The 57,671-nt window shown below is 60.8% G+C and carries 47 protein-coding genes and 4 pseudogenes (1 of these 51 running past the window's edge); 36 read left to right on the plus strand and 15 right to left on the minus strand.

Annotation, left to right across the window (positions count from 1 at the left end; all coding sequences use genetic code 11):
* Positions 1-619, plus strand: a pseudogene (locus NKJ77_RS22005) (transposase); the annotation flags it as partial.
* Between the two features lie 186 nt (positions 620-805).
* On the opposite strand, the gene NKJ77_RS22010 reads toward NKJ77_RS22005, so the two are convergent.
* Complete coding sequence (locus NKJ77_RS22010) at positions 806-970, minus strand: hypothetical protein (RefSeq protein ID WP_023685557.1); 165 nt, start codon at positions 968-970, stop codon at positions 806-808.
* A 56-nt stretch (positions 971-1,026) separates the two neighbouring features.
* Positions 1,027-1,416: a hypothetical protein gene (locus NKJ77_RS22015; RefSeq protein ID WP_023747260.1), complete on the minus strand. Its 390-nt coding sequence runs from the start codon at positions 1,414-1,416 to the stop codon at positions 1,027-1,029.
* Positions 1,417-1,977: 561 nt separating this feature from the next.
* Here NKJ77_RS22015 and queC point away from each other — a divergent pair.
* The 3 genes from queC to queE are packed head-to-tail and all read left to right on the plus strand — an operon-like array spanning position 1,978 to position 3,763.
* Positions 1,978-2,676, plus strand: a complete 699-nt coding sequence (queC, locus tag NKJ77_RS22020; RefSeq protein ID WP_023747258.1) for a 7-cyano-7-deazaguanine synthase QueC — start codon at positions 1,978-1,980, stop codon at positions 2,674-2,676.
* Positions 2,676-3,032 (plus strand): 6-carboxytetrahydropterin synthase QueD, encoded by a 357-nt coding sequence (gene queD, locus NKJ77_RS22025; protein ID WP_023673552.1) that lies wholly within the window; start codon positions 2,676-2,678, stop codon positions 3,030-3,032. Before queC ends, queD begins: the two co-directional genes overlap by 1 nt.
* Positions 3,029-3,763, plus strand: a complete 735-nt coding sequence (gene queE / locus NKJ77_RS22030) for a 7-carboxy-7-deazaguanine synthase QueE (protein WP_023747257.1) — start codon at positions 3,029-3,031, stop codon at positions 3,761-3,763. The genes queD and queE overlap by 4 nt, the downstream gene beginning before the upstream one ends.
* A gap of 236 nt (positions 3,764-3,999) precedes the next feature.
* Here the strand turns inward: queE and hemN are convergent, their stop codons facing one another.
* Positions 4,000-5,349, minus strand: coding sequence for an oxygen-independent coproporphyrinogen III oxidase (hemN, locus tag NKJ77_RS22035; protein ID WP_352535790.1), 1,350 nt, complete (start codon positions 5,347-5,349; stop codon positions 4,000-4,002).
* A gap of 152 nt (positions 5,350-5,501) precedes the next feature.
* On the opposite strand from hemN, the gene NKJ77_RS22040 reads away from it, so the two are divergent.
* The 10 genes from NKJ77_RS22040 (at position 5,502) to NKJ77_RS22085 (ending at position 15,651) form a co-directional block, all read left to right on the plus strand.
* Entirely contained in the window at positions 5,502-6,248 is a 747-nt protein-coding gene (locus tag NKJ77_RS22040; RefSeq protein WP_023708062.1) for a Crp/Fnr family transcriptional regulator, read from the plus strand.
* Positions 6,249-6,802: 554 nt separating this feature from the next.
* On the plus strand, positions 6,803-8,413 hold the full coding sequence (ccoN, locus tag NKJ77_RS22045) for a cytochrome-c oxidase, cbb3-type subunit I (protein ID WP_023747255.1): 1,611 nt from the start codon (positions 6,803-6,805) through the stop codon (positions 8,411-8,413).
* A gap of 11 nt (positions 8,414-8,424) precedes the next feature.
* A complete protein-coding gene (gene ccoO, locus NKJ77_RS22050; protein WP_023747254.1) occupies positions 8,425-9,156 on the plus strand; it encodes a cytochrome-c oxidase, cbb3-type subunit II in 732 nt (243 codons plus the stop codon).
* 11 nt (positions 9,157-9,167) lie between these two features.
* Positions 9,168-9,317, plus strand: a complete 150-nt coding sequence (locus tag NKJ77_RS22055; RefSeq protein ID WP_023690689.1) for a CcoQ/FixQ family Cbb3-type cytochrome c oxidase assembly chaperone — start codon at positions 9,168-9,170, stop codon at positions 9,315-9,317.
* 2 nt (positions 9,318-9,319) lie between these two features.
* Positions 9,320-10,183, plus strand: coding sequence for a cytochrome-c oxidase, cbb3-type subunit III (ccoP, locus tag NKJ77_RS22060; RefSeq protein WP_023694866.1), 864 nt, complete (start codon positions 9,320-9,322; stop codon positions 10,181-10,183).
* Between the two features lie 128 nt (positions 10,184-10,311).
* Entirely contained in the window at positions 10,312-11,871 is a 1,560-nt protein-coding gene (gene ccoG, locus NKJ77_RS22065; RefSeq protein WP_352498937.1) for a cytochrome c oxidase accessory protein CcoG, read from the plus strand.
* On the plus strand, positions 11,868-12,365 hold the full coding sequence (locus tag NKJ77_RS22070) for a FixH family protein (RefSeq protein ID WP_023713185.1): 498 nt from the start codon (positions 11,868-11,870) through the stop codon (positions 12,363-12,365). The genes ccoG and NKJ77_RS22070 overlap by 4 nt, the downstream gene beginning before the upstream one ends.
* The gene (locus tag NKJ77_RS22075) at positions 12,362-14,650 is read left to right on the plus strand and encodes a cation-translocating P-type ATPase (protein WP_023747252.1); all 2,289 of its coding nucleotides are present in this window, start codon (positions 12,362-12,364) and stop codon (positions 14,648-14,650) included. The genes NKJ77_RS22070 and NKJ77_RS22075 overlap by 4 nt, the downstream gene beginning before the upstream one ends.
* Positions 14,647-14,817 (plus strand): cbb3-type cytochrome oxidase assembly protein CcoS, encoded by a 171-nt coding sequence (gene ccoS / locus NKJ77_RS22080; RefSeq protein ID WP_023697810.1) that lies wholly within the window; start codon positions 14,647-14,649, stop codon positions 14,815-14,817. Before NKJ77_RS22075 ends, ccoS begins: the two co-directional genes overlap by 4 nt.
* A 66-nt stretch (positions 14,818-14,883) precedes the next feature.
* The gene (locus tag NKJ77_RS22085; protein WP_023747251.1) at positions 14,884-15,651 is read left to right on the plus strand and encodes a CBS domain-containing protein; all 768 of its coding nucleotides are present in this window, start codon (positions 14,884-14,886) and stop codon (positions 15,649-15,651) included.
* Positions 15,652-15,676: 25 nt separating this feature from the next.
* Here NKJ77_RS22085 and NKJ77_RS22090 read toward each other — a convergent pair.
* Positions 15,677-16,550 (minus strand): annotated as a pseudogene (locus NKJ77_RS22090) (integrase core domain-containing protein).
* A 116-nt stretch (positions 16,551-16,666) separates the two neighbouring features.
* On the opposite strand from NKJ77_RS22090, the gene NKJ77_RS22095 reads away from it, so the two are divergent.
* The 3 genes from NKJ77_RS22095 to NKJ77_RS22105 all read left to right on the plus strand — a co-directional run bounded on the left by NKJ77_RS22095 (position 16,667) and on the right by NKJ77_RS22105 (position 20,600).
* A complete protein-coding gene (locus tag NKJ77_RS22095; protein WP_156932385.1) occupies positions 16,667-16,798 on the plus strand; it encodes a cbb3-type cytochrome oxidase assembly protein CcoS in 132 nt (43 codons plus the stop codon).
* Positions 16,799-17,214: 416 nt separating this feature from the next.
* A complete protein-coding gene (gene ubiM, locus NKJ77_RS22100; RefSeq protein ID WP_023747249.1) occupies positions 17,215-18,396 on the plus strand; it encodes a 5-demethoxyubiquinol-8 5-hydroxylase UbiM in 1,182 nt (393 codons plus the stop codon).
* A 293-nt stretch (positions 18,397-18,689) separates the two neighbouring features.
* The gene (locus NKJ77_RS22105) at positions 18,690-20,600 is read left to right on the plus strand and encodes a putative bifunctional diguanylate cyclase/phosphodiesterase (RefSeq protein WP_023747248.1); all 1,911 of its coding nucleotides are present in this window, start codon (positions 18,690-18,692) and stop codon (positions 20,598-20,600) included.
* A 94-nt stretch (positions 20,601-20,694) separates the two neighbouring features.
* On the opposite strand, the gene NKJ77_RS22110 is transcribed toward NKJ77_RS22105, so the two are convergent.
* Positions 20,695-20,976: a DNA -binding domain-containing protein gene (locus NKJ77_RS22110; RefSeq protein ID WP_081731646.1), complete on the minus strand. Its 282-nt coding sequence runs from the start codon at positions 20,974-20,976 to the stop codon at positions 20,695-20,697.
* A gap of 104 nt (positions 20,977-21,080) precedes the next feature.
* Between NKJ77_RS22110 and NKJ77_RS22115 the strand changes: the two genes are divergently transcribed.
* The 11 genes and pseudogenes from NKJ77_RS22115 to NKJ77_RS22170 all read left to right on the plus strand — a co-directional run.
* Positions 21,081-21,314: a helix-turn-helix domain-containing protein gene (locus NKJ77_RS22115; protein WP_023708050.1), complete on the plus strand. Its 234-nt coding sequence runs from the start codon at positions 21,081-21,083 to the stop codon at positions 21,312-21,314.
* A gap of 539 nt (positions 21,315-21,853) precedes the next feature.
* On the plus strand, positions 21,854-22,816 hold the full coding sequence (locus NKJ77_RS22120; RefSeq protein ID WP_023697813.1) for an ArdC family protein: 963 nt from the start codon (positions 21,854-21,856) through the stop codon (positions 22,814-22,816).
* Positions 22,817-23,063: 247 nt separating this feature from the next.
* Positions 23,064-23,485: pseudogene (locus tag NKJ77_RS22125) on the plus strand (DUF2958 domain-containing protein).
* A 211-nt stretch (positions 23,486-23,696) separates the two neighbouring features.
* Positions 23,697-24,524, plus strand: a complete 828-nt coding sequence (locus tag NKJ77_RS22130) for a hypothetical protein (RefSeq protein WP_023697816.1) — start codon at positions 23,697-23,699, stop codon at positions 24,522-24,524.
* On the plus strand, positions 24,431-25,633 hold the full coding sequence (locus NKJ77_RS22135; protein ID WP_352535764.1) for a hypothetical protein: 1,203 nt from the start codon (positions 24,431-24,433) through the stop codon (positions 25,631-25,633). The genes NKJ77_RS22130 and NKJ77_RS22135 overlap by 94 nt, the downstream gene beginning before the upstream one ends.
* On the plus strand, positions 25,630-25,953 hold the full coding sequence (locus tag NKJ77_RS22140; protein WP_352535765.1) for a DUF736 domain-containing protein: 324 nt from the start codon (positions 25,630-25,632) through the stop codon (positions 25,951-25,953). The genes NKJ77_RS22135 and NKJ77_RS22140 overlap by 4 nt, the downstream gene beginning before the upstream one ends.
* Positions 25,954-26,124: 171 nt before the next feature.
* Positions 26,125-26,394, plus strand: coding sequence for a helix-turn-helix transcriptional regulator (locus NKJ77_RS22145; protein ID WP_023672373.1), 270 nt, complete (start codon positions 26,125-26,127; stop codon positions 26,392-26,394).
* The gene (locus NKJ77_RS22150) at positions 26,391-26,939 is read left to right on the plus strand and encodes a S26 family signal peptidase (RefSeq protein WP_352535766.1); all 549 of its coding nucleotides are present in this window, start codon (positions 26,391-26,393) and stop codon (positions 26,937-26,939) included. Before NKJ77_RS22145 ends, NKJ77_RS22150 begins: the two co-directional genes overlap by 4 nt.
* 17 nt (positions 26,940-26,956) lie before the next feature.
* Positions 26,957-27,613, plus strand: a complete 657-nt coding sequence (locus NKJ77_RS22155) for a lytic transglycosylase domain-containing protein (protein ID WP_352535791.1) — start codon at positions 26,957-26,959, stop codon at positions 27,611-27,613.
* Positions 27,614-27,799: 186 nt separating this feature from the next.
* Positions 27,800-29,767, plus strand: coding sequence for a relaxase/mobilization nuclease RlxS (gene rlxS / locus NKJ77_RS22160; protein ID WP_023747243.1), 1,968 nt, complete (start codon positions 27,800-27,802; stop codon positions 29,765-29,767).
* A gap of 1,289 nt (positions 29,768-31,056) precedes the next feature.
* Positions 31,057-31,451, plus strand: a pseudogene (locus NKJ77_RS22170) (nodulation factor fucose acetyltransferase NolL); the annotation flags it as partial.
* 406 nt (positions 31,452-31,857) lie between these two features.
* Here NKJ77_RS22170 and NKJ77_RS22175 read toward each other — a convergent pair.
* Positions 31,858-33,504: an MFS transporter gene (locus NKJ77_RS22175; protein ID WP_023704122.1), complete on the minus strand. Its 1,647-nt coding sequence runs from the start codon at positions 33,502-33,504 to the stop codon at positions 31,858-31,860.
* Between the two features lie 548 nt (positions 33,505-34,052).
* On the minus strand, positions 34,053-35,132 hold the full coding sequence (locus NKJ77_RS22180) for a trans-sulfuration enzyme family protein (RefSeq protein ID WP_245261060.1): 1,080 nt from the start codon (positions 35,130-35,132) through the stop codon (positions 34,053-34,055).
* On the opposite strand from NKJ77_RS22180, the gene NKJ77_RS22185 reads away from it, so the two are divergent.
* Together NKJ77_RS22185 and NKJ77_RS22190 are read left to right on the plus strand one after the other, a co-directional pair.
* Complete coding sequence (locus NKJ77_RS22185) at positions 35,131-35,931, plus strand: helix-turn-helix domain-containing protein (RefSeq protein ID WP_245266008.1); 801 nt, start codon at positions 35,131-35,133, stop codon at positions 35,929-35,931. The two genes, NKJ77_RS22180 and NKJ77_RS22185, sit on opposite strands and share 2 nt — an antisense overlap.
* A 49-nt stretch (positions 35,932-35,980) precedes the next feature.
* Entirely contained in the window at positions 35,981-36,619 is a 639-nt protein-coding gene (locus NKJ77_RS22190; RefSeq protein WP_023672382.1) for an FMN-binding negative transcriptional regulator, read from the plus strand.
* A 644-nt stretch (positions 36,620-37,263) separates the two neighbouring features.
* On the opposite strand, the gene NKJ77_RS22195 is transcribed toward NKJ77_RS22190, so the two are convergent.
* The 3 genes from NKJ77_RS22195 to NKJ77_RS22205 all read right to left on the minus strand — a co-directional run bounded on the left by NKJ77_RS22195 (position 37,264) and on the right by NKJ77_RS22205 (position 43,137).
* Entirely contained in the window at positions 37,264-39,327 is a 2,064-nt protein-coding gene (locus NKJ77_RS22195; RefSeq protein WP_023708043.1) for a carbamoyltransferase family protein, read from the minus strand.
* Positions 39,328-40,464: 1,137 nt separating this feature from the next.
* Entirely contained in the window at positions 40,465-42,675 is a 2,211-nt protein-coding gene (locus tag NKJ77_RS22200) for a xanthine dehydrogenase family protein molybdopterin-binding subunit (protein ID WP_023747240.1), read from the minus strand.
* Positions 42,676-42,678: 3 nt separating this feature from the next.
* Positions 42,679-43,137 carry a (2Fe-2S)-binding protein gene (locus NKJ77_RS22205; RefSeq protein WP_023708041.1) on the minus strand — a complete coding sequence of 153 codons (459 nt, stop codon included), beginning with the start codon at positions 43,135-43,137 and terminating at the stop codon, positions 42,679-42,681.
* 390 nt (positions 43,138-43,527) lie between these two features.
* Between NKJ77_RS22205 and NKJ77_RS22210 the strand changes: the two genes are divergently transcribed.
* Entirely contained in the window at positions 43,528-43,770 is a 243-nt protein-coding gene (locus NKJ77_RS22210; RefSeq protein WP_023747239.1) for an ATP-dependent DNA ligase, read from the plus strand.
* A 527-nt stretch (positions 43,771-44,297) separates the two neighbouring features.
* On the opposite strand, the gene NKJ77_RS22215 is transcribed toward NKJ77_RS22210, so the two are convergent.
* Both NKJ77_RS22215 and NKJ77_RS22220 read right to left on the minus strand, forming a co-directional pair.
* The gene (locus NKJ77_RS22215) at positions 44,298-45,197 is read right to left on the minus strand and encodes a dihydrodipicolinate synthase family protein (RefSeq protein ID WP_023747238.1); all 900 of its coding nucleotides are present in this window, start codon (positions 45,195-45,197) and stop codon (positions 44,298-44,300) included.
* A gap of 52 nt (positions 45,198-45,249) precedes the next feature.
* The gene (locus NKJ77_RS22220; protein WP_023711839.1) at positions 45,250-46,482 is read right to left on the minus strand and encodes a trans-sulfuration enzyme family protein; all 1,233 of its coding nucleotides are present in this window, start codon (positions 46,480-46,482) and stop codon (positions 45,250-45,252) included.
* A 74-nt stretch (positions 46,483-46,556) separates the two neighbouring features.
* On the opposite strand from NKJ77_RS22220, the gene pdxR reads away from it, so the two are divergent.
* From pdxR to NKJ77_RS22240, 4 genes are all read left to right on the plus strand, one after another.
* Positions 46,557-48,062, plus strand: a complete 1,506-nt coding sequence (gene pdxR, locus NKJ77_RS22225; RefSeq protein ID WP_352535792.1) for a MocR-like pyridoxine biosynthesis transcription factor PdxR — start codon at positions 46,557-46,559, stop codon at positions 48,060-48,062.
* A 156-nt stretch (positions 48,063-48,218) separates the two neighbouring features.
* Positions 48,219-48,710: an MOSC domain-containing protein gene (locus NKJ77_RS22230; RefSeq protein WP_023711837.1), complete on the plus strand. Its 492-nt coding sequence runs from the start codon at positions 48,219-48,221 to the stop codon at positions 48,708-48,710.
* 6 nt (positions 48,711-48,716) lie between these two features.
* Complete coding sequence (locus NKJ77_RS22235) at positions 48,717-49,667, plus strand: PDR/VanB family oxidoreductase (protein ID WP_023747236.1); 951 nt, start codon at positions 48,717-48,719, stop codon at positions 49,665-49,667.
* A gap of 51 nt (positions 49,668-49,718) precedes the next feature.
* Entirely contained in the window at positions 49,719-52,115 is a 2,397-nt protein-coding gene (locus tag NKJ77_RS22240; protein ID WP_023747235.1) for a transketolase, read from the plus strand.
* Between the two features lie 168 nt (positions 52,116-52,283).
* Here NKJ77_RS22240 and NKJ77_RS22245 read toward each other — a convergent pair whose 3' ends face one another.
* The 3 genes from NKJ77_RS22245 to gmd form a co-directional block, all read right to left on the minus strand.
* Positions 52,284-53,705, minus strand: a complete 1,422-nt coding sequence (locus NKJ77_RS22245) for a phosphomannomutase (RefSeq protein WP_352535767.1) — start codon at positions 53,703-53,705, stop codon at positions 52,284-52,286.
* 350 nt (positions 53,706-54,055) lie between these two features.
* Positions 54,056-55,000 (minus strand): GDP-L-fucose synthase, encoded by a 945-nt coding sequence (fcl, locus tag NKJ77_RS22250; protein WP_023747233.1) that lies wholly within the window; start codon positions 54,998-55,000, stop codon positions 54,056-54,058.
* Entirely contained in the window at positions 55,000-56,070 is a 1,071-nt protein-coding gene (gmd, locus tag NKJ77_RS22255; RefSeq protein WP_023672397.1) for a GDP-mannose 4,6-dehydratase, read from the minus strand. Before gmd ends, fcl begins: the two co-directional genes overlap by 1 nt.
* A 995-nt stretch (positions 56,071-57,065) precedes the next feature.
* On the opposite strand from gmd, the gene NKJ77_RS22260 reads away from it, so the two are divergent.
* Positions 57,066-57,671, plus strand: partial view of a nodulation protein NodZ gene (locus NKJ77_RS22260; RefSeq protein WP_023747232.1) — the 5' portion only. The gene runs 381 nt beyond the window's last position; only the first 606 of its 987 coding nucleotides appear in the window; it begins with the start codon at positions 57,066-57,068; the stop codon falls past the right edge of the window.

Raw genomic sequence — 57,671 nt, forward strand, 5'->3', positions numbered from 1 at the left:
CGTCGCAATCGACGCTGTGCCGGCTGGAGAACCTACCCGGGGTGCGGGAGCTGGTCGCGATGGGACGGGCGATGGTCGATCTCTAGTGCGCCTCGTTCCGGCAAGTGCCGAAGCGGATCGTACTCGACATTGACGACACCTTCGACGCTGTGCACGGAGGCCAACAGCTTCGCCTGTTCAATGCCCACCATACGAGTACGGCTTCCAGCCGATCGTCGTGTTCGATGGTGCGGGACGGTTCGTCAGCGCGATCCTGCGACCGGCCAAGCGGCCGAGTGGGGCTGAGATCCGCCCCCACCTGCGCCGTCTGGTGCGGGCGATCCGGATCAACTGGCCGAACATTCGAATCCTGCTCCGCGGGGATAGCCATTATTGCAACCCAGGTCATCGACTGGTGCTGCGCGTCGACTTCATCTTTGGCCTCGCGCCCACCACGACCCTGCACAAGCATGTCGCGGATCTGGAGGCCAGCACGACCGCGCGCTTCGAAGCGTCGGCCAAGACAGGCAAGGTCCGCAGGTTCAAGAAGTTCGTTGACGGCGCCGCTAGTTGGAGCCGCGTCGAGCGCATCATCGCGCGGGTCGAGGTCGGCGCCCACGGTGGCGATATCCGCTTCGTCCCCCGCCTGCCATCACGCCGGAGCAATCCCGGCGCCTGACGAGGCGCGTGGAAAAGCACCGCAACGGCGACCACAGCGTCGCTTCAGGCCGTCAAAAGCTTATCGCCGTGCATCAAGGCGGCTAGATGGCAACGAGGCTTATGCCGCCCGAGCATCGCAGCTAAGTATGCATGAGGGGTCGTCCCTTCAAAATACTTGATACATTTGCGCTTGCGTAGCTCCTTGCATGCGCTCGATGCCAGGAGGAGACCTCTGTTCTAAACGCTCGCATCGATGCAGCGCCGTTGACACCATCATCGCGGCGACCGCTTTGCCGCGGCCGCCGCAGCCCTTTTCGAGCATGACGATCATGCCGGCGCCATCGCAGTGATGCACTTGCAAATTCAGAGATGCACTCTGGCCAAATGCTAGGTGCCCAGCATATGTCCGGCATCCCGCAACGCCGCTACGAAGAGACGGGCATTGCCGTTGGCATCCATCTTGGCCTGCATCGACAGGGGCATCCTGTGCCAGCTCTCCAAGGCCGCAATGTAATGTGAGAACATACCGTTAACGATGCAATAGTGGGTAACTAGGCCGTGTCCGTCTAACGCCAGCACGCCGAATTGGCCGCCGTGATATCGGATGGCTGCGACCCGCTGGACCTGAGCGTCACCGTCGATCCGCACGTCGAAAAGCAGGCTGCCGCGGCTCCTGGTGGCTATCTCGGCGGCTTTTTCAGCGAAGCTCAACGAGAGCGAGCGGACGCTTTCGACTGCCATCTGTAAAACCATCAAGTTCAGTTCATCCACTGCCATAAGGTACCTGTGCGCAAGACATGGGTGATTGCAATCGACCACACCGCTTGTTCACAGATGTCGGCTCACGACCGGTTATTCAGGGGTCGCCGGTTATCCATTGAGGGCGTGCTCATCAAAATGATCCTGACGTGGAATGCGCTGCATCTACGAAGCGCGAGGAGCAGGCCAGCCAAAGCTGTCGCGACAATTGATCTCATAATCCACCCCGATATCTGGATTTCGGCATCGCTGAACATCCCTGGTAAGTGAGCTGTTTGCGGCAAGCCCATCTCGGCTTTGTACTCCGAAACCGTTGCAATGGCGTCGCTCGGCGCTCGGGACCGACAGGCTCTGCTCGTCGAGAACTTTGTCCCCGAGAAGCGTTCGACTTTGAGCATTCCGCTGAAGGGTGACGTCTCGCCAGTCCGTGTCCTTGCAGCTCACCGCGATGTCTTTTTGCGCATCGCACGCAAGCGCACGAATTGGTCTCCGTTCACTTCACAAAATGGTTTTCCTGAAGTACTGGAGCGCAGAGAAATCTCCGGTCGCAGCCTACCCGGTTAAAACAAGGACCCAACGATGAAGACTCTCGTCGTCTGCTCCGGCGGATTGGATTCCGTTACTCTTGCCCACAAGGTGGCAGCGGAGCACCAGCTGACCGGCCTGCTATCGTTCGATTACGGCCAACGGCATAGGAAGGAATTGGGCTTCGCCACCCTTTGCGCGGCGCGCCTGAGTGTCCCGCAGCGAATCATCGATATCCACGAGATCGGCGGCGACCTTTCCGGCTCCGCGCTGACCGACAATGTGGACGTGCCCGACGGGCACTATGCCGAAGACACGATGAAGATAACGGTGGTGCCCAACCGGAACGCCATCATGTTGGCCATTGCCTTCGGCCTCGCCGCAGCGCAAGACGCTGACGCAGTGGCGACGGCCGTGCATGGTGGGGATCACGTTGTCTATCCCGATTGCCGTCCGGCCTTCATCGACGCTTTCCAGATGATGCAGGACCACGCGCTCGACGGCTACGCGCAGATTCGCCTTTATGCACCCTATGTGAACCTGACGAAGGCGGACATTGTTACGGATGGAGCCACATACGGCACGCCGTTTGCGCAGACCTGGTCCTGTTACAAGGGCGCCGAGCGTCATTGCGGGAGGTGCGGGACCTGCGTCGAGCGGCGTGAGGCGTTTCACATCGCTGGGCACCCGGACCCAACCGAGTATGAGGACTCCGACTTCTGGCTCGGAGCGCTGCGAAGGACCACCGCGTAATGTTCCGCATCACCAAGGAATTCCACTTCTCAGCCTCGCATCAGCTCACCTCATTGCCACCCGATCACCAATGCGCGCGCCTGCACGGACATAACTACATCGTCGAAGTGGAGCTTTCAGCGGATGGACTGGACGATCACGGCTTCGTGCGCGACTACCACGACTTGGCGCCATTCAAACGCTACATCGACGAGAGCTTCGACCACCGGCATCTCAACGACGTGCTGGGACACGAGCAAGTCACGGCGGAATATCTGGCCAGACATTTCTACGACTGGTGCAAGGCACGCCTGAGCGAAACCGCGGCCGTGCGGGTGAGCGAAACGCCGAAAACCTGGGCGGAATACCGGCCATGACGAATACTCATCCCGCAATCCGCGTTAGCGAGATTTTCGGGCCGACGATCCAGGGCGAGGGCGTGCTCATAGGTTTGCCGACGATCTTCGTCAGAACCGGCGGGTGTGACTATCGCTGTTCCTGGTGCGACAGCCTCCATGCTGTGGACAATCAATTCCGCCATGAATGGGAGATGATGTCCGTTGGGGCGGTGTGGAAAAATGTGCTTGCCCTTTCCGGTGGCCGCCCGCTGATGGTGTCGCTATCAGGCGGCAATCCGGCCATCCAGCCGCTCGGCGCGCTCATCGACCGGGGCCATGGTGACGGTTACCGTTTTGCGCTGGAAACCCAAGGGTCGCTTGCCAGGGACTGGTTTGCACAGCTTGACGTGCTGATCCTCAGCCCAAAGCCGCCGTCAAGCCGAATGACGACAGATTGGGCCGCTGTCGAGGCGTGCCTCCAGGCGGCACAAGGCAAGCCCAAAGTCGTGCTCAAGCTCATTGTTTTCGACGAAAGGGACTACACCTACGCGAAAGACGCCGCTGCGCAATTTCCGCAACTTCCGATCTATCTGCAGCCCGGCAATCACACGCCGCCACACCTCACAAATGATGACGCGCCTGTCGACCTTGACGGAATATTGAAGCGCATGGAGTGGCTGGTTGACAGCGTGACCCGCGACAGATGGTTCGAGGCCCGCGTGCTGCCGCAGCTGCACGTTGTGCTCTGGGGTAACAAGAGAGCCGTCTAGCCCAGGCCCTTTCCACTGGAACTGCGCCGGCAGAATTCGGGTGAACGGGTGGTTCAGGTCGAAGGGAGCTGTCGCCGACAACCATGATCCGACAGGCAGGGCTCGAGCGGACGATATCGTCGCTGCGCCAAGACGCGTCTGGTCCGCTCAGAATCTTGTCTCGATAGACGGTCGCCGATCAACAAACGTACCGCGGTCCATGATCGACTGAGAGGCATGACCGTTCCTCTGAGTGCTCAGACTGCCGCCGAGTGCCTGGCCGTTCCAGCTTCGAAATATTTGTCGAACCTGGCCGCGATGCTTCGGACGAAAGGGCGACTTTCAGCCGGCACAACGAATCTGTCGCCATCAAGTTCAAGCAATCGAACCGAATCGTGGAGGGCCATGGAACTTGACTGAAGGAGGAGCCTCTGGCCGGCCTCGCCGAAGCGTTCCACCAGATCGATGGCCGAGAAGGCGAAGTCGCACATCAAACGTTCGATGATCCAGCCGCGAACGCGGTCGTCGTTGGAAAGTGCGATACCCCGAACAGCGGCCAGCCCGCCGTCATCAACCATGCGTCTATATTCGCTGGTTGAAGGCATGTTCTGCGCATAGCCTTGCCGAAACTGGCTAATGGATGACGGGCCGAGCCCGATCAAGATTTCGCAGCAATCGTCCGTGTAGCCCTGAAAGTTCCGGTGCAAAGTCCCGGTGTGTGCCGCAATCGCCAGCGCATCGCCCGGTTTGGCGAAATGGTCGAGCCCGATTGCCTCGTATCCATTGTCTACAATCGCCTGTGCAGCCAGTTGCGACTGGGCAAAGCGCTCCGCGGGACCCGGCAACCAGGCCTCGTCGATCATCGTCTGATGTTTCTTGAACCACGGTACATGCGCGTAGCCAAACAGTGCGATCCGATCCGGTTCCAGGGTCAGTGCCTGCGTGACCGTAGAAGCGACGCTTTCCCTGGTCTGGTGCGGCAGACCGTAGAGCAGGTCCAGATTGACGGATTCGACGCCGCGCGAACGAACGCCGTCGACGACCGTCTTGGTCTGCAGGAAGCTCTGCTCGCGGTTGATCGCCTTTTGCACCTTCGGGTCGAAATCCTGAACGCCGAGGCTCGCACGGGTCATGCCGATTTCGGCAAGCGCATCGAGGCGGGCATCGTCCATATCGTTGGGTTCGATTTCAACGCTGATCGTGGCACCGGGAAGAAAGCCGAAGCTGTTGCGCAGGGCGGTTCCCAGCGCCACCATATCTTCGGGCTTGAGCATGGTCGGCGAACCACCGCCGAAATGGACGGCACGCACACGACCTTTGCCTCCAACAAGACTGGCGACGGTGGCGATCTCGGCATGCAGTGAGCGCAGATATGTGGTCACCGGTTCGTAATGGCGTGTCTGCTTGGTATGGCAGGCACAGAACCAGCAAAGCTTGTCGCAGTATGGGATGTGCAGATAGAGCGAGATTTCGTCGCCCTCATCGAGCCGCTGTAGCCAGCCACGACAAACGGTAGCGTCAACGCTTGCATTGAAATGCGGCGCGGTCGGGTAGCTCGTGTAGCGCGGGACGTTCTCGCCAAATCTGGCAACTAGCTTTTGTCGCATGTCGTGGTCCACCGTGTTTGCCTCGCCCGAACTGTGGATGCTTGGATGAGCCTAAGCCCTGATTTCGATCAACCTTCAGCACGGACAAACTGCCGCAAGGATTTTTCTACCGTGGATGCTATCCTGCCCGCACGGACCGGTAGAGCGATCGAATGACATTACGGCAGGATATTCACAGTTCCGGCATCCCCGTTCTTTGCCTGTCTTGCGAGGCACGGCGCCGCGGTGTCTGTGGCGCGCTAGAGCCAGACCATTTGGCTCAGCTCGCCAAGACGTCGTCGCGGCACAATATCGAGCCGGGGGTCGAACTGATCGGCGACGCCGAGGCGGTCGACTGTTATTCGAACGTGCTTTCAGGCGTGGTGAAGCTCACGAAGAGCCTGTCAGATGGACGCCAACAGATTGTCGGCCTGCAGTTCGCCCCGGATTTTCTGGGTCGGCCCTTCAAGATGAAAAGTGCGATTAATGCGGAAGCGGCAACAGCTGTCTCGCTATGCTCGTTTCCCAGAGCGGCCATCGAACGGATGATGAAGCAGTCACCCGAATTTGTGCATCGCCTGCTCAAGCAGGCGCTGAACGAACTTGACGAGGCACGCGAATGGATGGTGACTCTGGGACGCAAGACCGCACCAGAGAAGGTGGCGAGCTTTCTCCTCATGATTGCCCGGAACATCGACTCCAATGTTGACCCGACGGCTAGCTCGACGTGCTTCGAGCTGCCAATGACGCGTGCCGACATTTCTGATTTCCTTGGAATCACAAACGAGACCGTGAGCCGTCAGCTGACCAGCCTGAGAATGGACGGCGTGATTCGGATCGAGAACAACCGCCGCGTCACCGTGGACAGCATGAGCCGGCTGGAACGGCGCTGCGGCGGCCGAGGCGCTACAGCCGTTTGAATGACGCAGAAGCTGCATGGCCCCCGTCACTTACTTCATTCGGGGCAGGGCATGCTCGCGTTGGGCTCAGAAGAAGTCGCGTAGCGACAGCCCGTTCTCCATCCGATCGTATGCGCCAGTTGCCTTTCGGCTCGTCGGCGAAGCATCCACACTTGGCCGAAGTCAATACGCCTCATCCGCAGGGGAAAATCGCCGTCTCCCCAAGCCATGAATGTCACGACGGCAGCGTAACGCTGGCGCTGGCTGTTCCAAGGCATTGAACGCGGGGTTCGGTAAGGCGTCGACCTGCTTTCCAGCGTCGCAGAAGGTGCGCTCCCCCACACGCCCGCGGTCGCCTCCGCACCCGGGGCCCGACCGGGGACGCCAGGCCCCATCCATAAACGGGCGGCCGGTGGTGCGCTTCCACATTCGATCTTCGCAGTCTGATCGCACCGAACTCGATGCTGCTCGAGCAAAATGGTGCGGCTCTGACATGGATCAGGGCGAGCAGGCGACGGCTGCGCAATAAGGCACCGCGGTTTGGCATCCGCCGGAATTGGAAATCGGGGCTTGCGATGAAATTCGGCAAAGAAATCGTGCTTCTAAGCCTGTTCGCATTCGCGGCTTTGGTGGCGGCTGGCGCTGGGGTGGATGAACCCTTTCGCCAGCATATGTGGGTCTTGTTCTTCGCCTTGGCTGGCTTCACTGCGATCCTACTGCGTAACACTGAGTTCAAGCCTGCCGCTCCGATCGACCCGTCCGCCTACATGGACGGGCCAATCCGCTACGGCGCCATCGCCACCATGTTCTGGGGTGTGGTTGGCATGCTGGTCGGGGTGGTCATCGCGCTACAGCTTGCCTATCCCGATCTCAACATTCAGCCCTGGTTCAACTTCGGCCGCTTGCGGCCTCTGCACACCTCGGGCGTCGTCTTCGCCTTCGGCGGCAACGCGTTGCTTTGCACGTCTCTCTATGTCGTCCAACGCACCTGCCGCGCCCGGCTGTTCGGTGGCGATCTCGCCTGGTTCGTGTTCTGGGGCTACCAGCTCTTCATCGTCATGGCCGCGACAGGTTATCTGCTCGGCATCACCGAGAGCCGCGAATATGCGGAACCCGAATGGTATGTCGACATCTGGCTGACCATCGTCTGGGTCGGCTACCTGATCCTGTTTCTGGGCACCATCCTGAAGCGCAAGGAACCGCACATCTACGTCGCCAACTGGTTCTACCTTTCCTTCATCGTGACCATCGCGATGCTGCATGTGATCAACAACCTGTCGATGCCGGCCTCCTTTCTCGGCTCCAAGAGCTATTCCGCATTTTCCGGAGTCCAGGACGCCCTGACGCAGTGGTGGTACGGCCACAATGCCGTCGGGTTCTTCCTCACCGCCGGCTTCCTCGGCATGATGTACTATTTCGTGCCCAAGCAGGCCAACCGGCCGGTCTATTCCTACCGTCTGTCGATCGTCCATTTCTGGGCAATCATCTTTCTCTACATCTGGGCCGGGCCCCATCATCTGCACTACACGGCCTTGCCCGACTGGGCGCAGACGCTTGGCATGGTGTTCTCGATCATGCTGTGGATGCCGTCATGGGGCGGCATGATCAACGGCCTGATGACGCTGTCGGGCGCCTGGGACAAGCTGCGCACTGACCCGATCATCCGCATGATGGTGATGGCCATCGCGTTCTACGGCATGTCCACCTTCGAGGGCCCGATGATGTCGATCAAGACGGTCAATTCTCTGTCGCATTATACCGACTGGACCATTGGCCACGTTCACTCCGGTGCGCTCGGCTGGGTCGGCATGATCTCGTTCGGCGCGATCTACTTTATGGTGCCGAAGCTGTGGAACCGTGAACGGCTCTACTCGCTTCGCCTCGTTACCTGGCACTTCTGGCTGGCGACGCTTGGCATCGTTGTCTACGCCGCTGTCATGTGGGTGTCCGGCATCATGCAGGGCCTGATGTGGCGCGAATACGACGAACAGGGCTTCCTGGTCTACTCCTTCGCCGAAACCGTGGCAGCCATGCACCCCTACTATGTCATGCGTGCCATCGGTGGGGCCATGTACCTCTCCGGCACCCTGATCATGGCCTGGAACATCGGCATGACCATTCTCGGCTACCGGCGCGAGCAGGATCCGATGCCGCGCTCCACCCCCGCCCTCCAGCTTGCGCGATGATGAGACAGAAAATGAGGTTGATGAACAGACACGCGGTCATCGAGAAGAACGCTACACTTCTCCTCCTCGGTTCGCTTCTCGTGGTCACCGTGGGCGGTATCGTCGAGATCGCACCGCTCTTCTATCTCGATAATACGATCGAGAAGGTGGAAGGCATGCGGCCTTACTCGCCGCTCGAACTTGCTGGTCGAAACATCTATGTCCGCGAGGGCTGCTACCTCTGCCACAGCCAGATGATCCGCCCGTTCCGCGACGAGGTCGAGCGCTACGGCCACTACAGCCTGGCGGCCGAGTCGATGTACGACCACCCCTTCCAGTGGGGATCGAAGCGCACCGGACCTGATCTCGCCCGCGTCGGCGACCGCTATTCCAACCTGTGGCACGTGGATCACCTGACAGATCCACGGTCCGTGGTGCCGGAATCGATCATGCCGAGCTATGCCTTCCTGAAGGACAAGCCGATCGCGGTGAAGGACTTCTCTACGCATCTGGTCGCCAACAGGCGCGTCGGCGTCCCCTACTCCGACGACATGATCGCCAACGCCAATGCCGATTTGATGGCGCAGGCTGATCCCAACGCCGACACATCCGGCCTCGAGGCCCGCTACCCCAAGGCTAAGATCGGCGACTTCGACGGCAACCCGCAGCAAGTCACCGAAATGGACGCGCTGGTTTCTTATCTCCAGATGCTGGGCACGCTGGTCGATTTCAAGAACTACGATGAGACCGCCGGCTACCGCTGAGGACAATAGCCATGACGTACAATTTCATGCGGGAGTTTGCCGACAGCTGGGGCCTACTTGCCATGGCTCTTTTCTTCATCGGATCTGTTGCCTTTGCAGTTCGTCCCGGAAGCCGCAGGCAAGCCGGCGAAGCAGCTCAAATTCCTCTGAAGGAGGACTGATCATGAGCAGCGATCACATCGACGAGGTTTCCGGCATCTCAACCACCGGTCATGAGTGGGACGGCATCCGGGAGCTCAACAACCCGCTTCCGCGCTGGTGGATCTGGACGTTCTACATCACCATAGTCTGGGCGATCGGCTACACCATCGCCTATCCGGCATGGCCTCTGCTGCACACGGCAACCAAGGGGGTGCTCGGCTACTCCAGCCGCAACGATGTCGGGAACGAGTTGTCCGCGGCTGAAGCGGCCAAGGGCAAATATGTCGCCGCGATAGAAGCGAAAAGTGTTTCGGAGATCGCGGCGGACGACACGCTGCGCGAATTCGCCGTCGCCGCCGGCGGTGCCGCGTTCAAGCTCAATTGCGTGCAGTGCCATGGTTCCGGCGCCCAGGGCTCCAAGGGCTTCCCCAACCTCAACGACGACGACTGGCTGTGGGGCGGCAAGGCGGACCAGATCCAGCAGACGATCACCCATGGCATTCGCTTCGCCTCCGATCCGGATACGCGCCTGTCGGAAATGCCCGCCTTTGCCGACATCATCACCGCCGACCAGATCAAACAGGTCAGCGCCTACGTCGCCAGTCTGTCGGGGGCCGTCGTCAATCAAGCATTGGTCGCGCCGGGCGCAAAGGTCTTTGCCGAAAACTGCGTGGCCTGTCATGGCGACAATGCAAAGGGCAACAAGGAACTCGGCGCTCCAGATCTGACCGACGCCATCTGGCTCTACGGGTCAGGCGAAGCGGCCATCGCCGCCCAGGTAACCGCACCGAAACACGGCGTGATGCCGGCTTGGGGCGCGCGCCTCGGCGAGATCAAGGTCAAGGAACTGGCGGTCTACATCCATTCGCTTGGCGGCGGAGAATAGGAAAGCAGCCTATTCTCGTCCTCCCCCTCCCGCCAAGCGACGAGGCCCGGCGCAAGCCGGGCCTCGGCATCATCCAGAACCGATGAGTCGGATTCCGGCGAAATCGTCGCTGGTGACTGGAGCTTCTCGTGCTCGATAACACGCAAATAGAACGGATCGAACCCACGACGTTCAACTCCACCAAGGTGCGCCAGCCAATGTATGCCGCGCGCAGGAAGATCTTCCCGAAGCGGGCCTCGGGCAGCTTTCGCCGATTCAAATGGATCGTGATGGCGATCACGCTCGGCATCTACTATCTGACGCCGTGGCTGCGCTGGGATCGGGGTCCGTTTGCCCCCGACCAGGCGGTGCTGCTCGATGTCGCCAACCGGCGCTTCTATTTCTTCTTCATCGAGATATGGCCCCAGGAATTCTACTATGTCGCCGGCCTTCTGGTCATGGCCGGCGTCGGTCTTTTCCTGATCACGTCAACCGTCGGCCGTGCATGGTGTGGCTACACATGCCCACAGACCGTATGGGTCGATCTGTTCCTGGTCGTCGAGCGCGCGATCGAGGGCGACCGCAACGCGCGCATGCGGCTCGATGCCGGTCCATGGACCACCCGCAAGCTCGTGCTGCGGGCATCGAAACACGTCATCTGGCTGGTCATAGCCGCAGCGACTGGTGGCGCATGGATCTTCTATTTCGCCGATGCGCCGAGGCTGCTCGGCGAACTCTTCACCGGCACGGCAGCGCCTGTCGCCTACATCACCGTCGCGGTCCTGACGGCGACGACCTACACGTTTGGCGGGCTGATGCGCGAACAGGTCTGCACCTATATGTGCCCATGGCCGCGCATCCAGGCAGCCATGCTCGACGAGAGCTCGCTCACTGTCACCTACAATGACTGGCGCGGCGAACCGCGCACGCGTCACGCCAAGAAGGTTCTTGCCGCAGGGCATCCCGTCGGCGATTGCGTCGACTGCAATGCCTGTGTCGCCGTCTGTCCGATGGGGATCGACATACGCGACGGTCAGCAACTCGAATGCATCACCTGCGCGCTCTGCATCGATGCCTGTGACGGCGTCATGGACAAGCTCGGCAAAGCGCGAGGACTGATCTCCTACGCGACGCTCTCCGACTACAACGCCAACATGATGCTGGCCACCGCCGGCGGCGCCAGCTCGGTCGATCCGTCGCTGGTCAGGACGGATGACGGCGTGTTTTCGGACAGGGTGGCGCATTTCCATATCCGCAAGATCTTTCGGCCGCGCACTTACGTTTACATGGCTATGTGGTCGATGATCGGCCTGGGCCTGCTCTTTTCGCTGCTGACCCGCGACCGGCTCGAGATCAATGTCCTGCACGACCGCAACCCGCAATTCGTGACGCTCTCCGACGGCTCGATCCGCAATGGCTATACCGTCAAGCTGCTGAACATGATCCCCGAACCGAGAACGATTATCGTCACCCTCGGGGGTTTGCCAGGCGCAGAGATGAGCATCGTTGGCGTCGACCTCCCCGCCGATCGCTCCTTTGCGGTCCAGGTCGAACCCGACCGGCTGAAGATGCTGAAGGTTTTCGTGCGCCTGCCCGCCGATCAGATTAATCGCCAGGCGCAGACCTTCACATTCCGCGTCGAAGACAAGGTCAGCTTCGAGTCCAACGAATACACCGCCACCTTCAATGCGCCGGAGATCGCCAGATGACCGCCACCACCCGAAGACCCCGCGAATTCACCGGCAGGCACATGTTGGCCACCATCCTTGCCTTTTTCGGCGTGGTCATCGCGGTCAATCTGACGATGGCGACGCTTGCCAACACAAGCTGGACCGGCCTTGTCGTCGAAAATACCTATGTCGCGAGCCAGCAATTCAACAAGAAGGCTGAAGAAGGCCGTGCGCAGGCAGCGCTTGGCTGGACCGGCCAGTTGACCATCGCATGGGGTGAAGTCCGCTATGGCATCATCGACGCCGCGGGCAAACCGGTTTCCCTGCATGGCGTGAAGGTGCTGTTTCGCCATCCCGCTTACGAGAAAGAGGATGAGTCCGTCACGCTCGCCCTCGCCTCGGGCCAGGAGTTTGCAGCACAACACGTGCCAAGGGATGGTGTCTGGATCATCGAAATAGACGCCGATACCGGCCTGGCAAAGCCTTATCGCGACGTGCGCAGGATCATGATTTCCAATGGAGCGCTGAAATGAGCTGTTGTGCACCGGGCGCTGAAATAGCGCTGGATCTGGTCAGCGGCACCTCGGTCCTGCCCTCCAGCCAGGAAATCAGGCTGGCGAGCCGATCGCTTGGCGACGACCTTCATCAGACCGACCTTTCGGTGCCGACCGTTCATTGCGGCGCCTGCATCCAGACGATCGAGACGGCGTTGGGAAAACTCGATCACGTCGAGGCAGCTCGCGTGAACCTGTCAACCAAGCGGGTCTCAGTCCGCTGGCGCGGCGACGAGGCTCCACCATTGGTCGCTGTGCTCGGCCGGCTCGGCTATCAGGCGCATTTGTTCGAAGCCGAGATTGATGCAAAGGACAAGATGCTTTCGGAGCTTATCCGCGCCGTCGCTGTTGCCGGCTTTGCTGCGGGCAACATCATGCTGCTCTCGGTGTCGGTCTGGTCCGGCGCCGAGGGCGCCACCCGCGACCTGTTCCACTGGGTCTCGGCCCTGATCGCCATTCCTGCGCTGGCCTTCGCCGGCGGCATCTTCTTCAAGTCGGCGTGGAATGCGTTGCGCCACGGCCGCATGAACATGGACGTGCCGATCGCCGTCGGCGTGTCGCTGGCCTACGCCATGAGCCTCTATGAGACGATCACCCACGGCGACCACGCCTATTTCGACGCGTCGGTATCGCTGCTGTTCTTCCTCCTGATCGGTCGCACGCTCGATCACGTGATGCGGGAACGCGCCCGCACCGCTGTGAAGAGCCTGTCACAATTGGCCGCGCGCGGCGCCATGGTGCTGCGCGGCGATGGCGCTCGGGGCTATCTGCCGGTGGCCGAGATCGAACCGGGCATGCTGTTGTTGATCGCCGCCGGCGAAAGAATCCCTGTCGATGGCAAAATTGTGCGCGGGACATCGGACGTCGACTGCTCCCTGGTCTCCGGCGAGAGCACGCCCAGTAGCGTGGCGCCGGAAGACACCGTGCAGGCCGGCGTCCTCAACCTTACCGGTCCGCTGACGGTAGAGGCCACAGCCGCCGCGAAGGATTCGTTCTTGGCGGAAATGGTTCGGCTGATGGAGGCCGCCGAAGGTGGTCGCGCCCGCTATCGCCGTATCGCCGACCGCGTGTCGGCACTCTACGCGCCCGTGGTTCATCTCACCGCATTGGTAACATTCACGGGCTGGATGGCGGCGACCGGCGACTGGCATCGGGCGATGACGATTGCCATCGCTGTTCTCATCATCACATGCCCCTGCGCGCTTGGCCTCGCCGTCCCAATCGTTCAGGTGGTCGCCGCGCGGCGCCTGTTTGAGAATGGCATCATGGTCAAGGACGGCTCGGCCATGGAGCGCCTGGCAGCGATCGATACAGCCGTGTTCGACAAGACCGGCACGCTCACGCTTGGCCAGCCCAGGCTCGTCAACACGTCGTCGATCGATCCCGCCATGCTGGCAATCGCTGCCGACCTGGCCGCGCATTCGCGTCATCCATATTCAAAGGCCATTGCCGGCTTTGCCGTCAGCAGCAGCCAGCACAAATTCGACGCGGTGACCGAGCACCCGGGTTTCGGGATCGAAGCCACAGCCGCCGGTAGCATCTGGCGGCTGGGTAGACGCGGATGGGCTGGCTGGAAGGCTCGAACCGGCGGCGAAGGCAAACATGGCTACGGCGGAACAGTCCTGACGAAAAACGGCATGATTGTCGCATCCTTCGTTTTCGAAGATGCGCTACGCCTCGACACCAGGGCAGCGATCGATCAACTGCGCAACGCTGGTATGTGCGTGGAAATGCTGTCGGGCGATACCGCGAAAGCCTGCGCCGAGGTTGCCGACATGTTTGGTGTGGATGACTTCGTTCCCTGCCTGCTACCGTCCGGCAAGGTTGAACGCATCGAGAGCCTGGCGAGAGACGGGCACAAGGTTTTGATGGTTGGCGACGGGCTCAACGACACACCAGCGCTGAGCGCCGCGCATGTCTCGATCGCACCCGCCACGGCGGCCGACATTGGCCGCAATGCAGCCGACTTCGTTTTTCTGCGCGAAAGCCTCTTGGCGATCCCGCTGGCGCTGGACGTGTCGCGCAAGGCGGGAAGCCTGATCCGACAGAACATAACAATTGCGATCGTTTACAATGCTGTGGCCGTGCCGATCGCCATTCTGGGTCATGTTACGCCTCTCATCGCGGCGGTCGCGATGTCTGCCTCGTCATTGCTTGTGATTGGAAACGCAATGCGTCTGCAAGGCTTCGCAACGGGTGTGTCGTCCGAAACAGCGCGGCAGGGCAGGCCCGCGCGGGCCGGCGCCTTGGCCCGATCTTCATGACGACGCTCGCCTATCTCATTCCGGTGGCGTTGTTCCTTGGCGCACTCGGCCTGTCCGGCTTCCTGTGGGCGTTGAGAAGCGGCCAGTACGATGATCTCGATGGCGCTGCGGAGCGCATTCTAATCGACCGCGACGACGGCGCGGAGAATCCTCCTCGTTCCAAGTGACTCAGATCAACGCGCCGCGGGTCGGGATGTCCTATCGTCGTCCGACGAAAGATCAGGAGGGTGAGGATGCAAGCCGAATCCATAATGACAAAGCCAGTCATCACGACGGATGCGAACGCGACGATCGCCGAAGCGGTCGAGCTCATGCTTTCAAACAAGGTCAGCTGCCTGCCGGTAGCAGACAGCGACGGCACCCTGATTGGTATTGTAAGCAAAAGCGACTTCTTGCGCCGAGAAGAACTTGGGACCCAGCGTGTGCGTCCGCGCTGGCTGGAGTTTGATCTTGGCCCGGGCACAGTCGCCGAAGACTATGCGCGCTCGAACGGACGGATCATCCATCAGGTGATGACCACACCCGTCATCTCGGCGCCTCCTGGCGCCTCGATTGCAGATATTGTCGACCTGATGATGCAACATCGCATCAACAATCTTCCGATTGTCGATCGGGACAGGGTCATCGGCATCATCACGCGAACTGATTTGCTGCTTGTCCTGATCCGCGCCATGCCGAAACAGGGAACCACGCCACCCGATGACGACCTGATCCGCAAGGCTATCCTTGCCGAACTGCAGTCACAAACCTGGAGCGGTGGTGACTTGATCGATGTGAGGGTCAGCGACGGCCTTGTCGAACTGAAGGGGGCGATTGTCGACGAGCGTCAGCGGAAGGCAGCGATCGTTGCGGCTGAGAAGGTTGCCGGCGTCGGGCAAGTCAAGGACGGCCTCCTCCTCAGTACGGATCCGTTCGGTGAAGGTTTCATAGCTGCGGAAAAGGCGGGGACGCGGAGCAGAGTCCCTTTGGTTCTGCTCCCTTCCCACATCACTTGGACATGAGGCCGTCGGCGAGTTCCTTCGGCGTCTAGATGTTTAGTCCCAAGGTTTGATGGGTTGGATCGAGCCTGAATCGTTCGGGCTCTTTTGTCCAGATTTTGCAGATGTATTCAAAGGGCGTGAGGCCCTTGAGGGTCTTCAGTCGACGGCCGAAATTATAGGCTAAGACGAAATCGGCGAGATGCTGGCGCAGTTGGTCATGGCTCTCGTAGTAGAAGCGTTTGACGGTCGCATCCTTGATCGTGCGGTTCATGCGTTCGACCTGGCCGTTGGTCCATGGGTGCCTTGGCTTTGTCGTTCGGTGGTCGATATCGGCCTTGGCGCAAGTATGTTCGAAGGCGTGCGCCCATATGATTTCTCCCGCCGCCATGGCTTCCTTGATCAGCGGAACGGCCCTTCTCGTGCAGCTCGACGAAAGCGAACTTCGAGGTCCGATCTATGGCCACGAACATATGCAGCTTGCCCTGCTCGGTTCGGACCTCGGCGACGTCGATATGGAAGTAGCCGATTGGATAGGCCTTGAACTTCTTCCTTGCCGGCTTGTCGCCCTCGACATCCGGCAACCTGCCTATCCCGTGACGCTGCAGGCAGCGATGCAAGGATGACCGCGACAGATGCGGGATCGTCGGTTGGAGAGCATAGAGGCAATCGTCCAGTGGCAGCAGCGTATAACGCCGAAAGGCGACGATGACCGCCTCTTCCTCAGTCGATAGCACTGTCGACTTCGGATCTCTGGGGCCAGTCGGAAGATCGGCGGCCGACGTCCGGTTCCTCCACTTCCTAACCGTCTTCTGATTGATGCCGTAGCGCTTCGCCAGCGCCCTCAGGCTCTCTTGACTATGCTGTATCGCTCGACGGATCGCCTCTGTCGTCGTGGCGCTCCCATGAAGAACCTGGCCCATAGCGCATCCTTTGATTCGGACGAAAAGTATGCGCCATCAAAGCCTGGGATCAAACATCCAGCGCCCGTCATGGGCCGAGAGTACGCTGTCGGCAGCAAGATGCCCGTCCTGACGGAATGCGATGGCCGCTGCCTGTTTTGGTGGGGCTTGGACCGGTGCTTCCTGTGGATCTGAAGAGCGGCCAATACCAAGATCTCGACGGCTCCGCCCAGCGGATCCTTATCGATCGGGAAGAGCCGCGAGGCTGAACCGGTTGGCGGCGCCCAACGACTGTGCGGATGCTGGTCGTCAGTCGACCGAGTCTTTGCTGGATTGCCTCGTCATGATGATATCGGCGCGCGTGCGAAGAACGGATCAGCCACAATACGTTGCCGAACCTTTGGCCAGTAGGGGCACGCGATTGGGAAGCCGACCATTCAGAATGCCTAGACATGCAAACGTTTTCACGGCAATCGACCACTCGACCGTGAACCCGCCGTTGCCGGGTTATCGAGCCTGGTTGATCCAGATCAGCGTTATCTCTTCGTCGGCGTGTTTTCATTGACCAGGCTTCCAACGGAGAACGCATGTCTATCGACGATGGGGAGATGAGCGGCAAACCGTGGGTGATTGCGATGCTTCAAGAGCGCTTCGTATCGCAGATAGCCGCTATGGCGGCACGCTGATGGCCGGCTCTGTCGACACATTCGACATCATTGTCGTCGGAGCTGGGCCGGTCGGACTTGCCTTCGCAGCATCGCTCGCCCTGAGCCGACTCAAGGTGGCAGTGGTTGAACGGCAGTCGCTCGACAGCCTGGCGAATCCGGCTTTCGACGGTCGCGAGATCGCGCTGACGCACGCATCGGTGAGAATCCTTCGCGAGCTCGGCGCCTGGGACGCCATGCCCGCATCTGAGAAATCACCGCTTCATGGCGCGCGCGTGCTCAACGGATCGAGCCCTTTCGCCCTGTGCTTCGATACTCGCAGCGGATCTGGGGAACCACTCGGATTTCTGGTCCCAAATTGTCGGATCCGCGATGCCCTGTTCAAAATTGTCTACTTCCAGGATCATGCCCGGCTGCTGTGCGGCAACTCGGTCGTGAATGCAACAACCAGCGACGACGAGGCGGTCATAACGCTTTCTGATGGCAGGCAATTGGCCGCTCGGCTGCTCGTAGCAGCGGATTCGCGTTTGTCCGCGATGCGCGACCTGCTCGGCATTGGCGCCAACATCCATCCGCTTGGCCACTCCATGCTGATTTGCCGAGTGAGGCACGAGCGCTTCCATCACCAGATCGCGGTCGAATGGTTCGACCACCATCAGACCATAGCGATGTTGCCGCTCATGGAAGGCGTGTCGTCGCTGCTTCTGACTTTGCGCTCAATCGAGGCCGATAGACTGTCTGTTCTCGATGACGAATTGTTCCTCATGGAATTGATGAACCGGTGTCGAGGACGCCTCGGGCAGATGACCCTGGCAAGCACCCGCCATGCCTATCCGCTGGTCACGACCTGGGCGCACAAGTTCTCGGCACCGAGTGCGGCACTTATAGGAGACGCTGCCATCGGCATGCACCCGGTGACCGCGCATGGCTTCAACATCGGCCTCAGCGGCCAGAAGCAACTCGCTCATAAAATACTGACAGCATGTCGCGCCCGCCGCGACATTGCCGATCCCGACATGCTCGGCAGATACGAAAGCCGGCTGCGGCTGTCGGCGGCGCCGCTCTATCATGCCACCAACATGCTTGTCGGTCTTTACTCAAGCGAGCACCCGGCGGCACGGCTTGCAAGACATGCTGGGCTCCGCTTTGCCCAACATCTTCCCTTTGTCCGCCATGGCATTTCGGCCATGCTCAGGCGGTGAATCGCACAGAGCGCTACCGCTCTGGAGCGCTGTCTCGGCGCGGCTTCTTTATCTTGCTGGCTCGCAGCGTCGCGGGCAAGGCTGCTTCCTGGTGACGTTGCCGATCATGGCATGATTCGGATCAAGGCACGCGCGCGGGCGAAACCTTGATGATTCGGCAATGCTAAGCCAAAGGTGTGACCCGAAGCATGGTGAGCGCACTGGTTACCCTCGCTGGGTAGTTAACCCGTCCTTCAGTGGGCTTGCATAGGTTTGGTCCTCGCGAACAATGACGGAAGCAAGCTGGTCCATTCATGGCACCCCTAAAGAAAGAAGAATCGCTGGAGGCCAAAATCCGTCAGGATCAGCTTGCTGACCTGAGGGCCGGGCTCTTCGTGTCGATGCCGATAAGCGCGATCCTGTCAGGCCTGATTTGCGGGGTGCAGGCCCTTTCTGGCGGCGGCTTTGCCGCTGCAAGCTGGTTCCTGGTCGTCAATGCGCTAAATGCCGCCCGGCTTGCACTCGCCCGTTTTCAGCTAAAGGAAACGGGGCGCAATCAGGATTTGCTTGGCGTTTTGCCGCGCCTTCGCATGTTTGGCGTCCTTGCCCTTCTGGCAGGGTTTGCCTGGTCCTTCCCGGCCGTGCTGACTGTTGGATACACAACACCTCAAGCACCGATGCATCTGGTCATACTGGCGGGCATTTCAGCTGGTGCGGTTACATATGGCAGCTCGTATGCCGCCGCGGCGACCAGCTTCATCACACCTCCACTCCTCATCACGGTGGCGTGCCTTTTGGCGAAAGGCAATTTTGAACGCTACATTCTGGCTTTCACCGTTCTGCTCTTCATGGGCGGCTTGGTCCGAGCTTCGTTTGTTGGGCAGGCGCGCTTCCGCGAAGCAAGCCGCCTGAGACATGAGGCAGAGCGACTTGCGTCGGAAATGGAGCGCAACTCCAGGGAGGACCATTTGACCGCCCTTCTCAACAGGCGGGGCCTTGAACACGCCATCGGTCGGTTCAAGACCGCGGATGGCCCCTTCGTGGCAATGCTGATTGATCTGGACGGCTTTAAATCTGTCAACGACACCTACGGTCACAGGACCGGTGATGAACTGCTTGTCATGATCGCCCGCCGCATAGAGCAGGAAGCACCGGAAGGCTCAACGCTAGCTCGTATTGGCGGCGATGAATTCGTGCTGGTTTTTCCCTCAACGAGAGCTTCGCTTTCTGCCAGTGATCTCGCCTCCAATATCATAGCCAAAATTGCTCGCCCCTATATCGGGGTCGCGTCCGTGCGCGTCGGGGCATCGATAGGGATATACTTGGCGCAGACGTCGAGCCTGACTGAAATGCTGTTGCGGGCCGATATCGCCCTTTATACGGCCAAGCGCCATGGCAGGAACGAATTTTGCCTGTTCGATGCCGAACTCGACCGGGAACTCCAACGCCGCCAGTCCATCGAACGGGACCTTCATTCGGCGATAAAGACGGGAAGATTGCAACCTTGGTTCCAGCCGATCGTGAAACTCGACACCGAGGCCGTGGTCGGTTTTGAAGCCTTGCTGAGATGGTCCCATCCGACACATGGTGCCATCTCTCCACCCGAAATCATCACAGCCGCACGCGAAACCGGAATGCTTCAGCTGCTGACGCAAACCGTATTCGCCGACTGTTGTGCTTTTATCGACGGCTTGGTGAAAGCTGACTGTCGTAACATTCGTGTGGCGATGAATGTTTCCCCGCGCGAACTGGAAGCCGGCGATATCGACGACATGGTTCTGGATGGTCTGGCCGCAAGAGGCCTGCCTGCGACGATGTTCGAAATCGAGATTACCGAAGAATCGCCGGTGGATCCGGACAGAGCGGATGAAAAGCTCGGACGGCTTTCGCATGCCGGTATTTCCATCGCGCTCGACGACTTCGGCACCGGCTTTTCTACCTTGGCTTCTCTCAAGGACCGTCGGATACGCAAGGTGAAAATAGACCAAGGCTTCATTCGCGGCTTGGCCAAGTCCCGAGAGGACCGACTGCTTGTCAAATCCGTCATCGAACTCGGTGACATGCTCGGGATCGAGGTCATGGCCGAGGGCGTCGAAACAGAGGCGGATCGGCAAACCCTGCACAAGCTTGGTTGCCGAACCGCCCAAGGCTTCCTCTTCTCCAAGGCTGTGCCTTTGATGCAAGCACTGGAAATGGCAGTCAAACAGTACGCGAACCAGTTGTGACCGCTCCCGCAGCGCCCGCTGTCGCGGCCGTGCGCTGCCGAATTTGGCTACAGAGACTTGCCTACTCGAAACACGTGGCATTGGGCGCTCTGCATCAGCCGGCGAACAGTTCCTTGTAGCCGGTCGTCACCATCCAGTTCGCACGGTCGATATGGCTGCGAAGAGCTTTGCGGGCGCGGACCGGGTCAATGGATGGGTCGATGCCGAGGATGCGCTCGGCCATCTCCTTTTCGCTGGCATTCTCGGCGCAGGCATCCAGGATCCGCAGGTAGATCGTGAAATGCTCCCTGTCGTAGCTCGTGAGGTTCTCCGACCAGGGGACTTCATCGCTCAAACTTGAGCTTCGAGTCTCATCTGTTCCCATTGGTCCATTCATGCCTGCGAACCTCGCCTGTGAGCACAGGCAGTATATCCCAAAATGGGATAATCCGAAACCGGGATTAGTCGCTGATCCGGTCTTTACCCGACCGGTTCGCCTCCATGCCCAAATCCCTTCGATCGCCCCGCCACCAGCGGTTCCTGGCCCGGCTGGTTTTGCTGCGCAAGGCCAAAGGCCTGACCCAGAAGCAGCTGGCTGACAAGCTTGGTCGTCCCCAATCCTTCGTGGCCAAGTACGAGGGCGCAGAGCGGCGTCTCGATGTCATCGAGTTTCTCGACATAACTGCGGCCCTTGACGCTGATCCGTGCGAGATTCTCTCCAGCCTCCGGTCCTAGCGGGCGCGCCGCATCTATCATGATCACGGACAGGAATATTGAGTGGGACAACGCCTCAATTTGTTGAAAGGCGAGCGCTGGTTTTCGGAGGAAGCCGCGCGCACGGCGCCGATGCCTTTTGGTTCTCGACGTAACTGCGGCGCCTGATCATGTGCGAAAAAACTTGGCGGGCGCCCGCGCGCCTGACGACGCGCACCAGTTGCTCGTGAACCGAGCCCGCTTTTCTTCGGCAAGCTCAGGCGATCTCGGCCATTCGGCTTCGCCCCTTGGCGTGGGCAGCCCTTCGGGCTGTGACGGCCGCCGCCCTTGCGGGCGGCGCGGTTTGTCTGTTGGCCTTTCCCGGTGGCGCGGGGCGGGCGGCACTCCCTTCTAGACCCGCCGCGGCAGCCCGCAACCCTTCGCGTGCCGCTCAGGGTCCTCCTCTTCGTTCCGGTCCTTCGGATGCGGTCCGCCTACCACGGCGGGCCTTTCCGGTCGCGACTCGCCGCCCACCCCGCTTCCGGGGAAAGGCGCGGCGATTGGCGAGCGGAGGATAACACATGCGTGCAAACAGCAAGCGTACCACCAGCGGAGAGGCTGGCGCAGGCAAGGGCAGGCGCCCAGGCGCAAGCCTCTATCAGGAGATCACCGACCGCATCATTGCCGAGCTGGAGCGCGGCACCGTGCCATGGGTCAAGCCATGGGGCAGCGCAAAAGCAGGCCTCGGCCTGCCGAGGAATGCGTCCACGGGGCGCACCTATTCCGGCATCAATATCCTCATCCTGTGGGGCGCCGTCATCGAGCGCAGCTATCCCAGCCAGAATTGGCTGACCTTCCGGCAGGCGCTTGCCCTGGGCGGCAATGTCAGGAAGGGTGAGCGCGGCACGACGATCGTGCATGCCGACCGCTTTGTCCCAAAGAACGAGAAGGAGCGCGCACGCCACGAGGGCGATGCACCACAGGCCGTGCCTTTTCTGAAGCGCTTTACCGTCTTCAATGTCGCGCAATGCGACAATCTTCCGGAACACCTCCATGCCCCTGCCGAGCCGCTGCCACAGTGCGAGATCGTGCCGCAGGCCGAGACGCTCATTCTCGCCAGCGGTGCGGATTTCAGGGTCGGCGGCGATCGCGCTTTCTACATGCCGTGCAGCGACCACATTCAGGTGCCGCCGCAGCCAGCGTTCCATCAGCAGATCGACTATTACCGGACCTGCTTTCACGAGCTAGGCCACTGGACCGGCCACCCGACGCGGCTTGCTCGCGACCTCTCCGGCTCGTTCGGCTCCAAGGCCTACGCGCGTGAAGAATTGGTCGCCGAAATCACTGCCGCCTTCGTCTGCAGCAATCTCGGCATCGAGCCGACCGTGCGTCACGCCGATTACATCGGCTCATGGCTGAAGGTGCTGCGCGAGGACAACCGCGCTATATTCCGTGCCGCCAGCCTAGCTTCAAAGGCCGCTGATTTCCTGTTTGGCCTTCCGGCCGATGCGGAAGGCGAGGCGCAAGAAGGGATTGCGGCATGACGATGCGCGATCCTCAACTGACCGCGACCGAGCCGACGCCGCAAAGGAGCAGACGCTCATTCCCGGCGTCCAGCCGATCACCACGCGGGCAAACCCTCCTGATGGACGCGCCGATGTGTCCGCGCGCGGCGCAAAGCTGCTCGAGGTCGGTCTCTAATGGGGAGGCGGATCAGAGGAAGGTCCGGTGAACCTTTCTCCCGACGGACGCAAGAAGTCAACGCGACCCGTTCTGACAAGGAGTCTTTCCATGATCCTGATCACCAATCCACTGCGCGCACGACTGCTCGCCCATGGCGCCGCCGGCGCCGACATCGACCATTTTCCCGTTGTGAAACTGTTTGATCCGACAGGTGCCGCGACCTCGCTTCTGAGCGAACTCGACGCCGATGGCGACACGCTGTTCGGTCTTTGCGATCTCGGCTTCGGCTTCCCCGAACTTGGCAGCGTCAGTCTGGCCGAGCTTGCATCCGTTAAAAGGGCCGCTTGGTCTCGGCATAGAGCGCGACCTGCATTTCCAGGCGCGCTTTCCGATCTCCGTCCATGCCGAAGCCGCCCGCATTTTGCGGCCACGTCACCGAGGCCGAGCGACTGCTGCGGCAGGCAGCAGACGCCCTATCAAAGCCCCATTCCGAGCTTCCGCCCGACACGGCGGAACAGCAGCGCCGATAGGCGCAAAAACCGTCCCGCCGCGTCGGCCTTCGGCCTCCGCGGCGGGGACAACCCGGCAGGCGGCGCTATTTCGCCGCGAAATCGCTTGCCGACGAGCGCGGTGAAGGCGATCCCTTGACCTGCGCCATCATGGAGGACGGTGACGACGCCGATGCGCTCGAAGCTTCCTGATCGAAAACCTCGCCCGCCTCGATCCTGACGAAGTATGGCAATGGGAGACGTTTCGCGGCTTGTCAGGCAAGGCCGCACCGTTCTCGACATCGCTGTGACCTTCGGCATCACTGATCTCAAGGTCAAACGCATTCTGGCGCTTGGCGACCTCTTGCCCAAAATCCGCGAAGCCTATCGGCGCGAGGAGATCGACACCGAGCCGGTGCGCCATCTCACCATGTCTTCCAAGGCGCAGCAGAAGGACTGGCTGGCACTCTGTGCCGATCCCGATCAATACGCGCCGCGTGGCTATCAATTGAAGCAATGGCTGTTCGGCGGCCAGTCGATTTCCACCAAGGTGGCACTGTTTGCCATCGAGGAGTATCCCGGCCTGATCACCTCGGACCTGTTCGGCGAGGACAGCTATTTCGCCGATGCCGACCTGTTCTGGCAAAAGCAGAACGAAGCGATTGCCACCAAACGCGACACCTATCTCAACGAGGGCTGGAGCGAGGTTGTGCGCTGGAACCGGGCCAGTATTTCCACGCATGGGACCACGAGAAGACCCCGAAGAAGAAGGGCGGCAAGATCATCATCACTGTCTCGCATCGCGGCGAGGTCGAGTGTCACGAGGGCTGGCTGTCACGCAAGGAAGCCCGCCGCGCCCGCGAGGGCGGCGAGCAAGAAGAAACAGCCGCCAAGCTGCCGCGCCCCGAAGTCACCGGCCCGATGCACAACTATATCGATCTGCATCGCCATGCCGCCGTGCGCGCGGCCATGCTCGACCATCCCGCCGTGGCGCTGCGCCTCGTGGTGGCGCACGCCATCACCGGTTCGGGCCTGTGGCAGGTGCGGCCTGAGCCGCAGCGCGCAGCCAACGAGACGGTGACTGCCAGCCTTGCCGGCTGCAAGGCTGAAGCCGCATTCGGCAAAAAGCGGCGCGAGGTATTGGCCCTGCTCGGATCACCGGATGAGGATAGCTTGGTCGCCGGCGGCAATGGCGACGCCGTTGCTATCGCCGGCGTGTTCGCGCGCCTCTTGGCGCTCTGCGACGACGATGTCATGCGCGTTCTCACCCTTGTCATGGCCGAGACGCTTGCAGCCGGCAGCGCCGTCGTCGAGGCGCTCGGCAACCACCTGAACGTCGACATTGGCATATGGTGGCAACCGGACGATGCCTTCTTCGACCTCTTGCGCGACAAGGAAATCGCCAATTCGATGCTGGCCGACGTCGGCGGCAAGCTGGTCGCGGACGGCAATGTCGCCGAGAAGGTCAAGACGCAAAAGAACATCATCCGCGACTTCCTGGCGGGCGAGAATGGCCGCCCCTGGGTCGAGACCTGGCTGCCGCGCTGGATGAAATTCCCGGCCGAAAGCTACACCAGCCGCAGCGGCTCCGCACCGCCGATCAGTGGACACAAGTGCAGCCGCTGTTCGTGCGCGAATAGTCGATCAGGGCCCGAGCGGCGGTTCTCTCGATTACCGCCGCTCAGGTCGCGCGCGCCGCTACGGGCCACGCCGGCTGCCGATTGGGCGTCTTGTCGAGCCAGTGCCGCGCGCGAGAAATTCCGACGCCAGTTCGCCCCATTTCGGCAGCCCCGCACCGCGCCGGGTTGCTTGCTGAGGCGCCAAAGGCCCGTGGGGCCAATTGTCCGATCCGGTTGCCGACAGAGCCCGCGCAGCCGGCGCTCTGCATTGCGGCCGGCTTCTTGTGTCACCGATCGCGCCACCTGTCTCCATTGTGTCTCGGGGACCATTCCCTGCGGCTGGCTTGTCGACCTATGGGCGGATCAGGCCCGCCCGAAACCCTCGCCGGCAGCTTTTTTCCCCGCCGCCTGCGGCGGCTTCCTCGCGCCGCTTCGCTTCAAAAAAGCTGCCCGCGCGGGTCCTCCGCTATCGCTGCGGCCGTCCAGGTTCCGGCGGTCCGGACGCGCCCATCACGGTCCGCCATCGCAGGGGAATGGTCCCTTGCGAGCACCAAGAGGAGACTGGAAATGACCGCGATCGGATACGTCACCAAACAGGAAAACGGCAGCTACAAGGGCCAGCTCAAGACGCTCAGCGTCCGCGCCGACATCGATATCGTGCCCAATCAGGCAAAGAGCGCCGACACCCATCCCGACTTCCGGGTGCTGACGCAAGGGGTCGAAGTGGGTGCGGGCTGGATCCGCACCGGCGAGACCTCCGGCAAGGACTATGTGAGCCTGTCGATTGCCGCCCCCGAGTTTGGCCCCCGCAAGCTCTACGCCAATCTCGGCCGCGCCGCCGGCCAGGATGACGACGACACTTACGCCATCATCTGGAACCCGGTCGACTAACCGGCCGATCCGGAAAGCCCCGCGCCGCCACCGGCGCGGGGTCCTCTCTCAGGACCCGTGAGGCCGCCGAAGGGGGCGGCGAAAACTCGCCCCCGACTCTTCGCCCGTCCCCAAAACGATCTCGCTCGCCGATCCTCGCCTTGGCTTGTCCGTAGCGAAACGAGGATCATCATGGACGACGAAAACGAACGCGCAGCCCGCGCCAAGAAGGGCAGTCCGTTTCTCAATACCGCGCAGGCGGCCTTCTATATCGGGCTGTCCCAGCGCACGCTGGAGAAGATGCGCCTCAAAGGCGGCGGCCCGCAATTCCGCAAGCACGGCCGCTATGTCCGCTATCACATCGACGAACTCGACGATTGGTCGAAGGGGCACGCGCAGGAGACCGGGCCCGAGGACGGCGGGCACGATTCCGGCTCGGCCGGCGAGGGAGGCCGCTCATGAGCCGGCGTCCCACCATCCATCTGATCGGCAGCCATCTGCGGCGCATTCGGGCGCGCAAGACGATCGCCATGGCCACGATGGGCCTTGCCCTGATCGGCTTCGCCGCCTTCGGCAAACCATCGCCCTGGCTGGTCTGGAACGCCTCGGCGAGTGCGCCGGTCGGCCTCTATCGCGTCGCGTCCGGATCGCCGGCTCTTGGTGATCTCGTACTCGTCCGCCCGCCAAAACCGGTCGTCGATCTGGCCGCCGAACGCTTCTATCTGCCCAGCAACGTGCCGCTGGTCAAGCACCTTGCCGCGCTGGCTGGCGAGCATGTCTGCGCCTTCGGCGACGCCATCATCATCGGCGGCGAGATTGTCGCGCGCCGGCTTGCAACCGACACGCAGCACCGTCCGCTGCCTTGGTGGAATGCCTGCCGAAAGCTCGCCGATGCCGAGGTTTTCCTACTCGGCAGCGATAAAAATCGCTCGTTCGACAGCCGCTATTTCGGGCCGGTGCCGACCAAAAATATCATCGGGAGGCTCGTGCCGCTATGGACCGAGTGACCCTCCTGATGCTGGGCATGGTGTCTCTCGCACCATGCTCCTGTTCCGCGGCGACCAACACGAAGCCGGTCGTCATCTCCCATAGTCCGCAGCTTGCAAGATGGCAGCCCTTCGTAGCCGAAGCAAGCCGGCGTTTCAGCATTCCACAGACTTGGATTTATGCCGTCATGGATGCCGAAAGCCGGGGGCAGACAAGGCTCAATGGACGGCCGGTCACGTCGACCGCCGGTGCCATTGGCCTGATGCAGGTGATGCCAGGCACCTACGAGGAGTTGCGCGCAGAGCTTGGCCTGGGAGCCGCCCCGCACGACCCTCGCGACAACATTCTGGCAGGCACTGCCTATCTGCGCGCCATGTATGACCGCTTCGGATTTCCAGGCCTGTTTGCAGCCTATAACGCCGGGCCGGAGCGCTACGAACAGCATTTGCAGCGTGGGCGGCCACTGCCCAGCGAGACGGTTTCGTATCTGGAAGAGGTCAAGGCGGCGGGCATTTCGGCCGCCGATATGGACGCGCTCACCGACAAATCCCGTTCCAAAAGCGCGCCGGGAATCCTTTCCGGGCAGTCGCTGTTTTTCCTCCGAAACGGTGTTTCCGTGACCGGCCCGAATGGCCACCTCCTGGTGCCGCTCGGATCGGAGCGAGCAAGGTCAGGCCGGCCGGATCGCAGGTGAGGGCAGCGGCTACCGCGGTTCGGGCGGGGGGCAGGGAGGCAGGTCCGCGGAAGGCAAGATAAAGGCATCGCCTCCTGAGGCGGCGAAGTGTTTGTCTGCACATCGTTTTCCCGGGAGGTTGCCTGCGGGTCCAGGAGGGTCTGGCGCGCAAGCCTCTGATTTTGCTGCTGGTTCATCGGAGGCCGCATGCAGGATGACGAATTCACGCCGAGGCTCGGCAAAATTGGCTCGCGCGGCTCGAAGGCGGGCAAACGCTACGCTGGCCAGGTCCAGGCCGCGGTCAACCGAGCAGGCGGCAGGAGCGGACGCGGCAGCCGTTTCATCGGAAGCCGGGTGGGGCGCGGCGGGGCTGCTGCCGCCGTTCTTAGAGCACGCGACCGCCACGCGGCGTTTCGGCAGCGGCGCGCAGTCGTCAAGGCACGCATCGTCAAGCTGGCCGGCAAGGGAGTCGACGGAGCTCGTGCGCACCTCCGCTACCTCCAGCGCGACGGCGTCACCCGGGAAGGCGAGCGTGGCGAGCTCTACGCTGCCGACAAAGACCACGCGGACGGCAGGGCCTTTCTCGATCGCGCGAACGGTGACCGTCATCAGTTCCGCTTCATCGTCGCCCCTGAAGACGGTATCGAGTATGATGACCTGAAGCTGCTCACCCGGCGCCTCATGGCGCAAATGGAAGAAGACCTCGGCACCAGGCTAGACTGGGTGGCCGTCGACCATTTCAACACCGGCCATCCTCACACCCACATCATCGTGCGCGGCAGGGACGATCACGGCGAAAACCTCGTCATCGCGCGGGACTACATCTCCTCTGGCCTGCGCGAGCGCGCAGCCGAACTGGTTAGCCTCGACCTTGGCCCGCGCACCGACCGCGAGATCGAGCAGCGCTTGCGCCAGGAGATGGAGCAGGAACGCTTCACCAGCATCGACCGGCAGCTGATGCGCATGCGCGACGAGGGGCATGTCTCACCAGCCAGCCGAGACACCTTTCGCCAGGCGCTGCACCAGGGCCGCCTGCGCAAGCTCGAGCGGATGGGCCTCGCCGAGGAGATGCCTTCGGGTCGCTGGCGCCTGGAGGATGATCTCGAAGCCACGCTACGCCGCATCGGCGAGCGCGGCGACATTGTCAAGACCATCCATCGCGAGCTGACCGGCAAGGGGCTCGTCCGCAGTGCCGCCGACTATCTTATCCACGATCGATCCGACGGGTCGGCCCAAACCGTGGTCGGACGTGTCGTCGGGCGCGGGCTGGCCGACGAAATCACTGACCGCCATTACCTCGTCGTCGACGGCGTGGACGGCAAAAGCCACTATTTTGATATCGGCAAAGGCGAGGCCACCCAACCGACACCAGAAGGCTGCATAGTGCGGATCAGGCCGAGGGACACCGGGCCAAGAAAAGTCGACCGCACAATTGCCGGCATCGCCACGGTCAACGACGGGCGCTACAGCATCGATATCCATCTCAAGCATGACCCCTCGGCCACCGAACGCTTTGCCGAAACGCACGTGCGGCGACTGGAGGCGATCCGCCGTGCGACCGGTGGCGTCGAGCGCGAGCCGGACGGCACATGGACAGTCGCGCCCGACCATCTCAACCGCGTCGCGGATTACGAGCGTCAACGAGCGAGGGCCCAGCCTGTTGTCGTCGACAAGCTCTCATCAATGCCGCTGGAGAGCCAAGTAGGCTTTGACGGCGCCACCTGGATCGACCAGGAGCTGGTATCAGCCCACCCTGAGTCCTTGCGCGACTCTGGCTTCGGTCGAGAAGTACGTCAGGTCCAGGCCCGCCGACAGCAGTGGCTGATCGCGCAAGGTCTTGCCCGTGATGCGCAGGATCGGGTCATCTATCGCGCCAACATGGTTTCAATGCTGCGCCAACGAGAGCTGAACCGTGTTGCCAGTCAGCTCTCGGACGAACTCGGGCTCTCGTATTCTGAAGCGCAGCATGGCAATCGAATAGACGGTACGCTGCGCCGCTGCGTCGAGCTCGCCGGCGGAAAATACGCTGTCATCGAGAAATCGCGCGAGTTCACGCTGGTGCCCTGGCGGCCGGTGCTTGAGCATCATATCGGCAAGGAGGTGTCTGGCGTGGTGCGCGCCGAGGGGATTTCCTGGACGATCGGACGGCAGAGGAGCGGGCCTGGCGTTTCGTGAACTGGCTACAATTTATTTGTTCACGTTGAAACAGGTACTCAGCCCAGACGGAGTTCCTCCGCCTGCTGCTTGCTCGCAGCATTCATTTGGCGGAGAGTCAGTGTTCTGCATTTTGTAGTTCGCTCTGTCAAAAAGCGCTGGGAATATGCATCATGTTCTGCGTTGACACGGAAGCCGGGCCGACAGGTGCCGCCCTGTGGTTGCGGATCGGCTCCCGATGGCTGCCAGCTAGAAAGGTGGGCTGACTCGTGATAGCGCAAGGGGCTATGGCGGCCGCGGTACGGCGAAGCGAGCTCTGGCATCGAGGATGAAGCCGCACTTCCCGATCTTATTCTACTCGCAGGACCGGCAGACGCGGCGGTCGCCCCTGCGGGTGCTGTTGGCCCTGGCGTGAACTGGCAGTCCGTCCCGCGGGGACTTTGTAACGGAGAAAAGTCGCTGCGATGGCCCGGGTGACGATGCGGTCAGCGACCATGCCAGACGAGATCGGCAGCTTTCTGCCGCGGCACGGCGCCGGAGCCATCAGGCCGCCGCGACATCGGGTCTGGCGCACCTTCGGATGTTGGCTGGCCGCGGTTTACTTCGAGCAGCGCCGGGTGGGTCATGCGGTGCCGCTACTGGGCACCGAGGCAGCTTTGGGCATGAGACCCGTTCAATCGCGCCGGCCACGTCGGTCATCGCGACATCTGGAGTCGAGGCCAGGTCAGACCGGGAAAAAAACCTGCTCGTCGCGCGGGAGCCCCGGGTTGCGCCGTCGATCCTTCCGCCCAACTCAGCGCCGCGCGACCAGCAATAGCCCCTTGCCCCGAAACTGACGCCAAGCCGACGGACCCGCTCTGCGCATACCGATGCCGTCCGCGCCGTCGTCGGCGGAAACCAGCGAGCCGTGGACCTCACACAATCTGAGCCGCTGGTGACGATGTGCATCGCCTACTTCCATCCGCACTCCTATCGACGAACTCGCCCGCTGCCCGCGGTGATGCGAACCCGTGGATGAATATTTCGCCGAAGCCGCAGTGGGGGCTCAGCCTCGACGATTTTTTTGCCTTGCCCCGGCGGGCGGCGCAACCGAGCATCGAGACAAAAAACGGGAAAGGGAGGGCACCAGCCCGTTAGAGCCGTGGCCATGATGATGTGGGGACGATCTCCTGGAAGAAATGTGGAGATCGACGCTCTCCTGACGCGCTCATCGAAGATTTTAGGCCGCGCCGACGTGGCTGCTTGAGCGATAACACTCACTCCGGAGGCCCCAGTGCGGCTCCTTGGCCAAGCTGCTCGGCACGCCGTGAGTGTGCTTTCTTGTTTGGGGAAGGGAGACTTACGTCTACAACAATCTCGTTTCGATCTACGATGGAGAGTCGGCGAGACAAGTGTTGCTGATGTTCATTGGCTCCGTAGCAACTTCTGCAGTCACAATGCAGCTTATGTTCCTATGCTGGAGAGTTGGCCATTCAACTCGCGTAGCTCGCTTTGTTGCGGTGGAGCTTGGTCAGAGCACACTGCTGCTTTACCTGCTTCAGGGCGCCGTGTTTCGCTTCATGGATCTAATAGGGTTCGGAGAGCTTTGGGATCTCCCGAGCAGAATCGGGTTCGCCACTTTGCTTGGTGCCGCGATCGTTGTCTCCGCTTGACAATTCGCAGGATTGCGCGTGACCACGGATGGTTGTCGCGCGGCTACGCTTAATATGTGACGACGCTTGCGCCTTGTAGGATTGTTGCGGCCGCCCACGGCCGACATGAACGTGCTTGGCCGCACGTTTTCTAAGTGAGGCGGAAAGAGGCGCGCGACCCCTCTCCCCAGCAACCCGCCTTGCGGATTCCTCCTCTGCCCGCTTCGCAGACGGGGATACCCTCCGCCCCCTTGCTATTCGTTGCCCGCCGCTATGCAAAGGACGGGCGACCTGAATCCGTGCTCAAGCCGATCTGGCGGCAGAGGGGGGGCGGGCTGAACATGGGACCCGTGATTGACATAATTGCCGCGCGAATCCTCATGCTCGCCTAACCGGCCGGAACGATTTGCAATCCGGGCAGGCTCGACAAATCAAGGAGTAGCTCGTTCCGTGTCCAAGCCCAGACAAGTCTTGGTTATCTCACGGGCGCGATACAAAAGGCACAGGCTGGACTTGGCTGCCGGGGGCGGGGCTTGTCGACCGCTCGATTGAAAGTGAGATGCGAGGCGGAGAATCACCCATGTGCAGAGCGGCAAGGCGCTCGCCTACCTCCCTGTCATTCACCGTCAGCCGATGGTTTAGACGAAGATAGTCCGTCCATGTCGGCGTGCGGAATGTCTCGGTCCAAAGCGTCGACTTCTGAAGGTCGCGCTGGAGGGTCCAGTCCCGCGCACCGGCGCGGCTCTGAACGCGCCGCCTTTCGCGCATGCAGCTCAGAAATTCATCGATACTCTCCTCGGGTATCGAGTACTCCACCTTGATCACGATCGGACCGCTCCTGGGCTTCAAAGGGAGGGCCAGTTCTGGTGGCCTGAAGTCGACGGCCGCTTGATCCGATTCCTCCCATAGCCGCACTGGCAATAGCTTTCCCACAGCCGCGACCAGCAACAGTGCCGCTGCAGCACCTTCCAAAGCCCACGTCAGCGAATAGTACTGCGCGACAGCACCCCAGATCCAGCTGCCCGCTGCCATGCCGCCGTAGGTCAGGGCGTAATAGATGGACAGGGTCCGACCAACGACCCACCTTGGGCTTGCCAACTGCACACACACGTCGGTTCCGGTCCAGGTGACAACCCAGCCAGCGCCACCGATTGCAAGCGCGATCGCCGCCACAGCCACCGACGATGTGAGGGCCATCAAAAGGCAACACGTTGCGCAAGCAACGGATGCGAGCGTGATCAATCGGTTCTGGGACGTAATGCGTCTCAAGTAGCTGCTGCCAATGCCGGCTATGAAGGCGCCTGTGCCGAAGCCAGCCAATAGCACCCCGTAAACAATTGGCCCTCCCGCCAGCTGGTCGCGAACCAGGAGGGGGAGCAGAGCAAGGATCGAGATGCTTGACAGCCCGAATAGGGTTGCACGCACAATCGCCACTCTGATCTCTGAGGATATTGCCGTGAATCGCATGCCATCATGAATGGCCGTAGTCATCCGCTCGCGCGGAAGAGGCGAAAAGCGAACTTGCCACTTTGAGCGCAGAACAGCGCTCAACGGGACCAGGTCACTCAGCGCAGCGAGGGCGAAAGCCGTAAGGGGGCCTAGCAAAGCTAAGATTACACCGCCCAGCGCCGGTCCTATGCTCCGAACCACGTTGTAGCCCACCGACATCAGCGTCACTGCGGCGGGTATGTCGCGCTTTTCCAGGATATCGCCTACCGACGCGTGCCATGCTGGATCGTTCAAGGCAAAGCCGCATCCGGCCAAGAAACTCAGTCCCAGGATCAGCCATGGACTAACAAAGCCCAGTCCCACAGCGAGTGCCAGCGCCGTGGATGCCAGTGCGATAAGGCAGTGTCCGGCAAGCATCACGCCGCGGCGGCTGAAGCTGTCTGCAATGGCTCCAGCAAGGATCGACAAGAAGAACGCGGGCAGTGTCGATGCAGCCTGTACGAGCGCAACCATTAGATCGGAGGCTGAAATCGTCGCCATGAGCCAGCTTATAGCCACGCTCTGCACCAGCCAGCCAAGGCTGGATATCTGCGTGGCTGTCCAGATAGAACGAAAGACCGGGTTGTGAAGAGGGATCAGTGTGTTTGCCGCAAAGCGCGGAGGATCTTGACGCCGCATCACTTCTCTCCTCCACTGGGTGTCGTTCGTCCGCTCATTTGCTTACAGCGGTGCGCTCTGTGCACAGACTGCGTCACAACGAAGTTCCGAAATCGCGCTCGCAACAAGGACAATGTGACATCCATGGTGCTGATGCGCCTTGAGGTACCAACCTGGCCGTTAGCTGATGGGTCCCGCAGCCCGCTGGGTGCGGTCAGTTCTGCCCTGCGACTCTTGGCTTTGGACGGTGCTAGCGCCCCGATGGCCGGCTTGTCAAACTGCCGTAGTGCCAGCACATCCATCCCATCTGTTGACCGCGATCTCCGACGAGGTCGAGCAGCAGTAGGTCAACGGCAAATCTGGGTATTTCCGCTATCCGGTCGAGCGCGTGGCCATCGTCCGGAAACCCGAAGACGTTCATCACCCAGGCGACCACCACGCCCGAGACAATGCGACACGGCGGTAGCGGTTCACCAGAGGACGTGCGTTCTACTCAGCAGGAACATTGTTCTGCCGATCGTCGGCTGCGCCAGCCGTCACGTAAAGCGGCGCCAGAGTTCTTGCACCCGTCATTGGACTCCCGCTTTGCAGGTTTCGCCTAGGGCCTGCATCAGGTCATCTATAATGTCCTGAGGATGTTCAAGCCCTACAGAAATTCGCAGCAATCCGCCTGGCGCTTTGGACTTCGCACCTTCAACGGATGCGCGATGCTCTATCAGAGAATGCGTCCCGCCAAGGCTTGTCGCCCGGACAACAATCTTCAGGCGGCCGGCCACGGCCATTGCAGCATCGGCTCCGCCCTCGACGATAAAGGATAGCATCGCTCCGTAATGGCTCATTTGCCGCGTAGCAAGATCGTGTCCCGGATCAGTTTGCAAACCAGGAAAGAGCACTTTTTCGACGCGCGGATGAGACGCCAGGGCCTCGGCCACTTTCTGGGCGCCTTCGCAATGGGCGCGCATGCGGACCGGCAATGTCTGCAGGCCCCGCAACGCCAGCCAACAGTCGAAGGGCGCTGCGACGCTGCCCTTGTGTTTCTGGACCATCCGCAATGGGCGACCGAGGGGTGACGCGTTTGGGACAATGACGACACCGGCCATCAAATCCGAGTGGCCGCCAATGTACTTTGTCGCCGAGTGCATCACCGCGTCTGCCCCGATTTCGAGTGGCAGTTGAAGCACTGGGGTGGCCCACGTATTGTCCACCACCGCCAAGGCGTCTGCCTCGTGCGCGATTGCGCAGATGGCCGCAATGTCGACAACGCGGATCATCGGGTTTGACGGCGTCTCGACCCAGACGAGGCCAGTCCGCTTCGATGTCACCGCGGCGCGCAAAGCATCCAAATCGCGCATGTCGACGGGGGCAAAGTCGAAGCGAGACCCAATGTCGGTCTCTTCGATCAGCGAACGAATGCCGAAATACATGTCATCCGGCAGAACGATCCGACCCGCCGACGGATGGCTCTCGAAAACTGCAGCGATTGCGGCCATGCCCGAAGCGAAGGCGATGCCGTCTCCCCCTCCCTCAAGCGTCGCCATGGCCGCCTCGAACGCATTGCGTGTCGGATTTCCATCCCTTGTGTATTCGAAGCCGGACGGAAATGACCCGTTGGCGCCTCGTTCGAACGTCGTGCTGGTGTGCAGCGGCATGGATACGGCCCCCGTGGACGCGTCGACACCTCGGCCGCAGTGGATCGCCTTCGTCTCAAAACGCATCGGTTATTCCTTCCTAACGGGCAGTTGCAATTTCGTGCCGGTCATTATACTGACCGCAATACGTGAGCCGAGGACTCAAGTCAATATAATGACCAATGTTACGGAAGCGTTTGATGCCGAGCAAGCGCTTGGGCAAGCGATAGCAGCCCGGATCCGAGACTTGAGGCGTGACCAAAGCCTGACCCTGGATCGCCTGGCTAAACTAAGTGGCCTATCGAAGGGAACCGTGGTCGCGCTGGAGCAGGGTAGGGCGAACCCCAGTATCGGCATACTGTGTCGGCTGGCGGCGGCGTTTTCGCTCTCGGTGGCCGATTTGTTGAACGAGCACCCTTCCACGGTGCGCCTTCCCATCGAGCGGACAGAGACCAGGAGGCTTTGGACGAGCGCCAAGGGAAGCTCTGCGCAACTGCATTCGTCGACCTCGGGACGCACGATGTTCGAACTGTGGAGCTGGGTCATGATGCCGGGCGATGTGTTTTCCGCGGACGCTCATAGTCCGGATACGCGCGAGCTGATCTCGGTCAGTCAGGGTGCCCTGAGCGTTGTGGTAGGTACCCACGTGGAAATTTTAAGCGAAGGCGAGAGTGCGCGGCTTGTCACTGACCAACCTCACTCATATGCGGCGGCATCTGATGTGCCCGCCCACTTCACGATGGCGGTGCTTGAGCGTGGTGGACACCGAAATCCGGGGCACTCGTCGACGGCAGCGAAGATTCAGGGGCACGTTCCGTAAGGCCCCGCCGATTACTAACAACCGCACATTCGCGACAGGAGATAAACCGTTGTACGTTCCGCCTCATTTTGCCGTCCCTGATCAGAACGCCCTGTTTGACCTTATCGAGAGACACCCGCTGGGTATCCTCGTCACCCAAAGCAAAGGCACGCTGGACGCGAACCACCTCCCTTTCGAGCTTGACCGCTCGAAGGGAGACAAGGGCGTTCTCAATTGCCATGTCGCTCGCAAGAACCCAGTCTGGGAGGAAGTCGCCAATGGCGATGAGGTTCTCGTAATCTTCCGTGAGGCCGACGCTTACATCTCGCCGAACTGGTATCCGAGCAAGCATGAATTCCACAAGCAGGTGCCGACCTGGAACTATCTCGTCGTCCATGCCCACGGACGCATCACTGTCCGGGATGATGAGCGGTATGTGCGCCGCAACGTGGCGAAGCTCACTCACATGCAAGAAGCCTCGCAGCCGGTCCCATGGAAGATGGGCGACGCGCCGAAGGACTTCATCGACACGATGGTCAGGGCAATCGTCGCCTTGGAGATCGAGATCACCGGCCTGGTTGGAAAATCAAAACTCAGCCAGAACAAAGAGTTGCGCGACATTCAGAACCCTGGCGAAATGCTGCGTGCCCAAGGGGCCATTGCGATGGGAGAAGCGATGCTCGCGGCTGCGGCGGTCAAATCCCAATAGCATGTGTCTTGTCCCGACAAAGCCGCTGGTGCCGGCTTCCCGACGGGTCACCTAGTCCGCCTTGACGCACGGCAATAGCGTTTGACGGCCTGAAGCGACGCTGTGGTCACCCTTGTGATGCTTTTCCACGCGCCTGGTCAGGCGCCAGGATTGCTCCGTCGTGAGGACAGGCGGGAGTTTGCAGGTTGCGGTGGGCGGGTTCGTTTCCGGCGCCTGCGCCCCGTCGTATGTCGCGAGTTGAGGAATGCGATCGAGGGCGATGTGCAGGATGCGCTGCGGGAACGTCGTCGGCTGGCACAGACGGACTTCCGATTTCACCTCGACCACCCGCGCAGCGGTTTTGAATGAGGCGCAAACGCACGCGTGTCGAATTGGGCGATTTCCCTTGGGCGCCGAGCTCGACCATGCGCGATGATGCGCTCGACGCAGCTCCAGCTGGCGGCGCCTTCAACGAACTCCTTGAACCTGCAGACCTTGCCCGAAAGCACTTGCTCTTACGGGAGATGATTGGCTTTGTCGCCGAAGCGACTGATGGAGATGTTGGTGGGCGCCGCCGCGTAGGCGACGACCCCGTAATCACAGCGGGAGCTCGCAGGCGGGGTCGACAAACACCCTTGATTGGCCGAGCTTGAGGTGCATCTCTATCAGGCTGATTGCTTATTGGGCTGGTCCAGCGTTTGATCGGACCCATGATCCATCCGACCAGCTTGTGAGGGATGCAACCGAACCAGGCGCTGCTCCCACAGTCTTCGCAGGCCCTCCATTAGAGCTGCATGCCTGGCCTGATCCGGCTCAATCATATTGAGGTGATCTCGCAACACGGCTTCGCCCTCGATCCGCATCAGTAGATTAAACAAGTCGTTTGAAATTCGCACACTGTCAATGCTGGAGTGGTTCGGAATAATCTCGCAGACAGTCTCCTGATGATCTCGCGCTGTGTAAGCACGGGTTTGATGGAGGGAGACTGAGGGAGGCAATGAAATCGCAAGCGCAGTCCAATCCTGCAGCGTTGCAGCCCGTTTTTTTACCAGGAAGGGCCCGACCACAAGTCCATCCAGCTCTGTCGTCAAAAATGTGGCAATCGCGTCTGCAACCGTATCCACGATCGGTTCAGCATTGTTGTTAAAGGACGTATTGAGCAGAATTGGAGTGCCTGTCCGCTTCTTGAAGGCATTGATGACCTCCCAGTAAGCTGGGTTGGCATCGCGCGATACTGTTTGCAGCCGAGCCGTACCGTCAACGTGCGTAATGGCACCCAACAAGGCGCGCTTTGAGTCACGCACGCGAACGACGAAATTCATGAATGGAAATTCGTGCTTACCGTCCGGGAGGTCGAAAAATTCGCTCGCATCCTCTTCCAGCACAGATGGTGCGAAAGGCCTATAGCCTTCGCGCTTCTTGACCATGGCATTGATCCGGTCCTTGTTTGCAGCGGGCCGAGGGTCGGCAAGAATGCTGCGGTTGCCCAGCGCACGTGGCCCAAACTCCGAACGACCCTGCACCCAGCCGATCACGGCGCCGTTGGTGATCCAGTGGGCTGCACTGCTCGCTACGTCATAAGAGCGTTCAACCTCGAGATGTCCGGACCATGCATTCAGTTCCTGTTCCACGGCGCGGTCGCTCCCGAGATCAGGACCCCAATAGACCTCCTGCAGTCGCTCACGCGGCGCGGGGCGGCCCATCTCGTTAGAGACTATCAGCGCAGCTCCCAATGCGCAGCCAGCGTCGTGAGACGCGGGTTGCACGAAGATGTCTTCGAAAAGCCCTGAATACAGCAGCTTGCCGTTCATCGTGCAGTTGTGGGCTACCCCTCCCGCCAGACACAACCGCTTCATGCCGGTGGCCTCACGGTGGTGCCGGAGAATGTGGAACACGATCCGCTCAAGCGCTTCCTGCAGTGACGCACTCACATCTCGATGCTGCTGGGTGAAAGGCATTCCCTTTCGCCTGATCTCGATGTTGCGGAGCAACGCCGGACCGATGCGGTCGAGGTGAACACGGTAGCCACCGTTGGCGGAGAGCTCGTACAACTGCTCGAAGAGCTCGCGATAGGGAGCGGGGTCGCCATAGGGCGCGAGTCCCATTACCTTATACTCGTCGAACATGCCGTAGCCGAGACAGCGGATCGTCTCGAGATAAAACAGCCCAAGAGAATTGTCCTCCGGGAAAGCCTCGATTTGCGTAATTTCTGTGCCAGACCCTACCGCCACAAGGCCCGACAGGAAATCACCACAGCCATCAATCGCTAGAATGAGACTTTGTTCGAAGCCCGACATTGCAAAGGCGCTCACGGCGTGCGCCTGATGATGACCTACGAATGAAATACGCGAACTGTCCAACTTAGTGCCGAACTCACGCGCTAACAGGTTCTGCACCAACATTTTAGCATCCAACGGAGTGGAGAGAATGTCCGGTTGGGAAGCGGACATACCTTCAAGCATGGCGTTGGCATAGGGCTCGCTGGCGTAGACCGCGACACGATCAATGTCGCTGAGCTGAACCCCGGCCGTCGAGAGACAGTATTGAATCGAACCACTTGGCAGCTTGTTCGAGTGCTTGATTCGATTGAGGCGTTCCTCTTCTACGGCGGCTATCACCTTTCCGTCTCGGACGAGCACCGCGGCGCCATCGTGCATAAAGGCGTTCGGACGCTCGAATCGGTTTTCATGGACTTGGTCAAGTCCGCCGCTGATTCCTAGGCACAGCATTTCTTTCTCCAAATAGTAACGGGAAGCCAAATTGGCTTACCTCGACTGTTTCCAACTAAATAGGCGTGTTGTCGCCTGCAGCTGCGACCGCCCGTCAGGCATCAGCGGCATCGAAGAAAGCCTCATAAACGATCAATGAGATGCTTCGACTGTGACGCCTACAGTGCCATCACGCCGAGAGCTTGGCTGGATCATCCAATCCTGAGCGGCTGCTGACCTGTATCCGGCGATGTCGTTTCATCGGCAGAACCAACTTGCGATGCCGCCTGTTCTTGGGAAGGGCGGCCGTCGACGAATAACAGTACCGCCCCCGTGAACTGGCCCGATTTCATTCTCCGAAGCGACCATGGTCGCACCGCCCGACATTGTCGGCCAGTTGCAACTCACTTTCTCGGCACGACCTCCACTGCACGTCAGGGCGCATCGAAGATTTTCTCCTTTGGATTATACCTAAGGCAGCTTTCGTCACGCGTTAGAGCAGCGTGTGATTGGTGCGTGAGGCTCTTTTTTGTCCATGCACGATTCCGGAAGAGTGATGAAATCGATTGTTTTGATCAAAGTCATCCACGCTATGAATAACAGCCGCAGCACATGCGTTTTCAAAGCGCTTCAGGCTTCCCGGATGGCTACTCCGATGTGAAGCGCATGGCATTCCAAGCGCTCTGTCAACCAAACGATGAGTATCGGCGTCGACCCACATTGCCTTCGTCTTCGCGACTCCGTGACAGCGGCTGGCATTGTGTTTGTAGAGCATCGGGCGAAGATCATGTCGATCGGCCATCTCGCCTGCCTATCGGCAAACCCTTGAACAATGATCCACGCACCAGCGCGATTGTGATCACGAGCGCCTCTGAGCTCGGGAGGTTCGGTTTTCTGAGGGCCTGGGTCTCCGAAGCGATGGAGGTAGCTAGCCTTCCTGGTGCTATACGGTTGTGCTCTTCATGGAGTGGACGCATTTGCGTCTCGAAAGCGGTTCTTCAGTGGAACCGGCGCCAAGGCCCGTCTGTGGTCGTTCAGAACACGGGGTGCCGTCTCCAAACCGGATATTGGAGCGGGCAGCCGCCGGAATTTGACCCATGGAGATGAGCGCCTGTCAGGAGGCGTTTCGAAAACGGCGCGATCTTCATCGCGGCTGTTTCATGGTGTCATTCCTGACATGTTCTTTATAATCGGCAGCTTGCGGATAGTCTTGCCCGTCGCCGCCCGTAGCGCGTTGGCGACGGCCGGGCCGATCGGCGGCACACCTGGCTCACCAACTCCCGTGGGCGGCTCCTCGGACGGCACAATGTGCACCTCGACTCGCGGCATCTGCTCGATCCTGAGCGGTGTATAGGTATCGTAGTTCTCTTGGTCTACGACACCGCCCTTCAGGGTCAGCTCCTCCTGGAGGATCGCACCTAGCCCGAATCCGATACCGCCCTCCATCTGAGCGCGAATCTGGTCAGGATTTATCGCGGTGCCGCAATCTACCGCGCAGACAACGCGGTCGACCTTGAAACCATTTTCATCGTTGAGGGTGATCTCCACCACATCGGCGACATAGGTCGAGAGGCTTTCATGCAGGGCCACGCCGCGGAAACGGCCTTCCGGCAGAGGCTTGTCCCAGCCTGCCTTCTCAGCAGCCACTTTAAGCACGGCGGCATGCCGTGGATGGTGACCGAGCATTGACAAGCGGAAGTCGACCGGATCACGGTTCGCAGCGGCGGCGAGCTCATCGATCAGGGTTTCCACCGCGTAAGCGGTGTGGGTGGAGCCTACCGAACGCCACCACAGCACCGGGATGTTCACGTCCGTGGTGGTCAGCTCGACCTTCAGGTTCGGGATCGCATAGGGCAGGTTGGTGGCGCCCTCTACGGAGGTTGGATCGATGCCGTTCTTGATCATCGCCGCAGAGGTCGAACCGCCCAAGACCGATTGGCCCACGATGTGGTCATGGAGAGCGACGACATTGCCTTTCTTGTCGAGCCCCGCCTTGACTGCATGCACATAGGCCGGCCGGTACCGCCCACCCCGCATGTCATTCTCGCGGGTCCACTGCACCTTCACTGGCTTGCCGCGTCCCAGTGCACGCGCTGTGGAAACAGCTTCGATAATGACATCTGCATCAAAGACCGCGCGGCGGCCGAAACTGCCGCCGGTCTTCATCACGTGCAGCCTCACCTTTTCCGGCGTGGTGCCGCCTACCTGAGCGGCAGCCGCCTGATAAAGGTCGGGCATCTGGTGTCCGCCCCAGACGTCGATGGTGCCGTCTTCGTTGATTCGGGCGGCCGCGTTGAGTGGCTCGATCGAAGCATGGACAAGATAGGGGAATTCGTAGTGCCCCTCGATGATTTTCTCAGCACTGGCGAACGCTGCGGGAGTGTTACCGTCGTCGCGCGCGGTGGCCGCGCCCAGATCGTCTGCTGCCTTGTTGTATTCGGCCATGATCTCGGCCGTGCCGCGCCCTTCGGCCTTCTCCTCGTTCCAGGTCACCTCCACGAGTTCGCGGCCCTTGAGCGCCGTCCAGGTGTCCCTGCCAACCACGGCAATGCCTCGCGGCGTCTGGACGACATCGACAATGCCGTCGAGTGCCTTCGCCTTGGTTGCGTCGAAGCTCTCGATCTCGGCGCCGAACTTCGGCGGATGGATCATAACGGCCGTCTGGAGTCCCTCCATCATGAGGTCGATCGTGTAGGTCTGCGCGCCGTTGGTCTTGCCGGCGGAATCGTAGCGCTTGAGGCTGTCCGATCCGATCTGGGCCCACTTGTCGCGCGGCTTTAGCGGCACGTCGTCGGGAACCGGCATTCCCGCTGCGGCTTCAGCCAGGTCACCGTAGCGCGCCTGCATCCCTGAGGCGTGCGACACGACCCCGGAAGCGACTTTGATCTCGCCGGCTGGCACATCCCACCGCTGCGCCGCGGCCGCCACCAGCAAGGCCCGTGCGGCAGCACCCGCCTTGCGGTAGCGTTCCCACGACGAACTCATCGACGTGGAGCCACCGGTTGCCTGTGCGGCCCCGCCCCAGGCGAGATTGCCGTAGAGCGCGGTATTGCCATATCCGCCGACCACGTCCACCTGCGCCCAGTCGCCGTCGAGCTCTTCCATAACCAGGGTGGCGATGCCGAAATAGGAGCCTTGTCCCATCTCGAACTGCGAGGAGTAGATGATGATTCGGTTCTCCTTTGTGATCTCGACATAGGTCTGGAAGGGGTTCGCCTGAACCTTTGCAGTAGTCGTTTGTGCGATGTCGGACGCCGCCAGCACTAGCCGGTAGCCTACGGCGAGGCCAGCGGTGGTGACGCCCGCGCCGACGAGGAACCGGCGGCGCGTGGGCCGCACGGAGTTATGCTTCGAGAGAAACTGCGACATGCCTCAAGTCTCCAGCCGGTTGGCGGTCTCGTGGATGGCCGCGCGGATGCGATGATAGGTGGCGCAGCGGCAGAGATTGCCGCTCATCGCCGAATCAATATCATCGTCCGACGGCTTAGGCGTTTCTGTAAGGAGGGCCACGGCCGACATGATCTGGCCAGACTGGCAATAGCCGCATTGAGGTACGTCGAACTCGGCCCACACGGCCTGGACCGTTTCGCCTATCTTGCCCGACACACCCTCAATGGTGGTGATCGAGGCTCCTTCGATGTCGCCGACTGCGGTCTGGCACGAGCGCGTCGGCATGCCGTTAACGTGAACCGTGCAAGCGCCGCACTGGGCAAGCCCGCAACCGAATTTCGTTCCCGTGAGTCCGATGACGTCACGGACCGCCCAGAGCAGCGGCATCTCTGGATCGACGTCGAGTGTTCGCGCCTCGCCATTGAGGGTAAAAGCGACCATTGCTTGCTCTCCTTGTCCTGAGCTGGCTATCTCGTTGAGCCTCCGCCCGCCTGGCAACCGAGCTCTTGTTGCTGGGCCTAGCGACCACACCGTAGGAACGCGCAGCTCAAGCAACAAGCCGCTAGTTTGGCGAGTTACGAGATCGTGAAGTGGGTCGTGTCGAAAGGCTGGAGGCAACTGAATGTCATTTTTTGGGCGGACAGGCCGCTTAGGCTGGGTTACACGAGACTGGACATTCGGGTCGTCGCGAACATCGACCGCTGGTCGGCCGCGTCCGGCAGGGCCCTGATTGGCTACACGAAATGAAATGGGACGACTATCGATGGGGGCCTACCTCGACCCGCAACCTCCACGACGGGACCCTCAGGTTTCCGACTATCGTCCCGGGCGGTGGCCGAGCTCGGCGCCTCGGACGCTATAATAGACGGTGAGGCGTTCGTCGTTGACCAGAAGGCTTGTCGCGCATTCCCAGTCTTCAGCGGGCTCTTGGCCGCGGCGGGAGACGTCAGGACCATGCTTGCCGGCTTCGACCTGCTCAAGATCGACGGCGAGGGTCTTCGCGATCGGCCACTCGTCGATCGGCGCAAAGCGCTAGTTAACCTGCTGAAACGCCGCCAAACGGCATCGTTCTGAGCGACGAGATCAGCGGCGGCAGCGACATTCTCGCGCAAGTCTGCCAGTTCGGCCTCGAGGGCACCGTCTCCAAGCTTCGTGTCAGTCCATATCGATCCGGCCGGCGCCAAGAATGGGTGAGACAAAATGCGTGCTGAGTGGTGAGTTCATCGTCATCGGCTGCGAACCCGGCAACAGTTACGGCGGTCGGGAAGCGTGCTCTGGCGAATGTCGAGGACGGAAATCTGGTGTTCGCCGGCGGCATTGGCACCGGCTTCAATGCGCGCACCGGGCCGGAAGTAAAGCGCCGGCTCGATGCCATTCCAATGGATAAACCACCGATTCCTAGTTTGAAGGCGAACGGTGCGGCATGGGCGGAGTGCCCTGCGCAGTCTGTACCTCCGCAGTCGATTGTCGAGTTCGAAGGGGGTGTGATTGGCGTCGAGACCGCTCCAGCCATGGCTATCAGCACGCCGAGTGCGTTGTTTTCGATCAGTTCTCGAAATGAGCGGGTAAATACCTTTCACTTGCCGAACGGGGTTTGCTGTTCACCGGCTGGCATCCGATGGCAAACCTTTCAACGCGGCGGCGATCTGGCGCTTCGCTGCTGGGGGCAGAGGCAGGATGGGACGCGGGGGGTCGGCACAAATGTCGAGCAATTCAGCGAGTGCATAGACGACGCGAAGGCTCGAGAACTCCTTGAAGAGGCTCCAGATCGGGACCAGCGCGGCATTGATCCGTCGCGCTTCGGCCGCATCCCCCTGTTGCGCCGCTGTGACGATCGTCATGCAGACCTCGGGCAGGATGCCCGCGAGGACGCTGTACCATGTGTCGGCGCCGGCGATCATGGCCTCGGCGGCGTTCCAGTCGCCGCTGTAACCAATCGAGAACCCTTCCGGCAGTGTACGCCTCTGGGCGGTCAGGTGGTTCTTGATCGCATCGCTTTTGTCTGTCGGATTCTTGATGGCGACAATCCCAGCCACCTTTGCCAGGCGGCTGACAAGGGGTGGACTGAAATGGAAATGCGTCGTTCCTGGATTGTCGTAGACGACGATCGGCAGGCCACTTTCGCGCGCCACAGTGGAGAAATGTTCTAGCACCTCGTCATCAGTAAGCGGGGTGTAGGATGCGGCGGCAAGCAAACCCGCAGCTGCTCCAAGGGCCTTGGCGTCTTGCGCGAGCCCCACGGCTTCATCGGTGCGCAGCGCGCCCACACCCACCACGACCGGCATTTGCCCCGCCGTTTGGTCCAAGGTCTCGGAGAGCGCCCGCCGCCGTTGCTCGCGCGACAGATAGATGTATGTGCCGGTGCTGCCGAGAAGACCGATGGAATCGACCTGAGCGATGCCAAGCCGAGCAATCAGCCTGCGCAGGGCAACGCTATCGACGCGGCCGTCACGATTGGTTGGGGTGATGGGGAACGCGGAAAGACCGCTCAGGAATGCCATGGCAAGGCTCCAGATCTATGTGTGAGCGCAGAGGTGACCGCATGCCAGGTCATTACAAGACGTCCAAAGCCCGCCGCAGATCGGCGATCAGATCATCAGCGTCTTCAAGCCCCACCGAGAGACGCATGAGGTCCTCGCCCACTCCATCGGCCAAATGGGCATCCTTGCGGATCGGCTGCCGAGCACGGGTGAGGCTTGCTGGATGATAGATGAGGCTGTCGGCATCGCCGAGGCTGACGGCGCGAATGATCAGGTTGAGCCGGTCCATCATCCGGCGCGCGCCTTCGTATCCAGCGTGGAGGCCAAAGGCCAACATGCCCGATCCGTTGGACATCTGTTTTCGCGCCGTCACCTGATCAGGGTGCGAGTCCAGGAACGGATAACTCACAAATGCCACCGCCGGGTGCGCTTCCAGCGCCCGAGCCACCGCAAGGGCCGTGGCGCTGTGCCGTTCCATACGCAGCGTCAGCGTCTTGAGACCGCGCAGGATCAGGAAAGCTGACATCGGCGAGAGCGCTGCGCCGGTGATGTAGCGCAGGCCCGTTTCATGCAGCGTACGGAGCGTTTGGGCGTCGCCGAGAAGCGCCCCGCCAAGGGCATCGCCATGACCATTGATGTACTTGGTCAGCGAATGGAGCACGATGTCCGCCCCGTGCTCAAGCGGTCGCTGGAGCGCGGGCGAGGCGAAGGTGCTGTCGACTGCAACCCTTACACCGCGCGCGTGAGCGCGCTCGGCAATTGCCGCTATGTCGAGGATGCGGCTCAGCGGATTCACCGGCGTCTCGAAGAAAACCAGCCGCGTCCGCTCGGTGATCGCAGCATCGAGATTTTGGGGATTTGACAGATCGACCGCGACGACCTTGATGCCGAAGCGGGGGACCGCCTGTTCGACCATGGCAAGCGTGTTCGCATAAAGCGTCTTGTGGACGATGAGTTCATCGCCCTGGGACAGGAGCGACAGGATCAGAGTGCCGAAGGCCGCCATCCCCGAGGCAACAACCAGCCCCGCCTCGGCTCCTTCCAGAATCGCGAGCCGCTGCTCGAGGATCTCGGTCGTGGGATTGTATTCGCGCGCATAGAGCCGTCCACCAAGGGCGGCGGCGGCATCGTTTGCTGCCACGCTTTCGAACCCATAGGTTGACGTCAGGAACACTGGCGGCTGGACGGCATTGGAAAAGCCGGCCGGATCGTAGCCATGATGGATCGCCCGGGTGGCAAATCCGGGGCTGGTGCGGTTGAGCGACCCCGTGGGAGTATCGGTTTCGGATTGATGGGAGCTGGTCATTCGGCCTCTGCGATCTTTCTTGGGGTTCCGAAAGATTGACGGCAACCTGGCCAATGTGAAATATCCAGTTGGCGATGAAAGAGATGGTCCAGTCTTCAAGTGCCGGGTCTGCAGCGCGCTCGCATGCGATGGGTGCACGCCAGATCTACGAAGCCCTTCGCGAGCAAATCCTCGGCGGCGTCTACGAAACCGGCAGTCAGTTGCCATCCTCCCGGGCGCTGGCAAATGACCTCGGCGTTTCGCGAACCACGGTGACGGTCGCCTATGAGCAACTGGCTGCGGAGGGTTTCATCGAAGCCCGTCAAGGCGCGCGACCTCGCGTTGCGTCTTCGTTGATCGGCCATGAGACGGGCCGCACTCACGCGAAACGGGTCGGCCCAATCCACCTGTCCGCATATGGCGAGCGGCTGGGCGCGACGTCACCCTGGCCAGATTATCTGCCGACTGGGCTGAAGGTCGAGTTCCGCTATGGGGACCTGGCACCGTCGGATTTCCCATCATTGGTCTGGAAACGCGCGATGAACGAGGCGATGGGGCAGCGCCCGCTGCGTCTTGCCTATGACGATCCTCGCGGCTCGCGCCGGCTCCGCCAGGCGCTTCAGGGATATCTCTGGCGCGCCCGGACCCTGAGCTGCGACCTCGACCAGATCGTCATCGTCAGCGGTTCGCAGCAGGGCCTTGATCTGTGCGCGCGCCTGCTTCTCGATCCCGCCGACCGCTTCGTCATCGAGGATCCGTGCTACAGGATGGCGCGTCAGGTCTTTGCCAGTACGGGTGCTTCACCCATCCCGGTCATCGTCGACGAAGACGGGATGAGGACCGAGTTGCTGGCGGGGATCGGAGCACGACTGGCTTATGTGACGCCATCGCATCAGTTTCCGCTGGGCGGCGTCATGCCGATCGCGCGCCGCCATCAGCTTCTGGAATGGGCGCGGCACAACAACGCCTATGTGATCGAGGACGACTACGATAGCGAATATCGCTACGACATCAATCCGGTCCCTCCGCTGCACAGTCTCGAGGACCACGGGGCTGTCATCTATCTCGGCACGATCTCCAAAACGCTCTCGCCGATGCTGCGCATCGGCTACCTCGTCCTCCCGCCCGAATTGCAGGACGTCTTCGCAACCGCCAAACAATTCGCAGACCGGCATTCGCCGGTCGCTGAACAGGAAGCGCTGGCATCGTTGATCGAGAGCGGCGGCTACGAAAGCCATGTGCGCCGTGTGCGCAGGCTGAACGGCGAGCGTCGGGAAACGTTGTTGGGTGCCTTGCAGCACAGCTTCGGGGATCGCATCACTGTCCAGGGAGCTGATGCGGGACTGCACGTCGCGGTTTGGTTCAATGACCTGCCACGATCGCGGGAAACGGCCTTGGTCGAATCCGCCCGCGACGCTGGCCTGGGGCTACACTTGATCTCGCCGCTCTACGTACGGCCATCGGACGAAGGCCGCACCGATCGCGTCGGACTTGTCATGGGCTATGCCGCCTTGAGCATTCGGCAGATCGGGAAGGGCGTTGAGGTCCTGCGAGAGGTTGTCAAGCAGGTGCAAGACGCGATGCCGGCGCGGAACAACTGAGACGGGGCGACGTCGAAAGCTGGCGCTGAAAACGGTCCGAGACCCCTCGTATTTCTTTCCAGACAGCCAACTGGACCGGTAAAATGCCATGCAACTGGCGCTGTTGATCAGGCCAGTTTTGCAGCAGGTTCCACGAGACGAATTCCGAGAGCGATGATGACCTGGCGAGGAAAGCTGCTTCACGTCCATATCGCGCCCGCTGCCTCCTATGAAATGGAGGAGCTGGCGCAGGCGCAGCTTATTGCCGGCCAAGGCATTGTCGGAGACCGCTACTACTTGGGGACGGGGACCTATTCCGCGCGTCCTGACGTTCGCGAAGTGACGCTGATCGAAGCTGAAGTCTTGGACGCCATCGCGCAGGGCGAACCCAGAATTCCGGGCTTCAAGGCCAAGCTCGCACCCGAAGATCACCGGCGCAATCTTACGACACGAGGCGTTCCGCTTAGCCATCTTGTCGGCAAACGCTTCCGGGTCGGGGAAACGATTCTCAGGGCAGCCCGGATGAATGTGCCGTGCAAGTATATCGAGGAGTTGCTCGGGCTTTCGGGTCTCTACGAGGGGCTTCTGAACCGCTCCGGCCTGAACTGCACAATCGACGTCGGGGGCGTGATCCGCCCTGGTGATCTGATCTTGCCCATCGACGAGTGAAACGCCATGGCCTCGCCGCGTATTATCATGAAGCTGACCGTGACCGCCGTCCGCAAGGAGCCGGGCGACGTGCTGGTCATCGACCTGAAACACCCACGCAAACCTGTGCTGCCGGCGTTCGAAGCGGGTTCTCACGTCGACGTCCATCTGCCTGAAGGGAAGGTGCGTCAGTATTCACTTTGCGGCGACCCGACCGAGCTTGGCCGCTACACCATCGCGGTGAAGCGCGAGAATGACGGCCGTGGCGGCTCGGCGTGGATCCACGAAACCATTGCCGTCGGCTCCGCACTGCCTGTCTCCGCGCCACGCAACCATTTTGCGCTCAAGTCAGGCGAGGGGCCGACTTTGCTGCTGGCAGGGGGAATCGGGATCACCCCGATTCTGGCCATGGCGCGCGCGCTCACCCGGCAGGCCAAGCCCTTCGAGTTGCACTATTTCACCCGCAGCCGGGCGCTCACGCCACTCTTGGCGGCGATCGGGCGCGATCTTCCTGGCGGCAATGTGCGGATCCATTTCGACGACGAGCCTCAGACCCGGCAGGACATCGCCGCGCTGCTGGCGAACCGTTCGGCCGAGGCTCAGGTTTACTATTGCGGGCCGCCTGGCTTCATGGCGGTTGTGGGGCGCGCGGCCGAACGCTGGCCCGAGGGTACTGTTCATTTCGAAACTTTCCAGCCTCCCGAGTTTGATGGCGGGCCACCGGAACCATTCGTCATAGAACTGGGTGAGGGCAGGATGGTCGAGGTTTCGGCGCAGACCACGGCGCTCGCGGCCCTGCGCGCGGCCGGTGTGCCGTTGATGGCCTCGTGTGAGAATGGGGTGTGCGGGACCTGCGAATGCGCAATGCTGGCGGGACAGCCGATCCATCGGGATGCCGTCCTGTCCAAGGAGGCACGCGGCCACCGCTTCATCCCCTGCGTGTCGCGCGCGACAGGTTTGTTGAAACTCGATCTTTGACCATTTGGGCGGGGGTCCTGTGAGACCGGCAGCTTATTTGCGGGAAACTGAATGACGAGGAAACTGGAATATCTGAACGAGATCGAGCGCTGCGTCTCCTGGCTCGCAGCCTGGACGATCCACCACGCCAACCACGTCCGCGAGGGCGATGAGATCAAGGTCGGGGGGCATCAGGCCTCGTCCGCGTCGCTGAGCACCATCATGACCGCGCTCTACGGTTCGGTCCTACGCCCGCAGGATCGGGTGGCGGTCAAACCCCATGCGGCGCCGATCTTCCACGCACTTCAGTATCTGGCGGGCAACCAGACTCACGAAAAGCTCATGAACTTCCGCGGCTACAAGGGCGCGCAGAGCTACCCTTCGCGGACGAAGGATGTCGACGATGTCGACTTCTCGACCGGGTCGGTGGGTCTCGGCGTTGCTCAGACGCTGTTCTCGTCGCTGGTGCAGGACTACGTCTCGGGTCACGGCTGGATGAAGGAGCGTGCCGAGGGCCGAATGGTCAGCCTGATCGGCGACGCCGAGATGGATGAGGGCAACATCTACGAGGCCCTGATCGAAGGCTGGAAGCACGGGCTCAGGAACTGCTGGTGGGTGGTCGACTACAATCGCCAGTCGCTCGACGCCGTGATCCGGGAGGGCCTCTGGCAGCGGTTCGAGCAGATTTTTCGCAACTTCGGCTGGGACGTGATGGTCCTGCGCCACGGCGCTCTGCAAGAGGCTGCCTTTGCCGAGCCGGGGGGCGAGAAGCTGCTCGAGTGGATAGAGCGCTGTCCGAACCAGCTCTATTCGGCGCTGACCTTCCAAGGGGGTGCTGCCTGGCGCAAGCGGCTGCTCGACGAGATCGGAGACCAAGGGCCGGTCACCACTCTGATCGAACGCCGCTCCGACGACGAGTTGCAGGCGTTGATGACGAACCTTGGCGGGCATGACATGCCGAGCCTCCTCGAAGCCTTCGAGGCGGCGTCCAAGCATGACCGTCCCGTCTGCTTCATCTGTTACACCATCAAGGGCTACGGTCTGCCGCTTGCCGGACACAAGGACAACCACGCGGGGCAGATGACGCCCACGCAGATGGAAGACTACCGCCTGCAGATGGGCGTAAAGCGGGGTGAGGAGTGGGACAAATGGGCGGCCGCCACCTTGCCGGAAGCGGAACTTGACGCCTTCTTCGCAAAAGCGCCGTTCTTCAGTGAGGGGCGTAGGAGGCTGTCTGCGCCTTCGGTGCCGGTGCCCGAAACCCTTCCGTCACCGGGGCAGCCCGGCAAGCCGCTCTCGACCCAGATGGGCTTCGGCCAGATCCTGAACGACATCGCACGCGAGCGCAGTCTGCTTGCCGACCGCATTGTGACCACCTCGCCCGATGTGACGGTCTCGACCAATCTCGGTGGCTGGGTCAACCGGCGCGGCCTTTTCGCCAGGGAGACCATGGCGGACACCTTCAAGGCCGAACGCATTCCGTCGACCTTTACCTGGGAATTTGGGCCGAAGGGGCAGCACCTCGAGCTCGGTATCGCCGAGTCGAACCTGATGATCATGCTCGGGGCGCTCGGTCTCTCGCACTCGATCAATGGCGTGCGCCTGCTGCCGATCGGGACAGTCTATGATCCCTTCATCTACCGATCGGCCGACCAGCTAAACTACGCCTGCTATCAGGATGCGCGCTTCATGCTGGTCGCAACGCCCTCGGGCGTGACGCTGGCGCCCGAGGGCGGGGCACACCAGTCGATCGGCACCCCATTGATCGGCATGGCGCAGGATGGGCTTTGCGCCTTCGAACCGGCCTTCGTCGACGAACTGTCCGTGATCATGCGCTTTGCCTTCGATTACATGCAACGTAATGGCGAGGGGAATCCGGATGAAACGACGTGGCTGCGTGATCAGACCGGAGGATCGGTCTATCTTCGCCTGTCAACCCGGCCGCTCGAGCAGCCGCTGCGCGACATGAAACCGGCGCTCGCGCGGGACATCGTCAATGGCGCCTATTGGCTGCGTCCGCCCGGGCCGAACGCGAGTGTCGTCATTGCTTACCAAGGCGTTGTCGCGCCGGAGGCGATTGCCGCGACGGGTCTTCTGGCGGAGGACCGGCGCGATGTCGGGCTGCTCGCGATCACCTCCGCGGACCGGCTTAATGCGGGCTGGCAGGCGGCGGAACGAGCCCGGCAGCGTGGCGCGATTGGCGCCCTGAGTCATATCGAGCGGCTGCTCGCGCCGCTATCGCGTGACTGCGGCATCGTCACCGTGATCGACGGCCACCCGGCGACGCTCGCGTGGCTCGGTGGGGTTAACGGGCATCGCGTGAAGGCGCTCGGGGTCGAGCATTTCGGCCAGACGGGGACTATTGCGGACCTCTACCGTCACCACGGCCTGGACACCAACGCCATCGTACATGCGGCACAGGCGGTCAGTGCGGGACCGGCTGTTCGCTACCGCAAGGCGCTGCCTTGACCATGAGCGACCGGATGCTCCGTGGCTGGTACGGATCGGCTGTTTCCACGGGCGTTCCGGTTCGCTTCAAAGCGGACAGGGCCGGGACACTGTGGACGTTCTGATCGCGCTTGAGTAGCTTGTGCGACCCCCAGGGTCACCTGGAATACGCAGGGAGGCGGCTTTTATTTAGCCTTGCGCCCAATTACGAATTCGATCCAATCCAGTCCGGAGCAAAAGCTCCGCGTCCTCCCGATTTTCGGCTTCGACGTAGCACCGCATTTCCGGGGCATTTCCGGATGGACGCAAATGCAAGACACGCTTATCCGCGAGAGTGATACGAAGCCCGTCAACATCGCTAACCTTGCTTACCACTCCAATCGACCCGACGAAGGCGGCGATGTTAGTTTCCGCTGTACGAAGGTATGTCATGAGGCGAGTGCTGCTTTCGACGGAAAAATTTTCCAAGCGATCCGCCACCGCCGCTGGCAATTGAAAGGAACTGCCAATCTCCGACAGTGGCTGCCCACTTGTATTAACAAGGGAAAGTGCCGCGAGGATGGGGAGAAAACTGTCGCGTGTGGGTAGCGCTCGCAGTTTAGTTCCGTTCGGGTCAAAGTCCGTGCCGGTCAACAAACCACCGTTTGCTTCGAAACCAACCACGCGCTCGTGACCCAACGCAACCAAATCGAGCATGGCAGCAATAACAAATGGCGATCCAACCTTAGTACGTACAACTTTGAAAGAACCTGCGGTCTCGATACCAGAGTTTGATGTGACCGGCGTGACGACCGTCTTCGCTTGCAGGAAGTTCGCCGTAACCAGGCCTAACAAATCACCACGAAGGGGGTCTCCGTGGTCGTCAGCTACCAGTGGGCGGTCACCATCGCCATCTGCCGAGACGATCGCATCAAGTCGATGCTCTTTGGCCCAGAGCTTGAACTGTTGAGCAGTCTCGTCAGGGACCGCTTCAGTGTCGACAGGAATGAAACCTTCCGAACGTCCCAGGGTTACGACCGTCGCACAGTGACATGAGAGAATGTCAACCAAGAGATCGCGCGCGACTGTGCTGTGCTGATATACGCCCACCGTTAAGCCCTTTAGAGCATTATTCTCCATAAGCTTCCGATTGCGCTCCATGAAAAAAGCCTTGCATTCGGCCTCCCGGTGCTGCCGACGTGCAACAGCACCTTCAAGGACGTATCCGCGCTTCTCCAAATGCAAGGCGATGCGCGTTATCTCCCGCTCATCACCTTTGTCGATCTCACCGTCGGGTCGATAGAATTTTATTCCATTACGGTCGGCCGGAATGTGCGAGCCTGTGATCATCAAACAACCACTCTTACGCGCCTGAGCATACAGTGCCAGGGCAGGGGTGGGGACTGCGCCGCAATCGACTACGATGAAGCCGAGCGCGGACAGTGCCGCCGCACAGACGGCGGCGATGGCCGGACTCGAGGCGCGAAAGTCGCGCCCTATGAGTATCTCGTCGCCAATTCTGGCCAGGCCGGATTCCAGCAGGAATGTCGCGAATGCCGTTGCATATAGGGCAGAGGCGGCTCCTGCCAATTCTGTCGCCAGGCCCCGTAATCCACTTGTTCCGAATTTCATACCAAATCCGACGTTGCTAACTGGTTTTTAAAGGTGACATGCTCAAACCTTGGCTCGTCCGGAATGCCCATCGACAGATCCCTCGGACGAGAACAAGAAGTACATTCCGTTAGCGTAGACGCGTTCGGTTCTGTACGGTTACCCTTGTGAGGATTGGCGCGGTCGGCGTCGTCGTGGGCAGCGCACCGTGACCTTCATGGCGACGAGGTTGGAGCGGATGGGGTTGAGATCCGGCAGGGCTCCTCGCGGCTGGCTCACATGAGCGCTCGCCATCGAGTGATTGTCTCAGTCCACATTAGCTCTGGGTCCCGAAAGCGCGTACAGGCCTGAGACGCAGCAAATCCTTTTATTTATCGCCGTTCGGTGTAGCTCCCGTTCAGAAATGCATGATAGGCACTCTCGATGCCTTCCATGAGAGTGATCTTTGCTGCCCATCCCAAAGTGCGCAGCTTGTCGACGCTCATCAGCTTTCGCGGTGTACCGTCAGGTCTAGAGTGATCATGCGCAATCTCCCCAGTAAATCCGACTACACGGCAGATCATTCTTGTCAGCTCTAGGATCGTGATGTCCTGTCCGCAGCCGAGATTGACGTGATCATGGTCAGAGTAGTTCTTCAGAAGGAAGACTAATGCGTCGGCGCAGTCGTCGACGTGCATGAATTCCCGACGTGGTGTGCCCGTGCCCCAGATGGTGATTTGCTTATCACTTATGAGCTTAGCTTCATGCGCTTTCCGGATCAGCGCTGGGACGACGTGGCCTGACTGCAAGTCATAATTGTCGCCTGGCCCGTAGAGATTCGTCGGCATAGCGGAGATGTAATCGCGGCCATATTGCTCGCGATAGGCTTGAGCCATTTTGATGCCGGTGATCTTGGCGACGGCGTAGCATTCGTTGGTGCGCTCTAGTGGGCCGGTCAAAAGCGCGCTTTCAGGAATGGGCTGTGGTGCCATCTTCGGATAGATGCAAGACGAGCCGAGGAAGAGGACGCGGTCGACATTGTTTTCGTGGGCTGCCGCGAAGATATTGGCCTCGATCATCAGATTGTCGTAAAGAAAGTCGACCGGATAGGTGGCGTTCGCGAGAATGCCGCCTACCTTTGCCGCCGCCATAATGATAGCGTCCGGTTTCATCACTGCCACGAAGTTTTCAACCTCGGTCTGTCGCTTGAGATCTAGCTCTCCCCGAGGGGCGGCCACAACTTTGCAGTCTTCGGACGCGAGGCGGCGTACAACAGCGCTGCCCACCATACCTTTATGGCCAGCGACCCACACGGTTTTTCCGTTCAGATCATACATTACGCTTCCTTCATGACTACAGATGTCTGCATGACCTTCAGGTCTTCGCGGACCATTTCCGCAGCAAGGTCGCGCACGGATATCTCATGCACCCAGCCGAGCTTCTCCTTCGCCTTGGTAGCGTCACCCAGGAGAAGATCGACTTCCGTGGGGCGGAAGTAGCGTGGGTCCACTTGGACTAGGCATCTGCCGCTCGCTAGATCATAGCCCTTTTCGTCGACACCCTTGCCACGCCATTCGATCTCGACGCCGACATCTTCGAAAGCCCACTCGACGAATTGGCGGACAGGAGTCGTTTTGCCCGTAGCCAGCACGTAATCATCCGGTTGATCCTGCTGCATCATCATCCACATACCTCGCACGTACTCACGCGCATGGCCCCAATCGCGTTGAGCATCGAGATTGCCGAGATAAAGCTTGTCCTGCTTGCCCAGGTAAATAGCAGCGGCAGCGCGGGTGATCTTGCGCGTCACAAAAGTTTCGCCACGAAGGGGGCTTTCGTGATTAAAAAGAATGCCGTTGGAAGCGTGCATACCATAGCCCTCGCGATAATTGACGACCATCCAGTAGGCGTAGAGCTTGGCGGCGGCGTAAGGGCTGCGCGGATAAAAGGGCGTCGTTTCGTTCTGCGGTACGGACTGCACGAGGCCGTATAGCTCTGACGTCGAGGCTTGATAGAAGCGGGTCTTGTCCGTCAGACCGAGGAGGCGAATCGCCTCAAGAAGTCGCAATGTACCGATACCGTCCGCGTTTGCTGTGTACTCAGGTGTTTCGAACGACACCTGGACATGGCTCTGAGCAGCCAAGTTGTAAATTTCGTCTGGCTGAGATTCCTGAACCACGCGGATGAGGTTAGTCGAATCAGTGAGATCACCGTAATGCAAGATTAAGCGCGGATCGGATTCGTGCGGGTCTTGGTAGAGGTCTTCTATACGACCGGTGTTGAAGGAAGAGGAACGTCGTTTAATCCCATGAACGATGTAGTCTTTTTTGAGAAGAAGACGGGCAAGATAGGCACCATCCTGTCCAGTTATGCCCGTAATAAGAGCAACTTTCCTGCTATCACCCATTCTATTCCTGCTCTATTAAATTTTAAAGTTTCGGCTCCGGGCTCGCCACGCCGACACAATGTGCGGCCCGCCCTGTGCCCTATGGAGCACTTGACAGATGCGGCGCGCGGCTCGTCATTGACAGTCCGCCAGCCGAGCACACCTGCTCTTGCTTGGAGTCACAGCAAAATAGAGTTGCGCCGCTCACCTGTCGGATTCGTACATGCGGTCAGAGTACCGCTCAGCTCACGCCGTGAGCGACTGTACTCCAAGCACCTTGCAGCTGATTTGCTCTTCTATCAGCGAGTGAGGACGCCTTTCTTTCTTGCTTCAGCGTCTTCTAATGGGAATTGTTTGGATCAGTGAAATCGATTGTTTGGATAAAGTGCATCCACAGAATGGATGGTCTGAGCGAGCAGCGGGGGCGCATCGCCGGCCCGGAGTCGCAGCGCGAGCTTCCGTTCGGGGTGAGGACAAAGTTCGTGGCCGCGAGCCCTCACCACAGCATCCGGCACAGGTCGTGCAGAACTTTGGGAGCCGACTGCGGATTCTGTCGATCAGCTGGTTCCAGGCGCGTCGAGCCGTCGACCTCATCTCGCCCGGTACCGGTTGCTGTATGCAGCCTTGCACCCTTGGCGTACGGCGTCGACGGAATGATTTGCTTCGGCAGGCAGTGTAGCAGCGTTTCCCGGCTGTTTCGGCTCTATTGACCGGGCCCGCGTCAGCCGAGCCCCTTCATCATGGCATCCAACACATGGATGGCCGGCATCCACTCAATAGATTTTACATATGCCGCGGAGGCCCAGTAGAGAAGGCTGAACCGGAAGCGAGGGCAACCGGAAGCGAGGGCATCGGCTTCAAGCTTTGCGAGCGTCACGGGATTAGTGGGCAGTGCTGAGTGAGCTCTTCTGCCCTATGGCCCGGCCTCTGCCAAGGGCCCGGCGTCAGGGTCTACTAGTGTCGACTAAGGATTCCAAACCGGATGCAACCTCCTCTCCGAAACGAGATTTCCGAAAATGCATGTTAGTGGATTGGAAAAGCGCCGGTTCGTCGTCTCTCGGAGGCGTACGGGGTTCGGTGATTGTCTGTGGTCGTTGGCGGCCGCTTGGCGCTACGCGCAGCGGTCGGGACGAACTCTAGCCATCGACTGGCGGGGGGCCTGCTACCTCGACCAACCCTTCACAAATGCGTTTCCGGTGTTCTTCCAGCCGATCAATGACATCGCTGGGGTGCCGGCTATTTCCGACGACCGGATCAACGACGTTTCCTTCCCTGGTCCATTCTTCCCAGAGTGGTGGAACAGGCCGGCGATCGAGTGCCTTTACCGGCCAGATGAGCAGATTTTCCAAGAGCGCGATGAGTTGGGCGAGCTCTTTCAGGCCGAACACGATGTCGAAGCGAACACAGTAGTGTGTGACGCTTGTCTGATGTGGCGGTGCGATGAGGAAGCAGAGCGGCAGGTGTTCCAGAGTGTCAAGCCTCGGCCAGAAATTCAAGCCCGCATAGATGCCATTTATCAGGAATGTTTTGAGGGGCACAGCATCATCGGGATTCATGTTCGGCACGGCAACGGTGAAGACATCATGGAGCATGCGCCCTACTGGGCCGATCCGGAGCTCGCC

The sequence above is a fragment of the Mesorhizobium sp. M0052 genome (assembly GCF_040323255.1).
Taxonomy (GTDB): Bacteria; Pseudomonadota; Alphaproteobacteria; order Rhizobiales; family Rhizobiaceae; genus Mesorhizobium.

Bases quoted from the DNA above. Each gene is read 5' to 3' on its own strand.
- NKJ77_RS22010 (WP_023685557.1), bottom strand. From the start codon at position 970: ATGATCGTCATGCTCGAAAAGGGCTGCGGCGGCCGCGGCAAAGCGGTC.
- NKJ77_RS22015 (WP_023747260.1), bottom strand. From the start codon at position 1,416: ATGGCAGTGGATGAACTGAACTTGATGGTTTTACAGATGGCAGTCGAA.
- queC (WP_023747258.1), top strand. From the start codon at position 1,978: ATGAAGACTCTCGTCGTCTGCTCCGGCGGATTGGATTCCGTTACTCTT.
- queD (WP_023673552.1), top strand. From the start codon at position 2,676: ATGTTCCGCATCACCAAGGAATTCCACTTCTCAGCCTCGCATCAGCTC.
- queE (WP_023747257.1), top strand. From the start codon at position 3,029: ATGACGAATACTCATCCCGCAATCCGCGTTAGCGAGATTTTCGGGCCG.
- hemN (WP_352535790.1), bottom strand. From the start codon at position 5,349: ATGCGACAAAAGCTAGTTGCCAGATTTGGCGAGAACGTCCCGCGCTAC.
- NKJ77_RS22040 (WP_023708062.1), top strand. From the start codon at position 5,502: ATGACATTACGGCAGGATATTCACAGTTCCGGCATCCCCGTTCTTTGC.
- ccoN (WP_023747255.1), top strand. From the start codon at position 6,803: ATGAAATTCGGCAAAGAAATCGTGCTTCTAAGCCTGTTCGCATTCGCG.
- ccoO (WP_023747254.1), top strand. From the start codon at position 8,425: ATGAGGTTGATGAACAGACACGCGGTCATCGAGAAGAACGCTACACTT.
- NKJ77_RS22055 (WP_023690689.1), top strand. From the start codon at position 9,168: ATGACGTACAATTTCATGCGGGAGTTTGCCGACAGCTGGGGCCTACTT.
- ccoP (WP_023694866.1), top strand. From the start codon at position 9,320: ATGAGCAGCGATCACATCGACGAGGTTTCCGGCATCTCAACCACCGGT.
- NKJ77_RS22070 (WP_023713185.1), top strand. From the start codon at position 11,868: ATGACCGCCACCACCCGAAGACCCCGCGAATTCACCGGCAGGCACATG.
- NKJ77_RS22075 (WP_023747252.1), top strand. From the start codon at position 12,362: ATGAGCTGTTGTGCACCGGGCGCTGAAATAGCGCTGGATCTGGTCAGC.
- ccoS (WP_023697810.1), top strand. From the start codon at position 14,647: ATGACGACGCTCGCCTATCTCATTCCGGTGGCGTTGTTCCTTGGCGCA.
- NKJ77_RS22085 (WP_023747251.1), top strand. From the start codon at position 14,884: ATGCAAGCCGAATCCATAATGACAAAGCCAGTCATCACGACGGATGCG.
- NKJ77_RS22095 (WP_156932385.1), top strand. From the start codon at position 16,667: ATGCGATGGCCGCTGCCTGTTTTGGTGGGGCTTGGACCGGTGCTTCCT.
- ubiM (WP_023747249.1), top strand. From the start codon at position 17,215: ATGGCCGGCTCTGTCGACACATTCGACATCATTGTCGTCGGAGCTGGG.
- NKJ77_RS22105 (WP_023747248.1), top strand. From the start codon at position 18,690: ATGGCACCCCTAAAGAAAGAAGAATCGCTGGAGGCCAAAATCCGTCAG.
- NKJ77_RS22110 (WP_081731646.1), bottom strand. From the start codon at position 20,976: ATGAATGGACCAATGGGAACAGATGAGACTCGAAGCTCAAGTTTGAGC.
- NKJ77_RS22115 (WP_023708050.1), top strand. From the start codon at position 21,081: ATGCCCAAATCCCTTCGATCGCCCCGCCACCAGCGGTTCCTGGCCCGG.
- NKJ77_RS22120 (WP_023697813.1), top strand. From the start codon at position 21,854: ATGCGTGCAAACAGCAAGCGTACCACCAGCGGAGAGGCTGGCGCAGGC.
- NKJ77_RS22130 (WP_023697816.1), top strand. From the start codon at position 23,697: ATGGGAGACGTTTCGCGGCTTGTCAGGCAAGGCCGCACCGTTCTCGAC.
- NKJ77_RS22140 (WP_352535765.1), top strand. From the start codon at position 25,630: ATGACCGCGATCGGATACGTCACCAAACAGGAAAACGGCAGCTACAAG.
- NKJ77_RS22145 (WP_023672373.1), top strand. From the start codon at position 26,125: ATGGACGACGAAAACGAACGCGCAGCCCGCGCCAAGAAGGGCAGTCCG.
- NKJ77_RS22150 (WP_352535766.1), top strand. From the start codon at position 26,391: ATGAGCCGGCGTCCCACCATCCATCTGATCGGCAGCCATCTGCGGCGC.
- NKJ77_RS22155 (WP_352535791.1), top strand. From the start codon at position 26,957: ATGGTGTCTCTCGCACCATGCTCCTGTTCCGCGGCGACCAACACGAAG.
- rlxS (WP_023747243.1), top strand. From the start codon at position 27,800: ATGCAGGATGACGAATTCACGCCGAGGCTCGGCAAAATTGGCTCGCGC.
- NKJ77_RS22175 (WP_023704122.1), bottom strand. From the start codon at position 33,504: ATGCGGCGTCAAGATCCTCCGCGCTTTGCGGCAAACACACTGATCCCT.
- NKJ77_RS22185 (WP_245266008.1), top strand. From the start codon at position 35,131: ATGGATACGGCCCCCGTGGACGCGTCGACACCTCGGCCGCAGTGGATC.
- NKJ77_RS22180 (WP_245261060.1), bottom strand. From the start codon at position 35,132: ATGCCGCTGCACACCAGCACGACGTTCGAACGAGGCGCCAACGGGTCA.
- NKJ77_RS22195 (WP_023708043.1), bottom strand. From the start codon at position 39,327: ATGCTGTGCCTAGGAATCAGCGGCGGACTTGACCAAGTCCATGAAAAC.
- NKJ77_RS22200 (WP_023747240.1), bottom strand. From the start codon at position 42,675: ATGTCGCAGTTTCTCTCGAAGCATAACTCCGTGCGGCCCACGCGCCGC.
- NKJ77_RS22205 (WP_023708041.1), bottom strand. From the start codon at position 43,137: ATGGTCGCTTTTACCCTCAATGGCGAGGCGCGAACACTCGACGTCGAT.
- NKJ77_RS22215 (WP_023747238.1), bottom strand. From the start codon at position 45,197: ATGGCATTCCTGAGCGGTCTTTCCGCGTTCCCCATCACCCCAACCAAT.
- NKJ77_RS22220 (WP_023711839.1), bottom strand. From the start codon at position 46,482: ATGACCAGCTCCCATCAATCCGAAACCGATACTCCCACGGGGTCGCTC.
- pdxR (WP_352535792.1), top strand. From the start codon at position 46,557: ATGAAAGAGATGGTCCAGTCTTCAAGTGCCGGGTCTGCAGCGCGCTCG.
- NKJ77_RS22230 (WP_023711837.1), top strand. From the start codon at position 48,219: ATGACCTGGCGAGGAAAGCTGCTTCACGTCCATATCGCGCCCGCTGCC.
- NKJ77_RS22235 (WP_023747236.1), top strand. From the start codon at position 48,717: ATGGCCTCGCCGCGTATTATCATGAAGCTGACCGTGACCGCCGTCCGC.
- NKJ77_RS22240 (WP_023747235.1), top strand. From the start codon at position 49,719: ATGACGAGGAAACTGGAATATCTGAACGAGATCGAGCGCTGCGTCTCC.
- NKJ77_RS22245 (WP_352535767.1), bottom strand. From the start codon at position 53,705: ATGAAATTCGGAACAAGTGGATTACGGGGCCTGGCGACAGAATTGGCA.
- fcl (WP_023747233.1), bottom strand. From the start codon at position 55,000: ATGTATGATCTGAACGGAAAAACCGTGTGGGTCGCTGGCCATAAAGGT.
- gmd (WP_023672397.1), bottom strand. From the start codon at position 56,070: ATGGGTGATAGCAGGAAAGTTGCTCTTATTACGGGCATAACTGGACAG.